The organism is Nocardiopsis metallicus, assembly GCF_014201115.1.
Lineage (GTDB): Bacteria > Actinomycetota > Actinomycetes > Streptosporangiales > Streptosporangiaceae > Nocardiopsis > Nocardiopsis metallicus.
This window is the reverse complement of record NZ_JACHDO010000001.1, coordinates 4,184,341-4,242,011: the sequence shown is the minus strand read 5'-3', so window position 1 is coordinate 4,242,011 and position 57,671 is coordinate 4,184,341. Positions and strand designations below refer to the sequence as shown.

Below are 57,671 nucleotides of genomic sequence, written 5' to 3'. Positions count from 1 at the left end.
GGCCCGGCTGACCCGCTGTGCCATGGTCGCTTCGGGGACCAGGTAGGCCCGGGAGATCTGCCGAGTGGTCAGCCCGCCCACGGCGCGCAGGGTGAGTGCGACCGCGGACGAGGGCGTCAGTGACGGGTGGGCGCACAGGAAGTAGAGCCGGAGAGTGTCGTCCACCGAGGTCACCGGACCGGGCCCGGGCTCCATGTCGACGAGTTCCTCACGCCTGCGGCGGGCGCTCTCGGATCGGGCCGCGTCCAGGAACCGGTGCCAGGCCACGGTGACCAGCCAGCCCTTCGGGTCCCGGGGCGGGGCGCCCGGCCACCTGCGGACCGCCTCGACCAGGGCGTCCTGGACGGCGTCCTCGGCCGTCGCGAAGTCGGCTCCGCGGCGGACGAGGATCGCGATCACCGCGGGGACCAGGGCCCGCGACACGGAGTCGTCCACCGGGTGGTCCGTGGGACTGTCCGCCGGGCCCTTCCCCGTCCCTTGCTCCGTGCTGTCCACCGGGTCTCACTCCGTGATGACGGGCGGCTCGCCCATGAACGGGCGCAGCTCCAACCACTCGTGGATCGGCTCTCCACCCGCTCCGGGCGCGGCCGAGAGCTCCCCGGCGAGTTCGAGGGCGCGGTCGTAGGTGTCGACGTCGATTACCATCCAGCCCGCGATCAGATCCTTGGTCTCGGCGAACGGGCCGTCGGTGACCGGCGGTCGGCCCTCGCCGTCGTAGCGGACGAACGTCCCCTCGGGGGCGAGGGCCTGGGCGTCCACGAACTCGCCGGTCTCCTTCAGACGGTCGGCGAAATCGCCCATGAACTCGATGTGTGCGGAGACCTCCGCCGGCGTCCACTGGTCCATGGGCACGTCGTTCGCCGGAACCGGGGCGCCTCGGTAGTGCTTGAGCAGCAGGTACTTGGCCATGTTCTCTCCTCGGTGCGACACGACCCATTGTGGTCGCGTTCATACCGGGGACGGAACCAGCCACGGGTTCTCGACATCATCGGCCGGACTTTTCCGGGGTTTCTCGGTTCGGGCCCTCTCGCACGGACGGCCCGGCGCCGCGTGGGGGCGGTGCCGGGCCGTCGGGAACCCGGAGTCCGGGGTCAGGAGGTCTGCGTGACCTTGTTGAGGCCCCGGGGGACGTCGGGGTTGTAGCCCAGGCGGCGGGCGAGGCGTTCGGTGAGCAGCTGGGCGGGCACGATGAGGTTCATCGGCGACACCCACTCGGGCACGTCCGGGATCGGCACGGACAGGTCGCTCGCGGCGGCCAGGGTCGAACCGCCGCCGAAGCCGAACACCGGGGCGCCAGCGGAGCGGGCCCGCTCGGCGAGGGCGACCGTGCCGTCCAGGGTGGGGCCGCTGGGCGCGGCGACCAGAAGTGCCGGGGTGCGCGGGTCCACCACGGCGATCGGGCCGTGCAGCAGGTCGGCGTAGGACAGCCCCATGGCGTGCAGGTAGCAGGCCTCCTTGAGCTTGAGCGCCGCCTCCAGCGCCGTGGAGAAGGCCATGCCGCGCCCGGAGATCACCGCGCCCTGCACGGCGACCATCCGCTCCACGATCTCCTCCAGGGCGTCCGCGGGCGCGGCGAGGGTCTGCTCGATGCCCTCGGGCACCAGCTCCAGCTCCCCGGCGTCCAGGTCGGCGCCCAGCCCCAGGGCGAGGACCGCCAGCGCGGCCAGCTGTGTGTTGTAGGTCTTGGTGGCGGGCACGGCCAGCTCGTTCCCGGCCCGGGTGACCAGGGCGACGTCGGCCTCGGCGGCCAGCGGGGAGTCCGCGCCGTTGGTGACGCCCACGGTCCGGGCACCGCAGTCGGCGGCCCAGCGCATGGTCTCGACGATCTCCTCGGTCTTGCCGGACTGGGAGATGGCCACGGCGAGAACGTCGGAGAGGTCGATCTTGGCGCCGTAGGCGGTCGCGATGGACGGGGAGCCCAGCGTGGCCAGGCGGCCGGTGTGCGCCTGGAGGAGGTAACTGCCGTAGACGGCCGCGTTGTCCGAGGAACCGCGGGCGATGAAGAGGACGTGCTTGGTGGCGTGGCCGAGCGCCTCGATCTCGCCGCGCAGCGGCAGCAGCTCGGCGAACGTGCGCCGCAGGGCCTCGGGCTGTTCGGCGATCTCGGAGCGCATCACGCTGGTCGTGGTGGTCATGCGGAGCCTTCCGGTGTGGGCGGGCGGTCCTGGACATGCGCCGGGGGCCGCGTCGATCGTTCGTTGGCGGCCCGGAACTATCCCTCTGGCCAGCCACGATGCTGGTTCGCTCCGCGTGGCACAAGGAGGATTGACACGCGGGTCGAGCTATGGTCTAGTCCGGACTATACCAGTCAGAATCCGGCAGTACCCGGCAAGAGTCAGATGCCGGGGCAGATGCCGCGCTAAGGTCTAACGCCAGCCCGAATCGCCGACCGAGAAGGCCGCCCGCACCATGTCGATCGACGCCAGCAACCCACTGCCCAAGTACGTCCAACTCCGCGACCTGCTGCTGGACTGGATCACCTCGGCCGGGCTGGGCGTGGACGACATGGTCCCCTCCGAGCGCGAGCTCAGTACCACCTACGGCCTCTCCCGCATGACCGTGCGCCAGACCATCGACCTTCTGGTCGCCGAGGGCCGCCTGTACCGGGTCCCGGGCAAGGGCACCTTCGTGGCCCGGCCCAAGATCGAGATGTCCCTGGTGCTGGCCTCCTTCAGCGAGGACATGCGGGCCCGCGGCTTCGAACCGGGTGCCCGTGAGCTGATCCGGCAGGTCATCCCGGCCAGCGGGCACACCGCGCGCATGCTCGACATCGCCCCCGGCACCCTCGTCCACCACATCGAACGCATGCGTACCGCTGACGACGAACCCATGGCGGTCGAGCGCTCCAACATCCCCGCTGCCATGGTTCCGGGCCTGGAGGATCACGACCTCGCCGAACGGTCCCTCTACGAGGTCCTGGAAAACGAGTTCGACATCCTGTTGGATTCCGGAGAACAGACCATCGAGGCCGGGATCTGCGACTCGGCCGACTCCCGTCTCCTTGGCCTACCCGCTGGAAGCCCGGTGCTGGTCATGCAGCGCCGAAGCTTCGCCAAGGGACAGTGTGTGGAACTCGCGCTGTCCACCTACCGTGCTGACCGCTATCAGCTGCACTCCCGTCTCGATCCGCGGCAGCACGGCGACTGACGCCCAGCGCCCCCGGGGCGCGCGTCCGAGAGGGAGGACCCCCCACCATGTCGGACCCCACACCCGCCGAGGCCTCTTCGGCCTCCTCCACCGAGTCCGCACCCGCGGCCAAGCGCGGCTCCACGGCCCTGGCCCTGCTCCAACGGCTCGGCCGCAGCCTGATGATGCCGATCGCGGTCCTGCCCGCCGCCGCGATCCTGCTCCGCCTCGGCCAGGACGACCTCCTCGGCGCCGACGGCCTGGCCGGGCTCAACGGGATGGGCTGGATGCAGCCGGTCTCCGGCGCGGTCGGCACCGCCGGTGAAGCCATTTTCGAAGCTCTGCCGCTGCTGTTCGCCATCGGTGTGGCCATCGGCTTCGCCAAACGCGCCGACGGCTCCACGGCCCTGGCCGCCGTGGTCGGCTACCTGGTCTTCGACCGGGTCTCCACCTGGACGATGGTGGCCTTCGACGGCGCCACCGGCGACATCGGCTCCCGGCTGACCAGTTACCCCCTGGCCACCGATCCGGTGACCAGGGAACCGCTCACCGACCCCGAGGCGGTCAACGCCGTCGCACCGGTGATCAACCACGCGGTCAAGAACCCCACCGACGTGCTCGGCGGGATCGCGATCGGTCTGATCGCCGCCGTGCTGTGGCAGCGCTACCACCGCATCAAACTGCCCACCTGGCTGGGCTTCTTCGGCGGACGCCGCTTCGTCCCCATCGTCACGGCCCTGGCCGGTCTGGGCATGGGCGTGGTGCTGGGCCTGCTCTGGCCGATCGTCGGCATGTGGATCCAGAACCTGGGTGAGAGCATCATCGGCGCGGGCGCGCTCGGCGCGGGTATCTACGGGGTCATCAACCGCATCCTGTTGCCGATGGGCCTGCACCACGTGGTGAACTCGTTCATCTGGTTCGTCTCCGGCACCTACACCGCCGACGACGGCACGGTCATCCACGGAGAGATCCCCCGCTACTTCGCCGGGGACCCGACCGCGGGCGGCATGCTGTCCGGCTTCTTCCCGGTGCTGATGTTCGGCCTGCCGGGCGCCGCGCTGGCCATCTGGCTGACCGCGTCCAAGGCCAGGCGGGCGCAGGTGGGCTCGCTCATGATCCCGGCGGCGCTGACCGCGTTCGTCACGGGCATCACCGAGCCGGTGGAGTTCGCGTTCATCTTCGTGGCCCCGGTGCTGTTCGCGGTGCACGTCGTGCTCACCGGTATCTCCATGGCACTGATGAACGCCCTCGACGTCCAACTGGGCTTCGGCTTCTCAGCGGGCCTGATCGACCTGTTGCTGAACGCCACGAAGGACAACACCCAAGGGCTGGGGATCCTGTTGTTGTTCGGGGCGTTCTACTTCCTGGTCTACTTCGGGGTCTTCTACCTGCTGATCACGAAGCTCAACTTCCCCACCCCGGGACGTGAACGCGACGAGGAAGAGCTCGCCGCGGCCGCCCCGGCCACCGCCGACGGCACGACGGAACCCGGCCCCGACGCCCCGCCCGGCAAGGATTCCGGCGGCAAGCCCGACGGAGACACCGGCCGCACCGACTGACATCCGGTTCCCGGCGACGATCGACCCCACCGCCGAACTGGCTACCGCGCCGACTCTGGCGTGTGAGGCACACCACCTCTAAGCTCGGCTCACAACCCCCGGGACACGCGAACCCGGGTAGAGCACGGAGGGCACATGGCGGACAAGGCAACGGCGATCGTCGCCGGGCTGGGCGGCGCGGCCAACATCGAGGACATCGAGGCCTGCATCACCCGGCTGCGCACCGAGGTCAGCGACCCGGCACTCGTGCGGGAGGCCGATCTCAAGGCGGCGGGCGCGCACGGTGTCCTCGTCTCGGGCAGGGTCGTCCAGGTCGTGGTCGGCCCGGAGGCGGACTCCCTCACCGACGACATCCGGGACCTGCTGGAATAGCCCGTGGGACAGTCCCGGAGGGGCGGGCCGGAGAAAGTCAGGCCTTTGTGCTCTTCTGGTCGGCCCTTTTCCGGGTTAAGTCCCGCCCCCGGGGAAGACCTCCCCCATGTCAGACGTGAACCGTGCGCTGCGCGTACTCTCCCCCGTCACCGGAACGGCCATGTCCCTGGAGACGGTGCCGGACCCCGTGTTCTCCCAGAGCATGGTCGGGCCCGGTGTGGCGGTCCATCCCGAACCGGGCCAGGAAGGCGGCCAGGAGTCCTGGCACGAGGCGGTCGCCCCCATCGCCGGGACCCTGGTCAAGCTCCACCCGCACGCCTACGTGGTCATGGCCGCCGACAACCGGCGCGGTGTCCTCGTCCACCTGGGCATCGACACCGTGCAGCTCGCGGGCGAGGGCTTCACCCTCCTCGCCGAGGAGGGATCGCAGGTGGCGGAGGGCACCCCGGTGGTGCGCTGGTCACCCGGCATGGTGGCCTCCCTGGGCAAACCCTCGGTCGTGCCCGTGGTGGCCCTGGACGCCGAGCCCGGCGCCCTCTCCGAACTGGCCTGCGGCGCAGTCGAGCCGGGGGAGGCGCTGTTCGTCTGGGAGTGACCTTCCCCGACCGCAGCGATCTTTCCGGTCTCACCGGGGCGGCTTCGCCCGCCCCTCAACGCGTCTGGGCGGGCCCGAGCTGAACCCGGGGCCTCGTCCCGGACCCCACCATGGTCGTTGCCCCGGCGGGGTGCGTCTCGCCCGGTCCCATGACCGGGTATCCTCCGCCCGCAACCAGCGACTCGGCGGAGATGAAGTCCCTTATGCGACCGTCCGTTCCACGCGCCCTGGCCCCGGCCTGCGTGGCCCTCACCCTGATCACCACAGCCTGTTCCACACCCGAGGAGGTGGACCCCTCGCCTGAGAACGACGAGACGAGCCCCGGCGCCACGGCCGAGCCCTTCGAGCCGGTCCTGGCGCCCCAGCTGCTCGCGGACATGGACCTGGACGACAAGATCGGCCAGCTCCTGGTCCTCACCGCGCAGGGAACCACTGCCGCCGACAACGCCGCGATGATCGAGGCGCACCGCCCCGGCGGCATCATCTACTTCGACGCCAACCTCAACGACGCCGAGCAGATCGCCGAGATGTCCTCGGGCGTCCAGGACCTGGCCGCCGAACAGGGGCAGGGAGTCCCGCTGTTCCTCAGCATCGACCAGGAGCAGGGCCTGGTGGTCCGGATGCCCGTGGGCACCCTGTTCCCGGACGCCATGGCGGTCGGCGCCACCGGTGACACCGAGCTCGCCGCCCTGCGCGCCGCCACCACCGCCGACGAGCTCACCGCCGTCGGCATCAACATGAACTACGCGCCAGACGCCGACGTCAACACCGACCCCGACAACCCGGTCATCGGGATCCGCTCCTTCGGTTCCGATCCGGACCTGGTCTCGGAGATGGTGCTCGCCGAGGCCGCCGCCTACGCCGAACACGGCGTGGCCCCGGTGGTCAAGCACTTCCCGGGCCACGGGGACACCGACGTCGACAGCCACACGGGTCTGCCCGTCATCGACCTGCCGCGCGAGCGCTGGGAGGCCGAGCACCTGCCTCCGTTCCAGGCCGCCGTGGACGCCGACGTGGACGCGATCATGACCGCCCACGTGCTCATGCCGCAGCTGGACACCGACGAGGACCCGGACCCGGCCACGCTGTCCCCGGCGATCATCGACGGCATCCTGCGCGAGGAGCTCGGATACGACGGCGTGGTCACCACCGACGCCCTCAACATGGAGGGCGTGCGCCAGCGCCACGCCGACGGCGAGATCGCCGTGCGCGTCGTGGAGGCGGGGGTGGACCAGCTGCTCATGCCGCCGGACCCGGGCGCCGCGGTCTCCGCGATCCGTGAGGCGGTCGAGAGCGGCCGCCTCACCGAGGAGCGCATCGACCAGTCGGTGCTGCGCATCCTCACGCTCAAGGAGAAGCGCGGGATCCTCGAGGGCGGGTCCGCCGACCCGGCCGAGGCCGCCGAGGCCCTGGAGGTCCCCGAGCACGCCGAAGCCGCCCAGCGGGTGGCCGACGCCTCCGTGACCCTCGTCCAGAACGCCGGGGACCTCCTGCCGCTCGCCGCGGGCACGCGTGTGCGAGTCCAGGGTGTGGGCGCGGACCGGATCTCCCCGGCCCTGGCCGAGTCCGGGCTGGAGGTCGTGGACAGCGGGGAGGAGGTGCTCGTGGTGGGTACCAACGGCGCCCGCGGTTCGCAGGAGCAGCAGGGCATGGTCTCCGCGGGCGAGGCCGCGGGCACACCGGTCGTCGTGGTCGCCCAGGGCGGCCCCTACGACCTGGAGGCGTTCCCCGAGGTGGCGGGTTACATCGCCCTGTACTCGGCGGTGGAGGTCTCCCGGGTGGCCGCGGCCAAGGCGATCGCGGGGGAGATCAACCCCTCCGGGAAGCTGCCGGTGGACATCCCCGGCGCCGACGTGGGCTCGGGGACCGGTCTGGGTTACTGAGAACGGGGCCGCTGAGCTCCGGGCCGCCGAGAGTCCGGTTTCCGGTACTTCGCGTGCTTGGCGGGTTTCACGAAGGTTGAACCGGGCGGGGAACGGGAAGAACCGTTCCCCGCCCGGTCCTTCGCCAAGCCCGAAGGGCCGGGCGGGTGGTCCCTACGGCGATCACCGAAGGAGGCGATCGGATGACCGGCACCCGACGAGGGGTCATCTCCGACTGGGGCGGTGTGCTCACCCCACCCCTGCCCGACGGAATCCAGGCCTGGCTCAGGGCCGACCGCATCGACATCGACCACTACTACGAGGTCATGCGCCCCTACTTCGACGGCAGCGTGCCGGACAACCCCGTGCACGCGCTGGAGCGGGGCGAGATCGACACCCGGGAGTTCGAGCGCGACCTCGCCGCCCTGCTGCGCTCCACCCACGGCGGCCCGGTGCGGGCCGAGGGCCTCATCGAGCGCATGTTCTCGAACTTCGACCCGGTCCACGACATGTACGAAGCCCTGCGCCACGCGAGGGGGAGCGGGCACGGCACCGCGCTGTTGTCCAACTCCTGGGGCAACGGTTACCCCCGCGAGCACTTCGCCGCCACCTTCGACACGGTGGTCATCTCCGGCGAGGTGGGCATGCGCAAGCCCGAGGAACGCATCTACCTGCACACCTGCCGGAGCCTGGGCCTGGAGCCCGAGGAGTGCGTGTTCATCGACGACCTGGCACACAACATCGAGACCGCCGAGTCCCTGGGTATGACCGGCATCCTGCACACCGACGTGGAGAGCACCCGCCGGGAGCTGTCCCGTTTCCTGGCCTCCGAGGGAGAACGCGAACGCCAGCCGGCCTGACCCTGGCCTGATCTCGGCCCGGCCCCGACCCGGTCGGTGGGGCGCCGGTCCGGTCACCTCGGGTTCTTTGGGAAACTCGTAGGGATCCGACCGCGCCCTGGAGTGCCCATGTACGTCTTCCTGCCCAGTACCGTCCCCGCCCTGGCCGCCCTGCTCGACGAGGGCCGCCTGCAAGGCGAGTCCCTCATCGCCTTCACCGCCGACGAAGGCCCCGACGGAGACGCCGAGGAGGCCGAGTACGACGCCATGTACGCGGCCGCCGAGGCCTCGCTCGGACTCCTCGCCGAGGACCCCGAAGCGCCCCGCCGCCGCGTGGTGCTGGCCGCCGAGATGCCCGACCACGTCGTGGAACACCAGGACCGCCACGCTGACGGCGTCGCCCGGGTCAAAGTCCTGGGGGGCGTGCCCTACAAGAAGCTCAAGTCCGCCCACGTGGACGACGCCGACGCGGCCCCCGACATCGCCGAGGCCGCCGCGGACCCGGCCTCCGGGGCCGCCCAGGACCACGAACTCATGTGGTTCGCCGTCCAGGAGCTCCGCTACCTCGTGGAGGAGTAGAGCGCGGGCTCGCACCTCGGGCCCGGGCCTGACCTGATGCTGTGGCGGATCCGCGGCGTTGGGGCCCGGAGAAGCGGAGAGGCTGACCTGGGAGGGCTTCTCTGGGTCAGGCTCGGGCTCGGGTAGGGCGTCCGGTGTGGGGTCTGGGGTTTCGTTTCTGGGGTTCGGGGGTTCGGGGGTTCGGGGGTTCGGGGTTCCCCGTTTCCCGCCGCGTGATGGCGGCGGTCCGTGCTGTGCGCGTCAAGGGCCTCGCCCTCGGGGCGCTTCGCGGGGTGGGGCGCTCTACCTTCTTGACCCGCTTCGTTGCGAGGGTGGTGGGCGGCTGTCGGGGAACGGGGCAGGTGCGGTCCGGGGTGGTAGACGGGCCCCCAGGGGGGGCGAGGGCCCAACGGTAACTACCAACTGCGCGGCCTTCGGCCGGTGCCCCCCCAGGCCGGAGCCCAGCGCCTGGCCGTGTCGCGGCCGGTCACTTCCCCGGACGGGAAAGCAGCAGCGACGGTAGCGGCCTCCCCAGGCCTGCGGGGATCGGGTCGGGTGTCGCGGCCGGTCATGCGTGCTGGCGAACACCACCAGCGGCCCGTCCGGCCCCCTGGGCCCGGTTTCGCCCCCCTTTTCGAAGATGATCTTGCTACCAGGGGCAAGTTCGGCGCCGAACTTGCCCCTGGTAGCAAGATCATCGGGGGTGAGGGGGGAGTTTGGAAGCAGCGGACACCCCCAGACGCAGGTTACGGACACCCCGGCTTGCCCAGGGCCAACACAGCGCGGACCTCCTCGACCTGGCCGGGGGAGATCCGGGTGTAGACCGCCGTGACGTCCCCGGAGGAGCCCAGAGCCGATACGGCGACGGGTCATCCGATGAGGGCCGCGGTCTCCAGCTCGGGGGCGAGGAGGAGGGGGCGAGTACTCCGATCACGGTGAACCACTGGCCGCCGAGCCTCGCCCGCTGGCCCATGCCCTCGGAGCCGACCCCCAGGCTTTCGGGCGCCCGGGAGCCCAGGACCACAGTCGGAAGCTGGGCGGAGAGGGGGCGCCGTCGGCCGCGTAGTCGTCACCGGTCACGTCCACGCCGTCCAGGTCCAAGGACCCGTCGGGGCCGGGGGCGGGCATGTCCACGCCTTCTTCGCGCATGCACTCGTCGTAGGCGGGCACCGCGCTCGACGGGTTGTGGATTTCCTCGGCTTTCCCGCTGTGACCTCGGTTGTTTTTATGGTGAAAGTCTCACTAGAGCGCGGTTCTGGAAAATTTCCAGAATGGCTGGTCCAGTGGGAAATCACTTTCCGCAGTGCCCTGAACAGTAGGGTTTGACATTCTTTCCACGGGTGGTACAGGATGCTCCATCAGCGCGCCATTCCTGTTGGTTTCGGTCTGTGCGCGCTTGCCGGCGGCGTTTTCTCGTTACCCCCGTGTCCCCGCTGCCGCCGGTCGAAAGGGAAAGCCATGACGACTAAGAAAAAGAGGCCCGCACTCCTGGGGCTCGCCGCCACCGCCGGCCTCGGCCTGTTCGCGGGAGCCTGGTTCCTCGTCCCCGGAAGCACCGGAAGCGATGAGCTCAGCGGGAACACCGACACGCTCGACGCCGCTGCCACCGCCGACCCCCTCAGCGACGAGCCGGTCGGCTACGCGTCGATGAACGGTGGGACCACCGGTGGTTTCGGAGCCGACACCGTCAACGAGCACCTGCTGAGCGAGTACTCCTCCTGGAGCGAGGAGGGTACTCCGGGCGAGGCGCTCTACGAGGTCCTCAAAGAGCACATCCGGGCCGACTCCGACGAGGGCCTGGTCGTCTACGTCGACGTCACCGTCACCCCGGACCAGGTCAGCCAGGACAAGATCGACGTCAAGGACGTCTCCAACGTCTCCATCCTGGGTGTGGGCGAGGACGGTCGGTTCGACGGGATCGGTTTCAAGGTCACCCGTTCGGAGAACGTCGTCTTCCGCAACCTGGCGATCCGCAACGTCTCCCAGGGCGAGGGCGACGCCCTGGAGGTGACCGAGAACAGCTCGAACGTGTGGATCGACCACAACGAGTTCAGCAGTGAGAAGGAGGGTGTCGACAAGGACTTCTACGACGGTCTGGTCGACATCAAGCACGGTTCGGAGTACGTCACCGTCTCCTGGAACAAGTTCGAGGACCACTGGAAGACCTCGCTGGTGGGCCACAACGACAACGCCGGTTCCGGTCCGGACCGGATCACCTTTCACCACAACCTGTTCAGCAATCTGAACACCCGGGTGCCGCTGGTGCGCCACGCGGACGTGCACATGCTCAACAACGTGTACCGGGACATCGACGGTTCGGCGATCAACGCCCGGATGGGTGCTCGCGTCCTGGTCGAGGGCAACCACTTCGACAACGTCGGATCGGGTGAGGTGGACACCCATGCCGATCAGATCCAGGGTCCGGTGGGCTGGTGGTACGGCAGTTCCGAGACGGGTTACTGGAACCTGGTCGACAACGTGTTCGTGGATACCCCGCACGAGCACCTGGAGTCGACCACCGACTTCACGGTGCCCTACGAGTACGAGGCGCAGAGCCCCGAGGACGCCAAGACCGCCGTGGAGGCCGGCGCTGGCACCGGCGTGATCGCCGTCCAGCCCTAGGAAACGGGAAACAGCTCTGGGAGCTGGGAAAACAGCCCTAGGAATGGGGAAAGCTGCATTGGGCGCCGAGGGCCGTGGAGGTCTTCGGCGCCTTTTCGCGTTCCAGGAGTTCGTGCCCTGGAAACCAGGAGTTCCCGTCCAGGAAGGCGGCGCGCACACGAGCTAGGCGGAATCCCGGAGTGTGGCGGACGGTTTCTCCGGCAACTCCCGGGTATTCAGAGAACCGTCCACAGACCGGATGGCGATACCCCCGTTGTCTGCGGTTCTCCGCAGAAGATTCTCCGTAGTAGAGCGTCGACCCCCGAAGGAGAAGTGAATGAAGCGTGGAGCGCTGCTCCCCCTCATCCTCGTGCCAGGGCTGGCCGTACCCCTCATGGCGCCGCCCGCCCTGGCCGACCCCCTCCCCGAGGCCCCGGTCCAGAGCATCGACTGGGAGACGTGCGGGGAGGAGGAGAGCCCCGACGCCGAATGCGGCACCCTGACCGTCCCGATCGACTGGGGCGACCCCGACGGCGAGACGATCGACCTAGCCCTGGCCCGTATCCCCGCGAGCGACCCCGACGCGCGCATCGGGTCCCTGGTGATCAACCCCGGCGGCCCCGGCGGCTCCGGGGTGGGCTTCGCGCTCATCGCGCCGGAGGTCTTCAGCCCCGAGGTCCTCGACAGGTTCGACATCGTCGGTTTCGACCCCCGTGGGGTCGGCGACAGCCACCCGGTCCTGTGCTCGCTCGAGACCTTGGAGGGGGGCCCAGGCTCCCTGTTCGACAGCCGGGCCGAACTCGACGCGCGCGCCGCCTACAACGATGACCTGCGCGAGGACTGCCGGGAGCACACCGGACCGCTGTACGACCACGTCGACTCCCTCAGCGTCGTCCACGACATCGAGGCGATCCGGGCCGCCGTGGGCGACGAACAGCTGTCGTTCTTCGGTGTCTCCTACGGAACGCTCATGGGCCAGCAGTACGCCGCGACCTACCCGGAGCGGGTCCGCGCCGTCGTGCTCGACAGCGTGATGGACCACGACCTCGACACCAAGCAGTACCTGTCGACCCAGGCGGAGGCCGCGCAGGACTCCTTCGACGCCTTCGTCGCCTGGTGTGAGGGCAGCACCCAGTGCGAACTGAACGGGCAGGACCCGCGCGCGCTGTGGACGGATCTGCTGAAGCGTGCCGACGCGGGCGAACTCGTCATCGAGGACCCCGACGGTTCGTGGGAGGTGACCGCGGAGGACCTCATCGGCGCGGCGTTCTCCTCCGGCTACGGGCCGGGCTGGCACGACTTCGCCTCGACGCTGGCGTGGTTGGACGATCCGGAGAGCATCGAGCTTCCGTTGGCGGACGACGGTCCGGCGGAGACGGCTGACGCTTCGGAAGCGGCCGACAACGAGATCCCCGACGGGTTGGTGCCCTACCCCTACCCGGCGGTGCTGTGCAACGACTACAGCCTTCCGGTGCGTGGCTACGGCGACTGGAAGGCGCTCATGCGCAGTGGTGAGCGGCTCCTCGCCCCCGACGTGCGCTACGGCATGCTCGCGGTCGACGACGTCGCCAACTGCCTCGGACAGACGGATGTGCGCAACCCCCAGGCCCCGACCGACGTGAGCGGCAGTGAGCCGCTGATGGTCATCAACTCGCTGCACGACCCGGCCACCGGGTACAACTGGGCGGTGAACCTGGCCGACCAGCTCGGCGACGACGGCGTGCTCGTCACCTATGAGGGCGCCGGTCACGGTGTCTACGGCCGCACCGACTGCACCACCGAGGTCGTCGACGACTACCTGATCCACCAGGAGCTGCCAGCGGACGGCACCCGCTGCGAGGCGGCTCCGGTCGACTTCGAGGAGCCCCTGCCGCTCCTGGAGGCGGTGCCGGACCCCGATGTCGCGTCGGTCGCCGACGTCCTGAGCCGGGCCCAGGGCGGGGGCGGACGGGAGTAGCCCGAAGCAGCAGACCGCAGGGGCCGGGAACGCGAAACCACGTTCCCGGCCCCTGCCCTGGAACCCATGGGCCGGGCTCAGGGGGAGTCCTCCCCATACGGGCCCTTCTTGAGTGAGCCCTGGTTGATCGTGACGAACTCACCCTCCGGGGCGCACTCCTCGGGCAGGTCGGGCACCTCGTCCAGCCCGGAAGCTCTCGTCCAGCCCGGAAGCTCTCGCGTAGGAGTCTCCGGCCGTGAAGAGGTCCCCGTCCACGAGCTCGCCCGCTTCGGGGGCAGTGACGCCGACCCGCCTTCCCCCGCTGTCCGGCGTGCCTGTGGTGCCTGGCCGGCTCCGGACTCCGTTTCCTCCCTGAATCTCCCATCCGGCACAATGGTGGGGTCCCCCCCGACCCCGAGTACCGAACCCCACCCCCGACCGCCGAGGAGTCAGCCATCAGCCGCCTGGTGCTATGGAACATCGACCTCACCCTCCTCGATGTGGGGCAGGTGATGAGGGCCGCCTACGCCGAGGCCTTCGAGAAGGTCACGGGCGAACCGCTGGTCTACCTGACCTCGGCCGCGGGCCGCACCGACTCGGAGATGTTCTTCGAGTTCTGTGCCCGCAACTACGTCGACCTCGAACCCGACAACGAGGTGCTGGGCGACTTCCTGGCCGCTCTGGAGACGGCTTTCGCCGCCCGGCACGACCAGCTCCTCGCCAAGGGCCGGGTCATGCCCGGCGCCGCCGCGTCCCTCGCCGCCGTGGCCTCGTTCCCGGACACGGTGCAGACCGTGGTCAGCGGGAGCACCCGGGCCAACGCCACCGCCAAGCTGGTCGCCTTCGGCCTGGACACCCATCTGAATTTGGCCGTGGGCGGGTTCGGTTCGGTGAACTACCCCAAGTCCAGCCTGATCCAGTCCATCCGCCTCCACGCCGCCGGTGAGGGCGGTCGCGTCTACGCCGAGGAGGAGACGGTGTTCATCACCGGCTCCGCCCCGGACGTGCGCGCGGCGATGATCGGCGGAGCGATCCCGATCGCGGTGCTCAACGGTTCGACCACCGAGGGCCAGCTCCGGGAGGCCGGGGCGCAGATCGTGCTTCCCGACCTGAGCGACCCCAGGGCCGTGATGACCGCCGTGCACCAGGCAACGGCTCGATAACGACCGCAAGCTACACTGGGGCCGCCGTGCGTTCCAGCGTTCACCTCAAGGTCTACCGCAATCCGTTTCTAACAGTGCGTAACCACCGTGTAACGGTGTTGGTCCTGTTCTCGGGCGCGAAAAGCAGTAGCCTGGTCACGGTCCCCACCGAGTGGGGGCAGTGCAGAGGCGGGGACAACGACGTTCCAGCGCCTCGATTGACGCCACCTGTGCGCACAGGTACCAACCCAACCACCAGCCTCGTGGGTCCCTTGCGGCCCAAGAGCCTCACGAGAAGTCACAACCCAGCACAGAAGTTCACAGGACAGAAGTCCACAGGTCGACTGACGAGCCACACACGTCACATGACCGGGTGTTCTCCCAGGCGCTCTACTCGCGCTCGTGCGATGTTGCTCACAAAGGAGTGAGAGATCCCTATGTCCGGGCAATCCGACGTCATCCTCCAGAAGCTGCTCAGCGACGCGGCTTCCCGGTGGACCCCCGGGGACCGACTGAGTCCCGAAGCCGCCGACGCGATCCGCCGTTTTCTCCCCCTCTACTACCGGCACACGGACCCCGAGGAGATCAGCGGGCGCACCCCCGAACAGGTGTGCGGGACCGCCGAGGCGCACCGCTCCTTCGGCGCCGAACGCGCTCCGGGGCGGGCCAAGGTCAGGGTCTACACCCCCACTGTCGAACGTGACGGCTGGGAACAGCAGACCAGCATCGTCGAGATCGTCACCGACAACGCGCCCTTCCTCGTCTCCTCCGTGACCATGGCCCTCAGTGAGCTGGGCGCCGGTGTGCGGCTGATCATCCACCCCCAGATGACCGTCGGCCGCGACCTGTCCGGACACCTCGTCGAGGTCGACCCGGAGATCGGCGGTGACGGCCTGCTGCCCACCGACGAGTCGTGGATGCACATCGAGATCGACCGGCAGAGCGACCCCGAGCGGGTCAAGGAGATCACCACCAAGCTGGAGAGCGTCCTCAACGACGTCCGCTACGTGGACGAGGACTCCGCGAAGATGAGCGACCGGGTCATCCGGATCGCCGACGAGCTCTCCGCCTACCCCGACCGCCTGGTCGCGGGCGGTGTCGACCCCCGCGAGATCGGCGAGAGCGTCGACTTCCTGCGCTGGATCGCCGGACGCCACTTCACCTTCATGGGCTACCGCGAGTACGCCCTGGTCACCGACGAGAACGGCGACGACTCGCTGCGCCCCGAGCCCGGCACGGGCCTGGGCATCCTGCGGATGGACTCGCCCGCCTCCACCAGCTTCGCGGCTCTGCCCCCGGAGATCCGTGCCAAGGCCCGCGAGCCCTACATCCTGGTGCTCACCAAGGCCAACTCCCGCGCCACCGTCTACCGGCCCAAGTACCTGGACTACATCAGCGCCAAGAAGTTCGACTCCCAGGGCAACATCGTCGGCGAGCGCCGCTTCCTCGGGCTCTTCACCTCCCAGGCCAACACCAGCAGCATCGCCCAGATCCCCATCCTGCGCCGCAAGCAGGCCGAGGTCCTGTCCCTGGCCGGGTTCGAGGCCGACAGCTACGACGGCAAGGACCTCATCGAGCTCCTGGAGACCTTCCCGCGCGAGGAACTCCTCCAGATCCCGGTGGGCGAGCTCTACAGCATCGTGCGCGGCGTCATGCGCCTGCGCGACCGCCGCGGCACCAAGCTGTTCATGCGCCGCGACCCCTACGGCGGCCGGTACATGTCCTGCTTCGTGTACATGCCGCGCGACGAGTACAGCACCCAGGTGCGCCTCGACATCCAGAAGGTTCTCGCCGACGCCTTCCAGGGCGCCACCATGGACCACAACGTGATGATCGGCGCCGCCCCGCTGGCCCGCCTGTACCTGGTGGCCCGCGCCCAGCCCGGCCGGACCCTCGCCGACATCGACCAGGTGGCCCTGGAGGAGAAGGTCCGCCAGGCCGCCCGCTCCTGGGACGCGGACTTCGACGACGCCCTCGTCGACGCGTTCGGCCCCACCCGCGCCACCACGCTCAAGGAACGCTACGGCCCCGGGCTCACCGAGGCCTACAAGGTCGACAACGACCCCGTGGTGGCCGCCCGGGACATCGCCCGGATCGAGGAGCTGCTCCAGCGCGCCGCGCCGGACGCCCGCCAGGGCGAGTTCTCGGCCAGCCTCTACCAGCCCGAGGGCGCGGACGCCACGACCTGGCGGTTCCGCCTGGCCCGGATCGGCGACCCCATCTCCCTGTCCCGCGTGCTGCCCGTCCTGGAGCACCTGGGCATCGAGGTCATCGACGAACTGCCCTACGACATCACCGTCGACGGGGTCGGCCGCGTCTGGATCTACGACTTCGGCCTCGGCCCGCTGGAAGCCTCCGACCTGTCCCCGGCCCGCCTCAAGTCGCTCTTCGAGGACGCCTTCGACGCCTCCTGGCGCGACCTGGGCGAGTCCGACCGGTTCAACGCCCTGGTGGTGCGGGCCGGACTGGACTGGCGCCAGCTCACCGTCCTGCGCGCCTACGCCAAGTACCTGCGGCAGACCGGTTCCACCTTCACCCCCGACTTCCTGGCCGACGTCCTGGTCGCCAACGTCGGGATCGCCAACCTGCTCGTGGAGCTCTTCGAGGCCCGCTTCGACCCGGACCAGCCCGACGAGGGCCGCGACGAGCGCGCCGGGACCCTCGTGGCCAAGATCGAGAGCGCGCTGGAGGCCGTGGCCAGCCTGGACCACGACCGCATCCTGCGTTCGTTCCTGGCGGTCATCCGGGCCACCCTGCGCACCAACCACTACCAGCACGGCTCCCAAGGCCGCCTGGTGTTCAAGCTCAACCCGCAGGAGATCCCGGACCTGCCGCACCCGCGGCCCCGGTTCGAGATGTACGTCTACTCGCCGCGCGTGGAGGGCGTCCACCTGCGCTTCGGCTCCGTGGCCCGCGGCGGCCTGCGCTGGTCGGACCGGTTCGAGGACTTCCGGACCGAGATCCTCGGCCTGGTCAAGGCGCAGATGGTCAAGAACTCCGTGATCGTGCCCAGCGGCGCCAAGGGCGGGTTCGTCTGCAAGCGCCTGCCCGCGGGCGGCGGCCGCGAGGAGGTGATGGCCGAGGTCGTCTCCTGCTACAAGCAGTTCATCAGCGCCCTGCTGGACGTCACCGACAACCTCGTCGACGGCCGGATCGTGCACCCCGAGCGCACCGTCCTGCACGACAGCGACGACTCCTACCTGGTGGTCGCCGCCGACAAGGGCACCGCGACCTTCTCCGACATCGCCAACGGCATCTCCAAGGAGCGCGGCTTCTGGCTGGGCGACGCCTTCGCCAGCGGCGGCTCGGTCGGCTACGACCACAAGGCGATGGGCATCACCGCCCGCGGCGCCTGGGAGTCGGTCAAGTACAACTTCCGCGAGATGGGCGTCAACGTCCAGGAAGAGCCCTTCACCGTCGTCGGTATCGGCGACATGTCCGGTGACGTCTTCGGCAACGGCATGCTGCTGTCCAAGCAGATCAAGCTGGTCGCCGCCTTCGACCACCGGCACGTCTTCCTCGACCCGAACCCGGACCCCGCCGTCTCCTGGGCCGAGCGCGAACGCGTGTTCCGCCTCCCGCGGAGCACCTGGGAGGACTACTCCGCCGACCTGATCTCCGAGGGCGGCGGCGTGCACCCGCGCACGGCCAAGTCCATCCCGATCACCCCGCAGGTGCGCGAGGTTCTGGGCATCGAGGACGGCGTCACCGCGCTCACCCCGAACGAGCTCATCCAGCACGTGCTCACCGCGCCGGCGGACCTGCTCTGGAACGGCGGCATCGGCACCTACGTCAAGGCCAGCGGCCAGACCCACGCCGAGGTGGGCGACAAGGCCAACGACCAGGTCCGCGTGGACGCCACCCAGCTGCGGGTGAAGGTGGTCGGCGAAGGCGGAAACCTGGGCCTGACCCAGCCCGCCCGGATCGAGTTCGCCCGCGAGGGCGGCCGGGTCAACAGTGACTTCATCGACAACTCCGCCGGTGTGGACACCTCCGACCACGAGGTCAACATCAAGATCATGCTGGATCGCGAGGTACGGGCCGGCGAGCTGGCCCAGGCCGACCGCGACCAGCTGTTCATCGACATGACCGACGAGGTCGCCTCGCTGGTCCTGGACAACAACTACGCCCAGAACACCGTGCTGGCCGCCGCGCGCAAGCAGACCCACGAGATGCTGCACGTCCACGGCCGCTACATGCGCCACCTGGAGCGCACCAAGGTCCTCAAGCGCAAGCAGGAGGACCTGCCCTCCGACAAGGCGATCGCCGAGCGGCGCTCCCAGGGCAAGGGGCTGACCGGCCCCGAGTTCGCGACGCTGCTCTCCTACACCAAGATCAGCCTCAAGGAGCAGATCGGCCTGTCCGACCTGGCCGACGACCCCTACCTGGCGTCGACCCTGACGGACTACTTCCCGACGCCGCTGCGCTCGGACCGCTTCGCCGACGAGGTGGCCTCGCACCCGCTGCGCCGGGAGATCATCGTCAACCAGGTGACCAACCAGATGGTCAACCGGTCCGGGATCACCTACGCGTTCCGCCTCAACGAGGAGCTGGGCTCCAGCGCCGCGGACATCGCCCGCGCCTACCTGGTGACCCAGGAGGTCCTCGGCCTGCCCAAGTTCTGGGGCGAGATCGAGGAGCTGGACCACGAGATCTCCGTGGACAGCCAGCTGCTGCTGCTACTGGAGATCCGCAAGCTCGCCGAGCGCTCCGCCCGGTGGCTGCTGCGCAGCCGCACCTTCCCCTTCGACCTCAGCAGTGAGATCGGCTTCTTCGCCGAGGGAGTGGGGGAGGTACTGCCCCAGCTCCACGATCTGCTGCGCGGCCGGGACCGGGAGGCCTTCGAGGAGCGCCGGGACCGCTACACCTCGCTGGGCGTGCCCGCCGGGCTGGCCGAGCGGATCGCGGTCATGGTGCCCGCCTACTCCACCCTGGACCTGGTGGAGATCGCGCACCGCACCGGCCAGCCGGTGGGCCGGGTCGCCAGCCTGTACTTCGAGCTGGCCGACCGGTTCAACATCAGCTGGTGGCGTGAGCGGATCATCGACCTGCCGCGGGACGACCGCTGGGGCACGATGGCTCGTTCGGCGCTGCGCGACGACCTGTACACGGCGCACGCGGACCTGACCAGTCGCGTCCTGGAGTCGGGTTCGGCCGAGTCCAACGCCGAGCTGATCGCCGAGTGGGCCGAGCAGAACGAGACCGCGGTGCAGCGCGCCGGGATCACGCTCTCGGAGATCCAGGAGAACGAGCGCTTCGACCTGGCCACCCTGTCGGTGGCGCTGCGGTCGATCCGCTCCCTGGTCGACTAGGGGCGGCGGGCCCTGGGCCCGGGACACGCGGGACGAGCCGGAGGGGCGTGCGGGGAGCAGTTCAGGACCCTGCGCCCCTCCGGGCCTGCCCGGGGCAGTCGCGGAGCGTGGTGCGGGGAGCTGCCGGGTGCCGGTTCGGCGGCGCCGCGGCGGCCGCGGGTGGGGTTTGCCCCTTCACTGGGTCCTACACTGGGTTCCGTGGCAGAACTGGACCCAGCAGAGAAGATCAAGGAACTCGCGGCGACCCTGGCGAGTGTGACCGCCGTGTTGGACCTGGAGGCGATGCAGACCCAGATCGCCGAACTGCGTGAGCAGTCCGCGGACCCCGAGCTGTGGGCCGACCAGGGCAACGCGCAGAAGGTGACACGCAAGCTCTCCAGCCTGGAGTCCATGGTCAACAAGGTCAACGGCATCGAGCAGCGCCTCGACGACCTCGGTGTGCTCTTCGAGCTCGCCGAGGCCGAGGACGACGCCGACACCAGGACCGAGGCCGACCGTGAGCTCGAGCAGCTCCGCAAGGAGATCGGTGAGCTGGAGGTGCGCACGCTCCTCAACGGGCCGCACGACGAGAGCGAAGCCATTGTCACCATCAACTCCCAGGCGGGCGGCGTCGACGCCGCCGACTGGGCGCAGATGCTCCAGCGCATGTACCTGCGCTGGGCGGAACGGCACGGATATCCCACGGAGGTCTACGAGACCTCCTACGCGGAGGAGGCGGGCATCAAGTCCACCTCGTTCGCCGTCAAGTCGCCCTTCGCCTACGGCACCCTGAGGGGCGAGCACGGCACCCACCGGCTGGTGCGCATCTCGCCCTTCGACAACCAGAACCGGCGCCAGACCTCGTTCGCGGGCGTGGACGTCGTCCCGATGGTGGAGCAGAGCGACCACGTCGACATCGACGAGACCGAGCTGAGGGTGGACGTGTACCGCTCCAGCGGCCCCGGCGGTCAGGGCGTCAACACCACGGACTCCGCGGTGCGCATCACCCACCTGCCCACCGGCATCGTGGTCTCCTGCCAGAACGAGCGTTCGCAGCTGCAGAACAAGGCGACCGCGATGACGATGCTCCAGGCCAAGCTCCTGGCCCGCAAGCGGCTGGAGGAGCAGGCCGCCCTGGACGAGATCCGCGGCGACTCGGTGAGCAGCTGGGGCACCCAGATGCGCAACTACGTGCTGCACCCCTACCAGAGCGTCAAGGACGTGCGGACCGGCGCCGAGACCGGTAACACCTCGGGTGTCCTGGACGGCGAGATCGACGCCTTCATCGACGCCGAGATCCGGTGGATGCGCAGCCGGGAGAAGAACGAGCAGAGCTGACCTGCGCAGTTCTCCCCGCGCTTGTGTCCCCGTCGCCGTCGTGTGCTGTCCCCGCCCGCGCGGGCGGGGACACGCCCGGTCGCGGGTGGGGGACCCAGGGTGAGCGAACTCGCGCTGAGGCGCCCTCGTATCCCAATGGTGACGCCCACGTCTCCGCAGTTTTACCGAAACTACTATATGTGAACGTTATCATCGGTTGACACCTCCGATATGCTCGTGGCTGTTGTCCGATAGTGCTCTGATCTCCACAGATCTCGCGGGTGCGACGGGACCTGGACAATCCGGGCTCCTGTCCCCTCTAAACTGTCGGTGGCCATGCGGCCGGTACGATCCCGTGCGGAGCTCGATCCGCCGGGTGCCCATACCTTCGAGAGCCTTGTGATGCGCCTGTGATCCACTTCGATAACGTCACCAAGCTGTACCCGACTCAGAAGCGCCCCGCGCTCGACGGTGTTTCCATCGACGTGGACAAGGGCGAGTTCGTCTTCCTGGTCGGCCCGTCCGGCTCGGGCAAGTCGACCTTCCTCCGGCTGGTGCTGAAGGAGGAGAAGCCCAACTCCGGGCACGTGCACGTCGCGGGCAAGGACCTCGCCAAGCTCTCGAACTGGAAGGTTCCGCACCTGCGCCGCCGCATCGGATGCGTCTTCCAGGACTTCCGTCTGCTGCCGAACAAGAACGTCTTCGAGAACGTCGCCTTCGCGCTGGAGGTCATCGGCAAGCCCCGACGGTTCATCCGCAAGGTCGTGCCCGAGGTCGTCGAGCTCGTCGGCCTCGAAGGCAAGGCCGGTCGTATGCCCGGAGAGCTCTCCGGTGGTGAGCAGCAGCGCGTGGCCATCGCCCGCGCCTTCGTCAACCGCCCGCAGATCCTGCTGGCCGACGAGCCCACCGGAAACATCGACCCGGCTACCTCCATCGGCATCATGAAGGTGCTGGACCGAATCAACCGCACGGGCACCACCGTCGTCATGGCGACCCACGACGCCGCCATCGTCGACTCCATGCGCAAGCGCGTGATCGAGCTTGAAGAGGGCTTGGTAGTGCGCGACCAGACGCGCGGCGTCTACGGCCAGGCGTACTGACCTCTGGCACGTCGTCGCCGGGCGGTCGGTCGGCGACCGCGAGACAATCGGACGGCCGCGAGACAACGGGCGATCGCGAGACCACCGGCACGGCGAAGCCCCGAAGGATGGACCTTTAACAGATCATGCGAGCACAATTCGTTCTCTCCGAGACGTGGATCGGTCTACGTCGCAACCTGACGATGACCATCGCCGTCATCACGACGGTGGCCATCTCCCTCGCCTTGTTCGGTGCCGGTCTGCTGGTCAACCAGCAGGTCTCCGAGATGCGCAACTACTGGGACCAGCGGATCACGCTGACCATCTACATGTGCAACGAGATCTCGCCGACCGCGGCCTGCCAGGAGAACGGCGCAGCGACAGAGGAAGACCGCAACGCCCTCGAAGCGCAGTTGGACTCGCTGTCCGAGGTCGAGGACTACCGCTACCTGACCGCCGCCGAGGCCTGGGCCGACTTCCAGGAGCGCATCGGCTCCTCGAACGAGGCGCTCGCCGAGGCCGCGCAGGAGGGTGACATCCCGGAGAACTACCGGGTGCAGCTCACCAACCCCGACCACTACGACACCGTGCGCGCGGCTGTCGACGGTGCGTCCGGCGTCGACTCCGTCTCCAACGACCAGCGCGTCCTCGAACAGTTCTTCGGACTGCTCGACGGGCTCAAGTGGGCAGCCCTGGTGGTCGCCGGCGTCCAGCTGGCCGCCGCCGCGCTGCTGATCGGCAACACCATCCGGCTGTCGGCCTACAGCCGCCGCCGGGAGACCGGCATCATGCGCCTGGTCGGCGCGTCGAACTTCTACATCCAGCTGCCCTTCCTCCTGGAGGGCGCCATCGCCGGTCTGGTCGGTGGTGTGATCGCGTCCGGGTTCATCGTGGCCACCAGGTTCACGCTGCTCACCCAGATCGAGGACTGGTTCCAGTTCGACGTGGCACTGGGCACTGGCGCACTGCTGTACGTCATCGGCGTATCGATGATCCTCGGTGTGCTCCTGTGCACCGTGACCTCGTTCCTCACCCTGCGCCGCTACCTGAAGGTCTGACGGGTCACCGCCGGACACGGGCGGGCGCCGGGTACCGGGGGGCCACACGCGTGGCCCCCCGGACGTATGAAGGGATACAACCGTGGCCAAGGAAACCGGGCGGAAGCTGATCGCCCAGAACCGCCGGGCCCGGCACGAATACCACCTCGACGAGACCTACGAGGCCGGTATGGTCCTGACCGGTACCGAGGTGAAGTCCCTCAGAGAGGGGCGCGCCTCGCTCGTGGACGGCTTCGCGCACATCCACGACGGTGAGGTGTGGCTCGAAGGCGTGCACATCCCGGAGTACTCACAGGGCACCTGGACCAACCACTCGGCCCGCAGATCACGTAAGCTACTCCTGCACCGCGAGCAGATCTCCCGGCTGATCGGCAAGACCCGAGAGCCCGGGCGCACGCTGGTTCCGCTGTCCCTGTACTTCAGTGACGGCCGAGCCAAGGTCGAGATCGCTCTGGCTCGCGGTAAGCGTGAGTACGACAAGCGCCATGCCATCGCCGAACGCGAGGCCAAGCGTGACATGGAACGCGCGCTTCGCCGCCGTCGTTGAGCACTCCTCGGTCGTCGTCCCCACCGGGTGACACGGCCGGGGCGCCTGAAAGGAACACATAAGGTGTCCCCCCGTCCCCTCGGCCGCAGGATCGCGGCCGTCAGCAGTGGCCTGATCGTCGCCCTGAGTCTCGCGGCGTGTACGACCCACCCCAGCCCGGAGGTGGCTGTCAGGTCCTTCCTGCTCGCCTGGCAGGACGGGAACTACGCCGAGGCCGCCCGCCACACCACCGGTGACCCGGCGGAGGTGGAGCGGGCGCTGGCCGACGTACACGACCAGCTCGACCTCGCCTCCATCCGGTTCGACCTCGGGCAGATCGCCACGGAGAGCGGTACCGCGAACGCCGAGTTCGGCGTCAACGCTGACCTGGGCATCGGCGACCCGATGTGGAACTACACCGGCCGGATGTCCCTGACCAATGGTGCCGCGGGCTGGCAGATCGACTGGTCGCCGAGCGTCATCCACCCTGAGCTGGGCGAGGGCGAGCGCCTCGCCGTCAGCTACGAGATCGAGGAACGCGGCCAGATCCTCGACCGGTCGGGTGAGCCCCTGGTCACCGCGGACAGCGTCACCGCCTTCGGGGTGCTGCCCGCCGACATGGAGGACAAGGAAGCGGGCGTCACCGAGCTCGCCGAGCTCCTCGACGAGGACCCCGACCCGCTGCTCAACCGGGTGCGCTCCGCCCCGCCCGAGCAGTTCCAGCCGCTCGTGCTCATGCGCGACGCCGACAACTCCCTCCTGCGTGAGGCCGGCAACATCGCCGGCGTCGACACGCAGGAGATCGAGGTCAACCTCTCGCCGCGGGTCGCCCCCTTCCTGCTCGGCGAGGTCGCGGGCACCGCGGAGCACCGGGTCTCGTCGCGGGTGGCCGGCCCCTACCAGGCCGGTGACACGGTGGGTCTGAGCGGTCTGCAGAACATCTTCCAGCAGGAGCTCGCCGGTACGGCCACCACACAGGTGGTGAGCCTGGGTGAGGACGGCGAGCAGACCGACGTCCTGGAGTCCTGGGAGGGCGTGCGCAGCGGCGGCATCGAGACCACCCTGGACCTGGCTGTTCAGAACGCGGCCGAGAGCGCCCTGGAGGCGGTCCCCGGTGATGGGTACATCGTCGCGGTCGACACCTCGAGCGGGGAGGTCCTGGCCGCGGCCAACGCTTCTGGCAGCGTGACCGACGACGGGGCCTTCACCGGTTCCTACGCCCCGGGTGGCGCGTTCACCATGGTGTCGGCTCTGGCCGCCCTGGACAGCGGCGCGGTCACCGCGGACAGCGAGATGCCCTGCGGCTGGCAGTCCGAGATCGGTGACCGGACATTCACCAACCCCAGTGGGGGCTCCGTCGTGGAGAATCCCACGCTGGTGCGGAACATGGCCTACCTGTGCACGGTCGGCTTCGTGGACGTCGCGTCGGAGGTGGGTGCCGGGGCGATCACCGAGGCCGCGACCCAGTTGGGCGTGGGTGCCGAATGGCAGCTTCCGCTGCCGGTCTCCTCGGGTGCGGTTGACATCGCCGATGCCGACGAAGCCGAGCTGGCCGCCGCGATGGTGGGCGACCACGGTGTCCAGGTGAGCCCGCTCTCCATGGCGCTGGCCGCGGGGGCTGTCGCCGACGGCTCCTGGCACGGACCCACCCTGGTTCGGGAAGAGGGGCCTGCTCCGGCCGGTACCAACGAGCTCGACGAGGCCCACCTGGAGGTGGTCCGGGAAGGGCTGCGCGACGCGGTGAGCCTGCGCATCCCCGAGGTGAACGTCGGCGAGGAGCAGGTCTTCGGCCAGGCCGCCCGTGCGGAGCAGGGCGACACCGCCCTGCACTGGTTCGTGGGCTACCAGGGCGACGTCGCCTTCGCGGTGCTCGCCGAGGTCGACCCCGAGACGAGCCTGTGGCAGCAGTACGCGGTCAACGCGGCGGCCAGTTTCCTCAACGGTCTGGCCCATGGGGTCGCTGAGGGCGAGGGCCTTCTGGGCGAGGAGGTCCCGGAGCTGCCGATGGACGTTCCGGTCGAGGGTGAGCCGAACGCTCCGGTCGAGGGTGACGCGGGTGAGACGAACCCGGAAGCGGACCTGACGGGGAACTGACCCGAACTGCCGAAAAGACACGGCTGAAAAAGACGCCGCCGGAGCAACCTACGGGTGCCCCGGCGGCGTCTTCTTCAATAACTGGGGCCGCCACAGGGGGTAGCGGACCAGTACTGAGACAGGACCTCATCTCGGGGGAGGCCCTGTCGGTTCCCAAGGTCGGCCCCGACCCTGGCCGACCGCCCCCGTGAGTCGCGTAGACCTCTCTTGCGTCCGCCTCACGGGGGTTTCTCCCTGTCCGGAGCCTGACCGCCAGGGTTTTTGCCTGCCCCGGGAATGAGCTTGGTGCCCACACTGTTCAACAGGTAGAGTGAGAGGCGCGCGGGTGCTCGCTCACTCGCATGTCGACCACCAAGAGCTGTTGGATCACCCTCGGGTGACAGGTGGTCTTGACAATTTCACAGGGGGTGATCGGTTTCGACTTCGGTAGTCGTTCCAGGGGAAGCGGGTCGAGGGTTGCGTTTGTGACCTCGTTAATCCTGCATTCGCGTAAATTCAAGTGCCAATTCCAAGCGCACTGAGTTCGCTCTCGCTGCCTAAGCGATTGTGACTCTGTCGGTCCGGGCTCGTCATCGGCTCGGGACCCGGCACCATTGAGATGACTCACCGCTCAGATCAGGCCACGGGGCCTGAGTGGGAAATTTTCGTGGCTGGGCCCGTCAGCGATGTGTCTGTACAAGCGCTGGGGCCGAGTAGAACGACACTACAGACTGCACCCGGAGAAGCCCTGGCTCGGTGCTGAAGGACGCGGGTTCGATTCCCGCCACCTCCACGAGTAACGGACCGCCGCGCGGGGGACGAAAGTCCCCCGCGCGGCGGTCCGTTCTTGTTTTCTGAGGGCTCCCAAGATCATCCGAGGTGAGCAAGACAAGGAGCTCAACCCCCTGTGGTGCGGGCCCGCTGAAGAAGGCATCGTTTCCAGGACACGCTTGGGTGTTCCGCTCAGAGCTGGGGGAGCTCCGCGACCAGTGCGCTCCCCAGTGGTGAGCGGGCGTAGAAGACCTCGCGGCCGACGCGCCAGGACTCCAGGAGGCCCGCGTCCCTCAGCGCGATCAGGTTGGTGGAGACGGTGGCCTGGGCGAGGTCGAGGCGGGTGGCCAGGCTGCGGGTGGTCTCCGGTGCGGTGAGGCGGGTCAGGATGAGGGCGCGGGTGCGGCCCATCACCTTCGCGAGGGCTTCGGGCGGGCTGCCCGAGGGCGTCCACAGGTCGCCCACGCCTCGGGCGGGGTAGACGAGGGTGGGCTGCCAGGGTTCCTCGCTGATGAGGATCAGCTCCGGCCAGATGAAGGCGCTCGGCATCAGGACCAGGCCCCGGTGGCCCAGGTGGAGTCTTTCGGGGGCGGAGGGGCCGGCCATGTTCAGGGTCTCGCCCTCCCAGCGCAGGCGGTCGTCCAGACCCGTCATGAGTGCTTCCAGGCCTTCGAGGGCGAGCACGCGGGAACGCAGGGCGATGTCGGCGTCCAAGAGGGACCGCAGGCGCGGCCAGTGCGGTCGGACCAGCTCGTTCCAGCAGCTGGTGAGCAGGTCCGCCATGGTGTCTCGGGTGGCGGCGGGGTCGCTGAGGAGCTGTTCCGTCGTCGCTGGCGGGAGGCGGCGGTGCGGGGCGAGCAGGCTCAGGCGTAGTTCGTGGTCCACGCGGTCGGGCGGGGTGGCCCGCAGGCGTGCGATTCCGTCCTCGAAGCTGGTCAGCGGGGAGTCCGGCGGGGGAGTGAGGAAGTCCGGTACGTAGCCCGGGCGGGGGAGGAGCAGCCGGATCGGGGTGAGATCGACCTGCTCGGGGAGCCGGGCGGTGCGGAGCCAGGGCAGATGGAAGCCCTGCCGGTGCGGTTCGAACAGGGTGTGGACGGCGGCGAGGGTCTCCCAGAGCGGGGAGACGGCGAACCGGCAGCGCATCAGGTCCTCGTGCTCGAAGACGACCTGGCCTGGCACGTGCGTTCACCTCCCAGCTGGATTCGAAGATAGCCGAATCCGTTGAGGCGGGTGTGTCGCGGGCCCAGGGTGGGCCCGTGTCCTCCTCTTTTCGCCGGGTGCTGTCCGTGCCCGAGTTCCGTGTCCTCTTCCTCGCGGAGATCCTGTCGGTTCTGGCACTGGTCGCGGTTCAGATCACCCTGTCCGTGCTGATCTTCGAGCGCACCGGTTCGCCGTTGCTGTCCGCGCTGGCCTTCGCCCTGGGGTTCCTGCCGCAGCTGGTCGGGGCCTCGTTGTTGTCGTCGGTCGCCGATCGTTTCCCCGCGCGCCGGGTGATGGTGATCGCGCAGCTGGTCAGCGGTGCGGTGATGGCGTGCATGGCGGTGCCGGGTACGCCGGCGTGGGTGATGCTGGCGCTGCTGGTGGTGAGCGGTACGGTCGCGCCCGTCTACTCGGGGGCGAGGTCGGCCGCAATCGCGGCCGTGCTGGACCGGGACGGGTTCCCGTTGGGGCGTTCGCTGCTGCGGATGGCCGCGCAGACCGCGCAGATCGCCGGGTTCTCCTTCGGCGGGGTGCTGATGCTGGCCGCCTCACCGGCCGCGGCACTGCTGGTCGCCGCGGCGCTGATGGCCGTCTCGGGGCTGTTGGTGGGGATGGGGACGCGGGCACGGCCGGGCCGGGAGGTCGCGGGCGGGCTGGTCGGTTCCTCATGGGGCGGGGTACGCGAGGCCTTCCGGCTTCCCCGGCTGCGGGCGGTCTTCCTGCTCACCTGGGTTCCGGCGTCGCTTTTCGTGTGGTCCGAGGCCCTGGCCGCCCCGCTGGCGGCGGGGATGGGCGGTGGTCCGATGCTGGTCGCGATGCTGCTGACCGCCGGGCCGGTGGGCACGGTGGCGGGTGAGCTGCTGGCGGGTGCTTTGCTCACCGCCGAGCAGCGGCGGCGCTGGATGCTGCCGCTGGCCTGCGCCACCTTCGTTCCGTCCCTGCTGTTCCTGCTGAACCCGGGGCCGGTGCTGGCGGTGGGCGCGCTGGTGGTGGGCGCGCTCGGGTACGGCTACACGCTGGCCCTGGACGCGCTTCTGTTGGAGGCGACCCCGGAGGAAATGCGCGGGCGGGTGTTCTCGGTGGCTTCGGCGGGACTGATGATCACCCAGGGCGCGGGGTTCGCCCTGGCCGGGGCGGTGGCGGAGTTCGTGCCCCCGCACCTGGCGGTGGCTCTGGCGGGGATGGGCGGACTGGTCGCGGTGGCGGTGTTCGGGCGGCGCACTCGGCCAGCGCACGGCCGACGATCTCCTCGCTGTGGCCGTCCGAGTGGGTATTGGCGGTGTCGAAGAAGTCGACGTCCGCGTCGAGGGCCTGGCGGATGAACGGCCTGCTGGCCTCCTCGTCGAGAGTCCAGTCGTGGCGTCCCCTCCCGGGGCCTGCGCAGCTCATGCAGCCGAGGGTGACGCGCGAGACGTCCAGGCCCGTCCGGCCCAGCTCGACGTACTCCAGGTGCTCTGCCTCCGCCGAAGTGTGTGCGGTCAGGGTGGTCCGGGCAGGGGTGTTGTCGGACCACCCTCGGTAGACCGCGACCGAGCCCAACCGCCGGGCGCCCGGCGTGGAGGGGCCGGGTTCAGGGTCGGTGGACTTCGGTCAGCGGACCGAAGTGGTTTCGGGTGTCCTTGACGAGGGAGGCGAGCAGGGTCTCCGTGAGCGGTGTGCCCAGCTGCATGGCGCTGTCCAGGCCCTTCCAGGGGGCGAAGGCGAAGGACCACACGAGCTTGCTGCCGCCGTCGAAGGGGAGCACGTGGTAGTCCTCGGCGAAGGAGCTGAAGACGGGGAGGGTGGCCGCGTCGGCGTAGAAGGACTTGCGGCGTTCGGTCTCGTCCCAGTGGAAGAACCTCTCGTGCATCCGGTACGTGCCGAGCACGGTGGCCTCGCGGGTGGTGTCCGTGCCGTAGGGGGCCTCGGAGGTGTAGTGCACGTCGGAGAGCGCACGGCACCAGGACAGCGGGCGGGGCGCGGTCAGGCCCGCCCAGACCTCGTCGGGGGAGGCCGCCAGTTCCAGGCCCACTCTCCAGCGCATGGGTGCGGTCTCGAAGAAGGTCTGGTCAACGGGGTGGAGCTCGTAGCGGAAGTTGAGCACGAGGGGTCCTGTTCGTCCGGCGGCTTTTGGTGAAGGTACCAAGACCCGGGCGATGCGCCCGACGGGGGCGGTGCCCGCCGGCGCCGCCCCCGTTGTCCGGCTTCCTACTCCTTGGTTGCTCCCACCAGCCACGCGACCTTGTGGGCGGTGAGCGACACGCTCCCGCTGTTGCCCAGGTGGACACCGAACGAGGCGATGAACGCGAAGTCGTGTTCGCGCCGCTCGCAGATCACGTCCTCGACCGCGTAGGTGGAGGACGGGTTGCGCACCCGCAGGCACAGGGCGGGGTCGTCCATCACCTCCGACTGGACTTCGTAGCGGGACAGTTCGCTGGCGAGCTTGCCGAGGTGCTCACGCTCCTCGGAGGGCACGCGGGTCGGCTGCTGGTCGTTGGCCTGTCTCGACTGAGCCATGGCGGATCCTTTCGTGTCAGGCACGGTGCTTTCCTCGACGCCCTGTCCGTAATTGTCGCTCAGGGTCAAGTTACTAATCCGTACCGTGCTCACGACACGCCGTTAGGACACCGAACTGCCCGAAATCCAGTCGCCTCGGTACATCACCTCGGAGACCGAGAGGTCCTCCTCCAGAACGATGAGGTCGGCGTGGCCCCCGACCTCGATCCGCCCCGCGCCGGAGAGCCCGAGCGCCGCCGCCGGGACGGAGGAGGCCGAGCGCACCGCCCGGTCCACCGGCACGCCCACGGCGACCGCGTTGCGCACGGCCTGGGGGAGCACGATCGTGCTGGAGGCGATCGCCCCGTTCTCCACGAGGCGTGCCTCGCCGCCCCGGACCCGGACCCGGAGATCGCCCAGGGTGTACTCGCCATCGCCCAGACCGGTCGCCGACATCGCGTCGGTCACCAGCGATACCCGTCCGGGCCCGGCCGCGTCGAAGACCAGGCGCGCGGCCCCCGGGTGGACGTGCACGTTGTCCAGGATCAGCTCCACCGTCACCCGCTCGTCGCCGAGTACCGCCGCGATCGGCCCCGGGTCGCGGTGGTTCAGCGGCCGCATCGCGTTGTAGATATGCGTGGCCACGGTCGCCCCCGCGTCGATCGCGGCGAGGGTCTGCTCGTAACTGGCCTCCGTGTGCCCGACCGCCGCGACCACCCCGCAGGAGCGTGCCGCGCCGATCAGGTCCAGGGCGCCGGGCAGTTCCGGGGCCACCGTGATCATCCGGACGTGCCCGCGCCCCGCCTTGAGCCAGGCGTCGAACTCGGAGGTGTCCGGGTCGCGCAGCAGGTCCGGGTCGTGCGCCCCGCACTTGGAGCGTGCGATGAAGGGGCCCTCCAGGTAGATCCCGGCCAGCTCGCCCGCGTCGCACAGCTCGGCCAGTGCCGAGACCTGCCGCAGCGTGCTCTCGGGGGTGGCCGCGACCAACCCGCCGACCAGGGAGGTCACCCCGGCCCGGCGGTTGAAGGCGACGATCTCGCGCACGCCCTCCGGGTCGGCCTCGGGGAAGGCGTGCCCCGCCGCGCCGTGGATATGGGTGTCGACCAGCCCCGGTGCGACCAGGCGTCCGCCGACGTCGTGCCGGTCGCCCGGGCCGGGGCCTCCGGGTTCGCTGGTGCCGAGCTCGGCCACCCTGCCGTGCTCGACCCGGACCCAGCCTTCGTGGGTTCCGTCGGCCGTCACGACGCGCGCGCCGGTCAGGGTGAGGGGTGTGTGGGCCATGTCTGGGGGTCTCCCTGTGTCTGGAGGTGCCGCCGTCGGGCGGGGTGTCGGGCGTTGTGTGTCGTAAATTACATTCGCGTGGCCGGGTGGTTCGGCGGGGGTCGTGCGCACCCCCGTCAGGCCACGTATTCCCAGGGGAGGCAGGGTGATCCCGCTCCCTGGGACGCGTGTCCGCGAGGTGGACCGGCACCCGCGGAGCCCGACACCCCCCGAGGAGGGGTGGCGGCACGCATTGACGATAGCGGCCGGGTCGCATCATGATGGAGACATGTCCGCCGGTGAGCTGCTTGTCCAGCGCCTGCATGTCGATCTGAGACAGCAGGCGAGCGCGCTCTGTTGTAGCTAGCGCCTTGCGGGGCCCACGAGCCCCGCGCCACGGTTCTGACCCGTGCCCCTGGCCCTTACGCAGACACCGGACGCTCATCTTTCCCACTTGGGTCCCGGACCACTTCCCGGTCCGTGTGAGCACCCCGCCTGAGCCGACGCACACGAGCCCCGGACGACGAAGTCCCGCTCAGCCTCGGTTCATGAGGAACGACGGTCCTCCTCCGGTGTCAACGAATCCGATCACCGCCCCCCGCGTTCCCTTCCGGTCGATCCCGGCTCGCTCTGACCGAACCCAGGAGTTCTCCGCTATGACTCGCTTCACCGTGCTCGTCGCCGCCCCCAAGTCCCAGTCCTCCGTGCACACCGCCGCCCTGCGCGCCGCCGCCGAGGTCGCCGCCCGTGCCGGGGTCACCTCGACCCCCGAGGTCATCGACCTTGCCGAGCTCGGCCCGGACCTGCTCGCCGAGTCCTCCGCCTCGGTGAGCGACGCCCTGGAGCGGGTCCGCCGGAGCGACGTTCTCCTGGTGGCCTCCCCGCAGGTGCACGGCACCTACACCGGACTGCTCAAGGTCTTCCTGGACCGGCTGCCCGAGCTGGGCCTGGGCCACACCGTCGCGGTCCCGCTGGCCGTCGTCGAGGACCTGCGCAACAGCCACGGAATCGAGGAGGACCTGCGCGTCCTCCTGGCCGACCTGGGCGCCTGGGTGGCCGAGCCCGGCCTGATCCTGGCCGAGGACGAGACCCACCAGCCCGAGAGCGTCGTGCGCGCCTGGGCGGACATCGCCGCGCCCGGTCTGCGCCAGGCCGTCTCCGTCGCCGCCTAGGCCGCTCAGTACGACCACCGCTTGGGCGGTCCGGCAGCGTACCGGGGCCCGCATCCGAATCCGGACGCGGGCCCCCGCTGATTCCGGGCGGCCCGGCCTACTCGGCCCCGGCGGGAGCGCGTTCCTCGCGCAGTCGGCTGGTGTCGGCCTCGGCCTGGGCCACGTTGCCGCGCACCAGGACCACCACGACCAGGGTCAGCGTGAAGCCGCCCACCCGCAGCGCCAGCAGGAGCGGGTCCTCGGGCAGCTGTTCGCCGAAGAGCAGCGTGCCGACCACCACCACGAACACGTTGCCGACCACGTTGGACACCGGAGCGGTGATGGAGGCCCGGGAGCGTTGCAGCGAGGTCTGGAAGAGCACGATGCCCACCGCCCAGCCCAGCGCGTACAGGTAGGGGTAGGGCGAGAGCAGGGCGGGCACGATCGCGGCCAGGAAGCCGTTGTCGGCGAGCAGGCCGCCCAACCCCTTGCCCTGAAGCCCCGCGCTGCCCTGGGCGAGCCCGGCGGCGGCACCCATCGCGGCGGCGGAGACGTACTTGCCCCGGCCGCCCACGAAACCCATCGCGGCCACGCAGGCCACGACCGTCACCACGCTGACGGTCACCAGCAGCGGGGTGTTCGCGGTGGTCCCGGTCTCGGCGCCGTCCACGGTGGAAAGGCTGAGCAGGCCCAGGGCCACCGGCATGACGCCCAGCGCCACGTACTCGCCCCTGGTGATCCGCTCACCCATCACCAGCGTGATGAGCAGCAGCGTGCTTGCCACGCCGGCGGCGAAGGCCGGTTGGGCGACCGACACCGGGGCCAGGCCGAGGGAGACGATCAGACCCACACTGCCCAGGGCGGCGAAGAAGCAGCCGAACACCCAGCGCGGGTTACCCAGCAGTACTCTGGCCAGGTGAAGAGGACGGTTGATCGAGATCGACTCGGAGCCGTGCAGCGCGCGCTGTTCCACGGTCAGGCCGATCGTGTAGACCACTGCGGAGAGCAGCGCGACCAGGAGTCCGATCACGGGAGGGGGCCTTTCGGCTCGGTACCGCTGAACCCGACTGGGCCAGAAGGTTGACGGCCTCCATATAACCAGTTCTAGTCTGGCCTGGCGAGCGCCTACCCCCTGGTCGTCCGACTGGGAGCAATGGCGCTCCGGTGTCGGACAGGAACCTGTAACTACCCGCGAGGCGCGGCGGCGAGAGATGGGGCACGGTGCAGGACCCGGGCGAGGACGCCACCCCTGAGGACAGGGCCGTCCCCGAAGGAGTGGAAGAGCGGCCCCCGAAGGATCCGGGGGCCGGGAAGGCCCCTGAGGGACGTGCGGAGGAGGGCACCGCCGAGGCAGCTGAGCCGGAGCGGAGCCAGGGCCAGGAGCCTGACCAGGATCAGGATTCCGGACAGGCCTCCTGGCGGAGCCGGTGGTCCGAGCGCGCTCCCTACTGGCTCACCGCGGCCCCCTGGCGCCGCCTGGCCTGGCGTGCCCCCGGCCTGGGGCGGTCCGATTCCCGCTTCGAGCCCGGCCCCCTGGGCCTGCTCGGCGTGATGCTCGCGGCCATGGCCGTCACCCTGCTGCTCCTGCAGGCCGGCTCCGGCGGGATCGGCGGTGACCAGGGCGAGTTCGCCGACGAACCGGTCTCCGTCCCCGGCCCGCCCGACGGCGAGTTGCGCATCATGATGGTGGGCGACTCCGCCACCCAGGGCAGCAGCGGCGACCACACCTGGCGTTACCACCTGTGGTCGCACCTGTCCGAGCAGGACGTGGAGTTCGCATTCGTCGGCCCCCGCGACGACCTGCACTCCCTCGCCGACGAGGAGGGCCCCGGCGACCACAGCTACGCCGTGCCCGACTTCGACACCGCCCACGCCGCCCGCTGGGGCGCCACCGCCCAGGACCTGTCCGCCGACATCGCCCAGATCGCCGCCGAGCACGAACCCCAGTACCTGCTCCTCCTCGCCGGGACCGAGGACATCCTCTCCGGCGGCAGCGCCGACCACGCCCTCGACGGCATCGCCGAGACCGTCTCCACGGTGCGGGTGGTGCTGGGGGACGCCCGCTTCGTGGTCGGCGAGCTCCCCGACGTGCAGGGCAGCGCCGACGACACCCGGGTCAACGGCGAGATCGAGCGCTTCAACATGGGCCTGGTCGACCTCGCCGAACAGCTCACCTCCGCTACCTCGCCCGTGGTCGTCGCCCAGGTCGCCAAGGAGTACGCTCCGGTCCACGACAACTGGGACGCGACCAACCCCAACGTGCGCGGCGAACTCAAGATCGCCGCCGCCTTCGCCGACGCCCTGGCCGTGCCGCTGGGGGTGGGGGAGGAGTACCCGAGACCGCTGCCCTCGCTGTCCGCCGGGCCGCGGACCGCGCCCGAACCCGAGTACGAGGAGACCGATGACGGGCTCCTGCTCACCTGGGAGGACGTGCCGGGCGCCACCGACTACCGGGTGGTGCAGCGCCGGGTCGCCCCCGTCCCGGACGACGCCGCGGTGATCCCGGCCGCCATCGAGAGCGACGAGGACCAGCGCTTCCTGACGGTCGAGTCGCTCTTCAGCGGGGCCCGCTACGAGTTCGTCGTGCGCCCCTACAAGGGCAGGGACGAGGGAGCCGAGTCCGAACCGCTCCAGCTGGTGTGGGACGACGAACCGCCGCCCGCGCCCGCCTGGGTCCGGACGCACGACGGCGGATCCGTGGTGACCTGGCAGGACGTTCCCGAGGCCGGGCACTACGAGGTGTGGGTCCGGGTGCTGGAGTGCGGGCCCGACGAGCGCCGCCCCCCTGCTGACGATCGCCGCGCCCCCGCCGACAACCGCGGGCTGACCGGGGGCGACAGCACCGGGGACTCGACCGCCGACGACCAGGACACCCCCGGCGGCGGTGCTGACCCGGGCGGGGAGGAACCCGGGTCCGCCCCCTCCTCGCCGTCGCAGACACCGCGCCCCGAACCCGATCCGACCCCCGCACCCTCGGTTCCGGTCGTCCCGCCGCCGTCACCGGGCACTACCTGCGAGCCCCGGGACGACCGAGGCCCCGAGGACGGCGAGGGCTGGCGCACGCTCGGCTCCGTCGGGGAGGACCCGCGCTGGGCGGCGACGGTCTCCGGCCCGTACGAGATCGTGATCCGTTCCTACCGGGACTACGTGGAGGGCGGGTATTCCGACAGCGTCCTCCTGGAGGGCTGATGACCGCCCGCTACCGCGCCCGGCCCCCGTCCCCCGGGGCGCCCGCGAGGCCCGCCACGGCGTCCCGGCCGACGGCCGGGCTGCTGCCCTGGCTGGTGGGCGCGGTCGCGGGGGTGCTCGCGCTCGGTCCGGCGCTGGGGCGGGGCTACGTGCTCCGCTACGACATGCTCTTCGTCCCCGAACTCTCGCTGCCCGCGGTGCTGGCGGGCACGGACGGCTTTCCCCGGGCGATCCCGAGCGACGCCGTGGTGGCGGCCCTGACCCTCCTGCTGCCCGGTGACGTGGTGCAGACCCTCGCCCTGCTGGCGGTGTTCACGCTGGGCGGTGCGGGTGCCTTCCGGTTGCTGGTCCGTCTGTCCGGGCCCCTTCTGGCCGCCCGGCTGCCGGACGCCCCGCAGGGGGCCGTGCTGGCCGCGGGCGCGGCTGCCGGGGTCGCCTACGTGTGGAACCCGTTCGTGGCCGAGCGTCTGCTGCTCGGACAGTGGGCGGTCCTGCTGGGGTACGCCGGGCTGCCGTGGGTGCTCGGGGCGGTGGTCCGGCTGGCGTCGGCGCGGCCGACCGCCGGGCTGGCCGGGCTGGTGTGCTCGCTGGTTCCGGCGGCGGTCGGCGGGTTCTCCTCGGTGGTGCTCAGCGCGCTCACCGCTGGTCCGCAGGCGCTGGCCGGACCGCGCCGCTGTCGGAACGCCGCTCTGTTCGTGTTCGCTTTGGCCCTGGTCTCCCTGCCGTGGCTGCTGCCGTCGCTGACCAGCGGGGCGGCCACCGATCCAGCCGGTGCGGAGGCCTTCGCGGCCCGGTCGGACACGCCCTTCGGGGTGCTGGGGTCGTTGCTGTTGCTGGGCGGGGTGTGGAACTCGGGTGCGGTGCCGCCGGGGTACGGGGAGCCGGTCACGGCGCTGGCGCGGCTGCTGCTCTGCGCGGTCTCCCTCACCGGCTGGGCATGGTGGCTGTGGCGGTCGCGTCCGGCCGTGGGGATCGGGCTTTCGGTGTCGGCCGCGCTGGGCTTCGGGGTCGCTCTGCTGGGGGTGTCCGCCCCGGGGCGGGAGTTCCTGGCCGCGCTGATCGGCCTGTGGCCGGGGTTCGGGCCGCTGCGCGACGGTCAGCTGTACCTGGCGCCGCTCGCCCTGGTGCAGGCGCTCGGCCTGGGCGCCGTGGTGCTCTGGCTGCTGCGGGTCCTGGCCCTGTGGCGGGTGGTGGCCGTGGTGTTCCTGGTGCTGGCGCCCGTGGTGGTGCTGCCGGGGCTGTTGTGGGGTGCGGGAGGACGGTTGTCCCCGGTGGCGTACCCCGGGGAGTGGCTGGCGGCCCAGGAGGCGGTGGCGGCGGACGACCGGCCGGGGGCGGTTCTCATCCTGCCCTGGAGCGCCTACCGCGGGCTGGACTGGTCGGGGGAGCCGGTGGTGGTGCTGGACCCGGCGACCAAGCTGTTCGACCGCCGCACGCTGTGGAACGACGACCTGAGCGTGGGTACCGCGGACGGCGGGCGGGTCGTGGTCACCGGAGAGGACGCCCGGGCGCGGGAGGCCGCCCGCCTGCTCGAACCCGACCCGGAGAGCGGTCTGCCCGGCCCGGAGCTGCTCGCCGACCCCGACGCCCTGGCCGAACTCCTGGGCGGTCTCGGGGTGCGCTACGTGGCCGTGTCAGCGCCGGTCGATAACCGGTTCTGGTCTGGTGCGGAGGAGCTTTCGGTAGTGGTCGAGGGGGTCGATCTGACTCTCCTCGAGGTGTCAGACCAGCACATCAATGCGGATAAAGACGACATTTCGGGGTTGGAAGTTACCGGGGGGTTAGTTACAGTTGGGGCAATCATCTGGTCTATGGCTAGATCAGGTTCTAGTCTCGGGTTCCAGCGCCCCCAACCACAAACGGTGCGGGGCGCGCGGAAGGAGATCCCCAAGTGATCAAGGTAATCGCCGCCTGTGTGATCGGCGCGGCTCTGGCGGGCGGTGCCACTGTGGTGGCCACCAGCCTCGCCACCGAGTCCACCGCGACCGCGGAACCGGTGAACGAAACCCTCTACAACTACGGCGACCGCTAGGTGGCCGTTCTCGGTTGAGGTAGGCGGGCGCCCCGCCGCCAGTGGGGCGCCCGCCCCACCCACTTTTCGCGGTCGCACCCCTCGCGGCCGCCCACCCCAATGACGTCCGGTCGACGGGCCTGTTCGGCGTGCGCTCAGTGCTACCCCACGGCGCTCACGCAGCGTGTCCACTCACTAGCTCTGCGTGGCATCGCTCAGGTCCCGCGCCCGGTACCGCGCGGAAGGAGAGCGTGTGGTCTTCCAGAAGGTCCCGACCCGGGTGGAGCCCGGCCTCCCCATGATCACCCCCGCTCCGGCCGTGATTCCCGCCCCCGCACCGGCGGAGCCCGCCGAGTCCGCCGAGTCCGCCGCACCCGAACCGGTCACGGTCCGGGTCGACCCAGCCGACCCAGCCGACCCCGGTCCCCGCCTCGACGGCGTCCGCATCGTGATGGTCAACTGGCGCGACCCCTGGCAGTCCACCGCTGGCGGAGCCGAGGAGTACGCCTGGCGGATCAGCCGCCACCTGGCCGAACGCGGCGCCCTCATCACCTTCCTGACCAGCCGCGAACCCCACCAGGCCCGGGTCGAGACCAAGGACGGCATCGTCATCCGCCGGATGGGCGGAAAGTTCACCGTCTACCCGCGCGTGATGGCCTGGCTCGCCCTGTGGCGGCGCGAGTACCATCTCGCCTTCGACTGCATGAACGGGATCCCGTTCTTCTCCCGGCTGGTCCTGCGCCGCCGCACCAGGGTCGTCAGCGTGGTCCACCACGTCCACGACCTCCAGTTCAACGCCTACTTCCCGGCGCCGATAGCCTGGTTCGGCCGCTTCCTGGAGTCGGCGGTGGCCTCCCGGGTCTACCGGAAGTGCACCACCGTCACCGTCTCGGAGTCCTCCCGCGCCGCCATGCGCGACAAGCTCGGCTGGCGCGCTCCCATAGAGGTCATCCACAACGGAGGCCCACCCGTCACCCCCCACCACCCTCAAACGTCGCCTTCGGCGCGGTCCGTTTCAGCGGCCCCACCCGGGCTGGCAGCCGCGGCCCCGGCCCCCGACGCCGCGCCCGCGCTGGTCAGCCTCGGCCGGCTCGTGGTGCAAAAGCGCGTCTCCCGGGTCGTCGACCTGGCCCGCACGCTCGAGGACGACCACCCGGGCCTGCGCGTGCACATCATCGGCCGCGGCCCCGAGGGCGAGCACCTCGCCGAACAGGTCCGCCGAGACGGCCTCAAAGACCGGGTGGACCTGCACGGCTTCCTCTCCGAGGAGGACAAGAACTCCGTCCTGGCCGGCTGCCACCTGCACGTGACCGCCTCCGAGTTCGAGGGCTGGGGCCTGACCGTCATCGAGGCCGCCCGGCTCGGCGTGCCCACCGTGGCCTACGATGTGGACGGACTTCGCGATTCGGTCCGTGACGGCGAGACCGGCTGGCTCGTCCGCGAGGGCCAGGCCCTCGAGGACGTCGTCTCCCGGGCCCTGAAGGAACTGTCCGACCCCCGGCGGGCGGAGGAGGTCCGGCGCGCCTGCCGCGCCTGGGCGGCCCAGTTCACCTGGGCGGCCAGCGGTGCCCGCATGACCCGTCTGGTCGCCGCGGAACTGGGCCTGGACACCACCACCCCCGCTCCCCACCCCGCAGCAGGCAAGAAAGCGAAGATGTGACTTCGGCGGAATCCACCGCCAGGCGCGAACCGGAGGATTCCAGAACACCGACCGCCCCCGGCGGAGTGGACGAGAAGCTGCTGGCGCGGCTCAAGGTCCTCGCGGTGTGTCTGCTCCTGGGAGCACTGGCAGCGAGCATCGACCCCGGCAGGATCGTCAGCGACACCAAGATCGACCTGACGGTCAACCCCCTGGGGTTCATGGAGCGATCCCTCCACCTGTGGGACGCCTCCTACTTCGGCCAGCTCCAGAACCAGGCCTACGGGTACTTCTTCCCGAACGGCCCCTTCCACCTGCTGTTCCAGGTGCTCGGCATGCCCGAGTGGCTCATCCAGCGGCTGTGGATGGCGGTGCTGCTCATCGCCGCCTTCGTGGGCGTGTACAAGGTCGCCGAGGCCCTGGGCCTGGGCACCGTCAACACCCGCATCCTCGCCGGTGTCGCCTACGCGCTCGCCCCGCGCGTGCTCACACTGCTCTCCTACAACTCGGCCGAGCTGCAGCCCATGCTGCTCATGCCGTGGATCCTGCTGCCGCTCGTCCTGGGCGCCAAACACGGCTACCCGCCCGCGCGGATGGCCCTGCTGTCCGGGCTGGCCTTCCTCATGTGCGGCGGTACCAACGCCGCCTCCGAGCTGGCGGTCCTGGTCGTCCCCGGCCTCTACCTGCTCACCCGGGCCAACGGGCCGCGCAAGTGGCGGCTGATCCTGTGGTGGTCGGGCGCGCTCGTGCTCGCCTCGTTCTGGTACATCGTCCCGCTGCTGATCATGTCGCGGTACGTGTACTCGTTCATGCCCTACACCGAGGACGCCGCCGTCACCACGGGGATCACCTCCCTGTTCAACTCCCTGCGCGGCACCTCCAACTGGATGGGCTTCCTGCCCGACATGGGCAACACCGCGCTGCCCTCGGGCGCGGAGCTCTCCCTGACCCCGTGGCTGGTCGCGGTCACCGCGCTGGTCGCCGGGCTGGGCCTGGCCGGGCTGATCAACCGGCGCACCCCCGAACGCCTCTTCCTCATCAGCACGCTCCTGGTGGGTACCGCGATCGTCGTCGCGGGCTTCACCGGCGCACTGACCGGCCCGTTCGCGCCGTTCATGCGCGAGCTGTTCGACGGCGCCCTCGCGCCCTTCCGCAACGTTCACAAGTTCGACGCCCTCATCCGACTGCCGATCGTGCTCGGCCTGGCGCACCTGCCGGTCGTGGTCGCCCGCGACTGGGCCGACCGCAGGGGCGGTGGTCCGGAGGCGCTGACCAGGGTCAGAAGAACCGTGGCCGGGGCCGGCGCCGCCGTCTTCCTCATCACGCTCACCCCCATCGCCACCGTCGGCATCGCCCCGCGCGGCGGCTTCGAGGAGATCCCGGACTACTGGTACGAGGCCGTGGACTGGCTGGAGGAGCGCGGCGACGAGCGCGGCATGACCATGGCGCTGCCCGGCTCGGCCCGCGGCGAGTACGAGTGGGGCCGGCCGCTCGACGAACCCATGCAACCCCTGCTCTCGGGGGCCTGGACCAACCACCAGATCATCCCGTGGGGCTCCTCCGGCATCTCCCGGATCACCCACGAGATCGATCAGCGGGTCTCCTCCGGGCGCGGCTCCGAAGGGCTCGCGGACACCCTCGCGCGGCTGGGCGTCACCCACCTGATCGTGCGCAACGACCTCCAGCGCGTGGGCAACAACGGCGCCTGGCCCGCCCGCGTCCACCAGGCGCTGGGCGACTCCCCCGGTATCACCGAGGCCGCCGAGTTCGGCCCGGTGATCGGCTCCCTGGACCACTCGTCCGCCTCTCAGTGGTTCGACCAGCCCTACCCGTCCCTGACCGTCTACGAGGTCGAGGAGGCCGCTCCCGTGGTGGGCACGGTGCCCTCCGGGGACGCGCTGCGGGTCACCGGCGGCCCCGAGTCCGTCCTGCACCTGGCCGAACAGGGCCTGGTCAACGACGACCGCCCGATCCTGCTCGGCGACGACCCCGGAGCGGCGGAGATCGCGGCGGAGAACACGATCGTCACCGACACCGCCCGCCGCCGCGAGGTCGTCTACTCCGACGTGCGCCGCAACGTCTCGGCCACCATGACCGAGGACCAGGAACTCGAACGCGACGTTCCCGCGCCCGACATCATGGACCCCGCGTGGGAGGAGTACGTCGCCCACGCCGAGGACCTGGGCATCGCCGGGATCACCGCGTCCACCTCCGAGGCCGGGGTGGAGGCCCGGGCCAGCGACCGCGACCCGGGGCACGCCCCCTACGCGGCCCTGGACAACGACCTCGGCACCGCCTGGCGGTCCAGCGCCTTCGCGGGAGCCCTCGGCCAGTGGATCGAGGTCGAGTTCACCGAACCCCGGGACCTGAGCGGGCTGAGCGTGGCCTTCGAGCAGTTGCCCGGTGAGCCGCCGCCCTCGAGGGTCACCCTCATCACCGACAACGGCCAGTCCGAGGCGGCCGTGGCCGCCACCGACGACCCCCAGGAGCTCGCGGCCCCGCCCGGGCAGACCTCCACGCTGCGGGTGCGGATCGACGAGCTGGCCTGGGAACCGGAGTACCGCTTCGGCACCCGGGTGGGTATCTCGTGGATCTCCCTGCCCGGTCTGGAGGCCGCGCGCACCCTGCACGTGCCCGGCCCGGCCGAGACCGGCACCCTGCTCTTCACCGGGTCGACCGGCACCGCACCCGGCTGCATGGAGGGTTCGCACGTGTGGGTGTGCAACCCCCGGCTGGAGGTGAGCGGCGAGGACGCGAGCAAGCTCGACCGCACCTTCGAACTCTCACCGGGCGCGGCCGCCGAAACCCATCGGATCTCCGGGGAGGTCGTTCTCACCGACCCCCGCGAAGCGGAGAACGCCGCCAACCGGGCCAGCGGGTTCCCGCACGTGACCGGTTCCTCCACCGCCGTCCAGCACCCCGCTGCCATGGGCCGGGGCGTGCTCGACGACGAGGAGGCCACGGTCTGGTACCCGGACCCCGAGGAGAAGAGCCCCTGGCTCGACATCGAGCTGGGCGCGGCGACCGCGGTGGACCACCTGAGGGTCGACTTCCCCCGGGCCGACAGCGTGATGCGGCCGATCAAGGTGACGGTCGAGGGCGGCGGCACGGTCCGTGAGGGCTGGCTGGACGGCAGCGGCCGGGTCGACTTCGCGGAGCTGACCGCCGCGTCCCTGCGGGTGACCTTCGAGCGCCCGGAGGGCCAGGCCCTGGAGATCGGCACCGTCGAACTCCCCGGGGTGCCCCCGGTGGACCCGCTGCCCGAGGGCGACGCCTCCACCACCTGCGGCCTGGGCCCAACCCTGCGGGTCAACGGCCAGCGAGTGGAGACTCGGATCAGCGACGGCACCCTCGCCGACCAGCTCACCGGCAACCCGCTGCGCTACGAGACCTGCACCGACCTGGACCTGAACGAGGGTGAGAACCGGGTCGTCGTCGACCCGGGCAACCGCTACCAGGTGCGGTCGGCCCTGGTGGAGTCGGCCGCTCAGAGCGTCACCGATGTCCCGGCCGTCCGGATGGCCGGGGTCGACACCCTGCACGCCTGGGGCCCGAGCGAGCGCAGCTTCGACGTGGACGTCGACGAGGACAGCCTTCTGGTGGTGAACGAGAACTTCAACGAGGGCTGGGAGGCCCGGCTGGACGGCGGCGACGGGCCGCTGGAACCGGTGCGGCTCGAAGGCTGGAAGCAGGCCTGGGTCCTGCCCGAGGGCAGCGCCGGGACGGTCACCCTCACCTACACGCCCGACGCCGTCTACCACCGCGTGCTGGCCGCGGGAGGTGCGCTCGCCGCACTGCTCGTGGTGCTCGCGCTGTGGCCGCGCCGCTGGCTGCCGGGCGGAAGGCGTCTGGCGGTCGAACCCCCGCGCCGCTCGCGCGCCCTGCCCGAGGCGGGCCCCGGCTGGCTGCCGCGCTGGGCGGTACTGCCGCTGGGCCTGGCCTACGGGGTGTGGATCGCGGGCTGGGCCGGTGCGGCCGTGGTCGGCGTGCTCCTGGTGTCCCTGTGGTGGCTGGCACGCGGAGCCCCCCAGCGGTTGCGCCACGCCAAACCCGGAAGACCGTCCATGGGCGGCCGGATGCTGCCGCACCTGGCCGGTCCGTGGGTGGTCACCGGGTCGCTGGCCCTGGCCGGACTGGCCATGGCCTCGGGCACGTACCTGGTGGTGAACATGCCCTTCCACGACATCACGGAGACGCTCGGAACCGCCCTGCGCGGCTGGGTGCCGCAGGCGCTGTGCCTGCCCGCGATGGCGCGCCTGGTCCTGGCCCTGGGCCAGCACGGGGCCGAAGTCGAACCGCCCGTGTCCGAACCCGCCGCCGTGCCGGCCCGGGCCGCCGCCGGGCCTCCGGCCGGTTCGGAGCCGACGTCGGAGCCCGAAACCGTTGCCGAGTCCGAGCCTGTGCCCGGACCGGAGTTCGATCCGGGGGCCGTTCCGGAGTTCGCCCCCGCTCACGAGCGCGACACCGAGCCCGACCCTGAGCACGACGTCGAGGAGGCCCGCAGGTGAGTACGTTCTCGCAGGTGGGCGCGGCACCCGAAACCCGGCTCCAGCCCGTGGGGCCCGAGCCGGGGCGCGGTCTGCCCAAGGGCACCTTCCTGGTGGCGGCGGGCGCGTTCCTGCTGACCCTGGCCCTGCTGCTGCCGCTCTACGTCCACGACCGGGTCGCCCCGCTCCCGGCGGCGGCCTCCTTCGACCTGCGGATGACCGACCAGGAGGCCGCCTACCTGGACACCGCCACCTGGACGTGGGTGGAGACCGCCGAGCTCGAACAGGTCACCCGGGTGGAGGCCTCCGCGCACGGCAGTGACTGGTCGGCCTGGGAGATGACGGTGAGCACCTCCGCGTCGGACCAGGTCATCGACCACTGGAGCCGTCGCGTCATCGTCGACCGGGAGACCGGTCGGGCGGTCAACTGCTGCGGTGAGCACGTCAACGGCGACCGCGCGGTCCGCCAGGCCGGGCTGGTGCTGTACTGGCCGCCGGGCGTGTCCGAGGGCGGTCACTCCTTCTACGACGCCGAGGTGCGCTCGGCCCCCTCGGTCGAGTTCGACGAGAACGACGAGGTCGCCGGGGTTCCGGTGCGCCGCTACACCCAGACCGTGGACCGGACCCAGGTCCCCGAGTCCGCGCGGGACGTGCCCGCGGCCCTGTTCGATCCGGGCGCCGAGGGCACCGTCCGGGCGAACCGCTGGCTGACGGCGGAGCGGACCTTCTGGGTCGAGCCGGTCACCGGCATGGTGGTGGACATGGCGGAGAGCCGCTCCGAGACCCTGCGCCCGCAGAACGGTTCCGGTGAGGTGGCCCTGCTCGACGCCGAGCTCACCCTGGCCGACGGGCAGGTCTCCGGTTACGCGGAACAAGCCCGGACGCGGTCGCTGCTGCTCCGGGGGCTGGACCGGTGGGCACCCTGGACCCTGGGCCCGCTCGGGACGCTCGCTGTCCTGGCCGGGCTGGTCACCGCCTGGCGGGCCCGCCCGCCACAGGAGGAGGAGACCCCCGCGGCGACGGAGGCGGAAGCGGTGGAGGCGCCGGAGAAGGCACCGGTGTCTGAACCCGAGGCACGCGGGCCGTAGGGCGAAAACCCGGTGACGGGCGGCGGTTCCGCTCGGCATGATCGTTCCGAGTCCACTCCTTCGGAGCCGACATGCCCAGCCGTCCCACCGCCGTCGCGCGGACCCGGGCCGCCCGCCGGATCCGCGCGGCCGTGCTGCTCACCGCCGTCCTGCTGTCCTCGATGGGTGACGAGGTGGTGCTGGTCGCGGCGATCTTCCGGCTGGCCGAGACCGGGAACTCCCTGTGGGTGACCGCCCTGCTGGTCGCCCAGATCGGACCGCTCATCCTGCTGGCGCCGCTGGCCGGGGTGGTGCTGGACCGCTTCGACACCGGCCGGGTCCTGGTCCTGGCCTGCGTGGGACAGGGGCTGGCCATCCTGCCCGCGGTCTGGTTCCAGCATCCCGGCGCGCTGGTCCTGTGCGTGCTCGCGGTCAGTTCCATGGCGGCCTTCGCCAATCCCGCGATCCTCACCCTGCTGCCGAGCGCCGCCGGTGAGCTCTCCCCGGTGCACGCCAACTCCCTGTTCGAGGGGGTACGGGCCTCGGCCACCGTGCTGGGTCCGCTGGTGGGCGGGATGCTGGTCGGACTCTTCGGGGTCACCCCGGCCCTGCTCCTGGACTCGGCGAGCTTCTTCGCGGCCGCGACCGCCTTCCTGCTGCTGGGGGTGCGCCGCCCGGCGGTCAGCACCTCGGGCACCCTGTGGTCCGGTGCGGCGGACGGCGCCCGCCACCTGCTCCGGACCCGGCTGTTCCGGATTCTGCTGCCGGTGCTGGTCCTGGCGGTGGTGGCCACCTCCACCACCAACGTCGCCATGGTGTTCGTGGTCCGCGAGGTCATGGGGCACGGCGCCGAGGTCTTCGGCGCGCTGACCGCGGGCTGGGGCGCGGGCCTGCTGCTGGGCGCGCTGGCCGTCTCCCTGTCGTGGCCGACCCCGTCGGGCCGGGGCGTGGCGCTGGCGGCGGCCCTGATCGGGTCGGCGCTGGCACTGTGGGCCTGGTTCCCCGTGCTGTGGATGGCGGCGCTGTGCGTGGTCCTGGCCGGTGCGGGCAACGCGGTGCACAACATCCTGCTCAGGTCGGTGGTCCACCACCACACGCCCGAAGCGCTCCTGGGGCGGGCGCACGCGCTCATGGGTTCGGTGGTCAACAGCGGTTTCGTCGCCGGTTTCCTGATCGCCGGGTGGTTCGCCGCCGACCACCCCCGGGAACTGTTGGCCGTCGCGGGCGCGGTGGCGCTCCTGGCCGGGCTGCTCGGGGCGCTCGCTGTCCACATGCTCCGCGCGGAGAGTGACTGAAGCAGTACAATCGAACCCATGTGCGGACGCTATGCCCAGTCCAGGAACGTGCACCAGCTCCAGCTGGCCTTCGGCCTCCCCGAGGAGGCGCTGGGCCGGGAGGGCGACCCGCGGGCCTGGCCGCCGTTGGAGGAGCTCGACCCGGACTACAACATCTCGCCGGGCCGACCCGTCTACGCGGTCCTCGGGCCGCCGCCGCAGGGCGAGGACACCGGTCCGCCGGGGCCGCGCTCCCTGCACACCATGCGCTGGGGGCTCGTGCCCTCCTGGGCCAAGGACCGCAACATCGGCTACCGGATGATCAACGCCCGCAGCGAGACCGTCGCGGACAAGCCCGCCTTCCGCACCGCCTACCGGCGCCGCCGCTGCCTGCTCCCGGCGGACGCCTACTACGAGTGGCAGCTGCTCAACAAGGACGGCACCGCCGAGGCCAGTACCTCACCCGCCACCGATCCCCAGCACAGGAAGCGCAAGGCCAAGGCCCTCAAGAAGCCGTTCTCCATCCACTACCAGGAGAGCGAACCGCTCGCCCTGGCCGGGATCTTCGAGCGCTGGCGCGACCCCGAGGTCGACGACGAGAACGACCCCGCGGCCTGGCTGTGGTCCTGCGCGGTGATCACCACCGAGGCCGCGCCCCAGCTCGCGCACATCCACGAACGCATGCCCGTGGTGGTGCCCGCCGACGGCTGGGCCGCCTGGCTCGACCCGGCCTCCGGCCCGGACGACCTGTCCCACCTGCTGGACGAGACCCCGGTGGCCCGGTTCGAGGTCGACGAGGTCTCCACCGACGTCAACAGCATCAAGAACAACCGCCCTGACCTGCTGGAGCCCGTCGAGGACGCGGGCCCTGCCCATCCGGAGACACTTTTCTGACCTCGGGGTGGGTGGACAGGCCGGGGGACGTCCTGTGTATGGTGTGCGAGGCCACAGGGGAGTGCTTCCCCTGAGCCCGGGACACCGTGATCGAGGTGTTCCGAGCACGTTGGACGTGCGCACATATGAATACGCAACGCGGGAGCTCGCGCCATGGCGGGCTGAGAGGGCGACTCAAGGGTGTCGCCGACCGCAGAACCTGTTCGGGTAATTCCGACGTAGGGAGGCATGCCATGACGGCTATCGACAGTCGTGACGTTTCCACCGGCGACGAGCACCAGGTGACCACCGGTCCCATCATGGGATCGCGCAAGGTCTACCAGGAGATCGACACCCCCGAAGGTCTCACGCTCCGCGTCCCGCAGCGCCGGGTGGAACTCAGCAACGGCAGCCATTTCGATCTGTACGACACCTCCGGCCCGTACACCGACGAATCCGCACACATCGACGTCCACCAGGGGCTCCCGCGCACCCGTGAGTCGTGGGCCCTGGACCCCGTGAACGGCTCGGTCAGCCAGCTGGCCTACGCCAAGGCCGGGATCATCACCCCCGAGATGCGCTTCGTGGCCGCCCGGGAGGGCATGGACCCCGAGTTCGTCCGCGAGGAGGTGGCGATCGGCCGCGCGGTCATCCCGGTCAACCGCAACCACCCGGAGTCCGAGCCGACCATCATCGGCAAGAAGTTCCTGGTCAAGATCAACGCCAACATCGGCAACTCCGCGGTCACCTCGTCGGTGCCCGAGGAGGTCGAGAAGATGGTGTGGGCCACCCGCTGGGGCGGCGACACCGTGATGGACCTGTCCACCGGCAAGCGCATCCACGAGACCCGCGAGCGCATCATCCGCAACTCGCCGGTGCCCATCGGCACCGTCCCGATCTACCAGGCGCTGGAGAAGGTCGACGGCGACCCCACCAAGCTCAGCTGGGAGATCTACCGCGAGACCATCATCGAGCAGGCCGAGCAGGGCGTGGACTACATGACCGTCCACGCGGGCGTCCTGCTCAGGTACGTGCCGCTGGCCGCCCGCCGCGTCACCGGCATCGTCTCGCGCGGCGGCTCCATCATGGCCGCCTGGTGCCTGGCCCACCACAAGGAGAGCTTCCTCTACACCCACTACGAGGAACTCTGCGAGATCTTCCGCCAGTACGACATCACCTTCTCCCTCGGTGACGGTCTGCGGCCCGGCTCCATCGCCGACGCCAACGACGAGGCCCAGTTCGCCGAGCTGCGCACCCTGGGCGAGCTCACCCACATCGCCCGCGCGCACGACGTGCAGGTGATGATCGAGGGCCCCGGCCACGTGCCGATGGACAAGATCAAGGAGAACGTGCGCCTGGAGGAGGAGCTGTGCGGCGAGGCGCCGTTCTACACGCTCGGCCCCCTGGCCACGGACGTCGCCCCCGGCTACGACCACATCACCTCGGCCATCGGCGCCGCCCAGATCGGCTGGTACGGCACCGCGATGCTCTGCTACGTCACCCCCAAGGAGCACCTGGGGCTGCCCAACCGGGACGACGTCAAGACCGGTGTCATCACCTACAAGCTCGCCGCCCACGCCGCCGACATCGCCAAGGGCCACCCCCGGGCGCAGGAGTGGGACGACGAGCTGTCCAAGGCGCGCTTCGAGTTCCGCTGGCAGGACCAGTTCCACCTGTCGTTGGACCCCGAGACCGCCCAGTCCTTCCACGACGAGACCCTGCCCGCCGAACCCGCCAAGACCGCGCACTTCTGCTCCATGTGCGGGCCCAAGTTCTGCTCGATGAAGATCTCCCAGGACGTGCGCAAGTACGCGGCGGAGAACGGCCTGGACACCGTCGAGGCGATCGAGAAGGGCATGGCGGACAAGTCCGCGGAGTTCGCCGACGGCGGTAACCGCGTCTACCTGCCCCTGGCCGACTGAGGCTGTGGGCTCCTGGTACCCCGGTACCGGGAGCCCACCGTTCGCTTTCCTGGGGTCCGGTTTCCTGGGGTCCGGTTTCCTGGAGTCCGGGGCTCCGGGAAACCGTCTCTCTAGGAGCGGGGGAGTGCCGGCTTCCACTCCTCGGCGAGGAGCCCGTACAGCGCCTCGTCCAGGAACTCGCCCAGGACCCAGGCCGAGGAGCGCATGACGCCCTCGCGGACGAAGCCGTTGTTCTCGGCCATCGCCAGCACGGCGGTGTTGTCGGCGAGCGTCTCGATCTGGAGCCGGTGCAGGCCGCGGACGACGAAACCGTAGTGGCACAGCACCGCGACCGTGTCCGTGCCGTAGCCCTTGCCGCGGGCGGACGAGAGAATGCCTACGCCGAGGTGCGCGGACCGGCTGTGGGTGTCGATCCCCCACAGACTCGCGGTACCCACCAGCGCCTCGGTCCCCAGGTCGACCACGGAGAAGGCGGCCGTGGACACCGCACCGTCGTCCACGGTGACCGCGGAGTACTTCGAGCCGGGCATGGTCGGCCGCCACGGCGACCCCTGGGCCCGCGAGTGGGTCACCGGGTCGTCGTAGAGGTCGGCCTGGAGGACCGGGATGTCGTCCTCGTGCCGGGCGCGGAGCCCGACCTTACTTCCTCTGAGCATTCAAGCTTTCTATCCGGCCGCGCTGTCGCCCGCAACCCGGTTTTTCTCACGGTTCAGCTCCCGGTGCCAGAGGAACAGGACGGGCGGGATCACCAGTTCCACGGCGAGCAGGGCCAGCAGGAAGGGGTGCGGCACTCCCTCCAGCAGGGCGCCCGTGCCGACCAGGACCAGAGCGGACGGGGCGACGAGCGACTGGACGGGCCGTAGGGAACGCACCGGGGGACTCCGCCCGGCAGGGATGTCTCCGCCGACCCTGAGGCCGCCCTCCGGAGGGGATCGGGCGGGGTCGGCGCGGCCCGAACGGCTAGTGCGGCTTGTACACGCTGGACACCAGGTGGACGCCGACGTAGTCGTCGGAGTCGGCGGCGTGCAACTCCATCTCCACCAGCCGCGCCATCGAACGGGGGTCGCGGGCCAGCATCATCTCCACGGTCGAGGCGGACAGCACCGTGCGCGGCTTGACCCACTCCAGTTCGAGTCCGGCCTCGGTGACCACCTCGGTGAGCTGTTCAGCGGTGAAGCAGCGGGTGATGGAGCCGTCCGGCCAGGGGACCAGGAGCACGTCCGCGCTGGGGGCGTGGCTCAGCTCGGGCCAGTAGTCCTGTTCGGCCAGCAGCGCCATGCCCAGTACCACCGAGTCCACGCAGACCAGCGCCCGGCCGCCCGGACGCAGTACCCGGGCCACCTCCGCCATCGAGGACTCCGTGGCCAGATGCCGGGAGAGGACCCGGTTGTCGGCGATCACGCCGTCGAAGGACTCGGAGGCGAAGGTACGCAGGAGGGCGGAGTCACCGACCACGTGCCGCAGCCGCCCCCGGGGAGCGGGAGGCGGCACCACGGCGCGGCCGTTCACCAGGGTGAGCGGGCGGCGCATGGCCATGTCCACCGACGGCAGCAGGGTGACGACGTCGTGCCCGGCGGCCACGGCGCGCGGGGTGCCCTGGAAGTCCGGACTGGACAGATCGAGTAGTCGGGAGGGGCTCCTGGGGAGCCAACGGCTGATCTGCGCCTCGGCGACCGCCCAGTAGAACCGCCAGTAGTCCGAGAGCCGGTCTGTGGTGGCGAACTGCGTGGCGGGCGATCGGGGGCGGTCGGAGGCCGGAGTCGGGGACGGTCGCACGTGCACTCCTCTCCCATCCTTCAAAGGGTTCTACCCGCACTCTGCCATGCCTCACCTCCGATGACAGGGGCAAACGACAAACTTCGACCGGACCGGGACCTTCGTCCCCCCGCCGCGCACGGAATCAGGCCGGGAAGGGTGTTGTTGTCACCATCACCGTCCGAGGAGTACGGAGCTCGGAGGGTGTTCGCGACGCTGGGAACACGGAAGGGGCTGGGTTCGGAACATGCCGACCGCTGGTGCGTGCCTTGAGCGCGGGGAAACGGTGTCGGCGCCACGCGGCGTCGATGTGCAGGTCCGTGGTGTGGGACCGTATCGTTGGGATATGGACGCCCCACCAGGGACCAGCGCGAGGAGGCCGAAGGGCTTGGACCAGAGCCAGGAGACAGCCGAGGAACGGGACGAGCGGTTCGAGAGGGACGTGCTTCCCTTCCTCGACCAGCTCTACTCGGCGGCGCTGCGCATGACCCGCAATCCCTCTGACGCCGAGGACCTGGTCCAGGAGACCTTCGCCAAGGCGTTCGGTTCCTTCCACCAGTTCAAGGCGGGGACCAACCTCAAGGCGTGGCTGTACCGCATCCTCACGAACACCTTCATCAACTCCTACCGCAAGAAGCAGCGGGAGCCGAAGCAGGCCGGGACCGAGGACGTCGAGGACTGGCAGCTGGCACAGGCCGCCTCGCACACCGCGGCGGGCCTGAAGTCCGCCGAGGCGGAGGCGCTCGAACACCTCCCCGACAGCGACGTCAAGCGCGCCTTGCAGGAGCTGCCGGAGGACTTCCGGATCGCGGTGTACCTCGCTGACGTCGAGGGGTTCGCGTACAAGGAGGTCGCCGAGATCATGGGCACCCCGATCGGAACGGTCATGTCCCGATTGCACAGAGGCCGGCGCCAGCTGCGTTCCCACCTTGAGGAGTACGCGGTGGACCGCGGTTTCCTGCCGGCGACGCGGGCGGCGGAGGCCTCGGCGGTCGCTTCGGGATCGTCGGCCGGTGGTCGGGGACAGGTGAGTGGTTCGGATCGAGGAGACCGGTGATGAGCGGCGGCCACGACAAGTCTGAGACGGGCGACACCCCGTGCAGCGAGGTGCTCGACAAGCTCTACACCTACCTCGACGGTGAGCTCGAGGAAGGTAACTACACCGAGGTCAAGGCGCATCTGGAGGGGTGCAGCCCGTGCCTGGACGAGTACGGCCTGGAGGAGGCCGTGAAGAAGCTCGTCGCCAAGCACTGCGGCTGCGACCCCGTTCCCCTGGATCTGCGGGACAAGGTCCTGGGGCGGCTGGCGCAGGCACGCAACGAGCAGTTGGCCCGTGAGGCCAGGGCCGAGTCTCCCCAGGCGCCTGCCTGAGAGCGGTTCGGTCACCCGCCCGGAGCGGTTCCGCCGCCGGTCGGGGTGGTTTCGGACAGGCTCCGCGGGGCCGGGGCCGGGGCTCGGGCTGAGGCCCCGACGGTAGCGGGCAGCGGCCCGACAATACGAAGCGGCGAAGGTTGGAACTCCAACATTCGCCGCTTTTGTGTGTCTGGTGATGAATATTATCATCTGTCGGAGTATGGTCTTTTTGTGTGGTTTTGTAGAAAGTGTGAGATGCCTCCCGTCGGGGCCGGGGGTTTTGGTCACTGAGGTGTCGGGTGGGTGGTTCTCGGGGGGATCGACACGCCCGATACCGGGAATCTGTTTTTGACCGTGACCGACTCGGAATGAATTTCCTCGAACTCTCTCGCGGCTGTTTCGGTTGCTCACGATGGGTAGTCATGCCTGCTGGCCTCCGCTGGGAGGGCTTCCGGGATTGCCCGAGCCGCCGGTGATTGCCGGAGGGGCCGCTCAGGCCTATTGTCACTCTGTGTAGTTGTTTGTCATTGCTAATGGAATTAGTAATTCCGCTCTTCGGAACTTACTGCCCAGGTTGGCGTCTGTGGTGCCGCCGGTTCGGGTTGGGGGTAATCGGGTGGGTGTTGTGGCCCGTTAAACTGGAGGCCTTATCCAACGAATGGGGTAATTTGCGCGACGTGCTCGGGGGATGAGCGGGCTGTCGCGGCCGGGAGAGGGGAACGACGATGTTCGTCACTATGTTCGGTGCCATGATGACTGCTGTTTTGGTGGCTTCCACTTTTACCGGATGGTCTTGGTGGTAGAACAGAACCGGTGAAACCATGACAGTCCGGTCGTCGTCGGCGGGGGGTGAACGGGGTTGCGGGCTCTTCCTGGGGGCGCGCGTGTCTACGTCGGAATCATCGTTGTCAGTGCTGTCGCCATCGTGCTCATCGGTCCTTACACAGGTATCGATGTGGGGACCCTGGTACTCATCGCGGTTCTCTTCGTCGTCGCGGAGTCGATAAGCACGCACGTGGTCGTCGACGTCAAGGAAGCCGGTATCTCACCGAGCTCCGCCGTGGCGCTGGCCGCGGTCGTGCTGGTCGGGCCGGCCGGGGCCGCGGTGGTGGGCCTGGCCTCCTGCCTGGCGATCCGCCGGCAGGGCCCGGTGAAACGGGCCTTCAACGGTGCGCAGTTCGCCCTGGCGGCCTACGCGGCCGGACACGTCTACCTACTACTCGGCGGCACCGTCGGTGTTCCGGGACAGTCGGACTTTCCCGGCATCGTCCTTCCGTACGTCGCCGCCGTCCTGACACACACGCTGCTCAACTCGGCGCTCATCGGCATCCTCATGTGGTGCCTGGGCGTCACCCGGCCCGCTGGCGCGGGGCGCCTGCGCTGGCGGCCGCTGGCCGCCCTGGAGATCGCCTCCGTCGGCTACCAGATGCTCGGCCTGGCGATCGCGGCGATCTGGGGCGCGGTGGGGATCATCGCCCCGCTCCTCGTGTTGCTGCCGCTGTTCATCGCCAGGTGGGTCTTCGGCCAGCAGACCGCCGAGGCACGGGCGCACGAGGCCACCCTGGCCACGCTGTGCCAGGCCGTGGAGACCAAGGACTACTACACACGGGGCCACTGCATGCGGGTGGCCGAGGGCTCGGCGATGATCGCCGCCGAGCTGGGCATGCCCGCCGAGCGCGTACAGAAGATCCGGTACGCCGGCATGCTGCACGACATCGGCAAGCTCGGCGTGCCCACCAAGGTGATCCAGAAGACCGGAAAGCTCACCGACGACGAGTACGCCGCGATCAAGCTGCACCCCACGCGCGGGTACGAGATCGTCCGCGAGATCAGCTTCCTGGACGAGGCGCTCGCGGGCATCCGGCACCACCACGAGCGACTGGACGGCCGCGGTTACCCGATGGGGCTGGTCGGGATGGAGATCCCCGAGTCCGCTCGCATCATCAGCGTGGCCGACGTCTTCGACTGCCTGACCTCCACGCGGTCCTACCGCAAGGCGTGGTCGGTCGAGGACGCCATCGCCGAGCTCCGACGCTGCGCGGGGAGCCAGTTCGATCCGCGCATGGTCGAGGCCCTCGTCCGGGCCGTCTCCCGTGAGGGTTGGCGGACCCCGGACATCGCGGAGCCCCCAGGGTGCCGTTACGGTTCCACCGAGCGCCCGGACCCCGACGAACCGGGAGCGCCGGTACCCGACCCCCCGGCCGAGGAGAAGAAGACGACACCGGTGGCGGAGTCCACGTCGGCCGGAGCGGTGACGGGTGGTCAGGACCGGTGATGACGCAGAAGCAGTCGGACGGGGCGGGCCCCTCCGGTCCCCAACCCGGCGGACCGGAGGGCGGGGCACTGGGCCACCAGCGTTCGGGAGGGCCGTTCTGGCGCACCGCGCGCCCCTTCCGGGCCCTGTTGGTGGGCGGGGTGGGCGCCGCCTCGCTGGCGGCCCTGGTGCTGACGGCCGCGGCCGGCTTCGAACAGCCCTACGTGGCCCTGGCCTTCTGCCTGGTCATCGCCGGGGGGGAGCTGGCCAGGATCACGCTGCCCGGCAACCGCGAGTCCGCGCCGATCGCCCTGGCCGGGGCGATCGCCTACGCGTTCCTGATCGGCCTGGGCGGTGAAGCGAGTCACCACACCGCCTGGCAGGTGGTGGCGGTGGTCGCCCTGGGCGTCGCGCTGGGCGAGCTGCCGCACGTGGCGGTGGGGCGCAGTCCCCGTCTGGAGGACGTGGCGCGCCGGGTGCTCACCGCGCTCCTGCTCGCCGCGGCCTTCCGCCCGCTCGTTGAGGCGCTGGCCCTGACCGGGCCCTCCGTCGCGGTGGCCCTGCTCATGACCGGGACCGTCGCCCTGGCCTGGGCACTGGACGTCGCGCTCTCGGCCGTGCTCCGCGCCGAAAGGCTGCGCACCCGGCTGCGGGTGGCGCTGCGCGACGAGGCCCGGGCCCAGGTCGCCACGGGGGGCGCGATCGCCTCCAGCGGCGTGCTGATCGCCCTGGCCTGCACGGTGACCGGCCTGGTGGGCCTGCTGGTCTTCCTCGCCCCGCTGCTGGTGTCACAGGTGGCCTTTCGCAGGCACGCCGAGGTGCGCCGCACCTACCTGGAGACGGTGCGGGCACTGTCCCGGGTCACCGAGGTGGGCGGGTACGTGGAGAACGGGCACTCGCGCCGGGTCAGCCAGCTCTCCCACGGGATCGCCTGCGAACTCGGGCTGGCCGAGGCCGAGCTGCTGGAGCTGGAGTACGCGGCGCTCATGCACGACATCGGCCAGTTGTCGCTGCGCGAACCCATCGCGGGCGGGGCGACCGTCCTGGCCTCGCCGAGGGAGCAGCGCCGGATCGCGGAGCTGGGTTCGGCCATCATCCGTGAGACCGGGGTGCTGGACAACGTCGCGGAGATGGTCCGCCGCCAGTGCGAGCCGCTGGCCGGAGACGGCGACGAGGGTGTGCCCCCGCTGGGCAGCCGGGTCATCAAGGTGGCCAACGCCTTCGACGACCTGGTCGGCGAGAACGGCGACGCGGAGCGCCGCGCCGCCGTCGTGGAACGCCTGCGGATGGACACCGACAGAGAGTACGACCCCCGCGTGGTCGACGCCCTGTCCCGCGTGCTCGAACGCCGGTAGCGGTCAGCCGCCCCGGTGCGCGGCCCCCAGGGTCCGCTCGAGGAGCTCCGCCTCGGCCTCGAAGGGGTAGCGGGTGGGCGCGACGTCCGCCGAGACTATCCAGGCGTCGCCGTCACCGCGCTCCGCTATCACCCGCTCGGCCAGGTCCGCGACGGCCTCGGGGGCCAGGATCCGGTTGCCCACGGTGCCCAGGTCCGTGTGCGGCAGCCACTCCCGGACCGGGTCGATGAGGGCGGTGTCTACGAACCCGGGGCAGAGGGCGTTGAAGGTGACCGGGTCCGCGGCGAACGTCCGGGCGAGGGAACGCACGAAGCTCACGGCGGCGTGCTTGGTCGCCGTGTAGACCTCCGTGTGGGGGCTGAAGAGCACGCCCGCCACACTGGCCGTGACCACGATCGATGCGCCCGGCCGATGGCGCATCAGCGGCAGTGCCGCGTGCACGCCGTAGACGACGCCGTCCAGGTTGACCGCGACGGTGCGGCGGTAGGAATCCAGGTCGTAGGGGATCCCCTGGGCCGGGCCGCTCTCGCTCGGCCCGGTCAGTCCGGCGTTGAGGTGGAGCACGTCCAGGCCGCCGTGTGCCTGCGCCGCGGTGTCGACCGCGGCCTCGACCTGCGCGAAATCGGTGACGTCGGTGTACTCGAAGCGCGCGCCGACCTCCTCGGCCAGGGCCGCGCCCGCCTCGGCGTCCAGGTCGGCGATCACGACCCGGCCGCCGTCGGCCGCCGCCCGCCGGACCAGCGCCGCGCCGATCCCCTTCGCCCCGCCGGTGACCAGGACGCTCCTGCCCGTACAGGCACCCATATCCGACCTCTCCGTCGCTGAGGACCCTGACTCCTCCTCGAACCTAGACGGCGGTTCGGAGGCGGACCAGGGCGCGTGAACCCCTGTGGGGTAGGGGTGCGCACCACCCTGCCCCGGGGTGCGGACCCCCGTGGGCGCGGTCGGAGCGGTCGCGGGTCCGCCGGTCAGTCGCGGGGCGGGCGCAGACGGGTGACGAACTTGTAGCGGTCGCCGCGGTAGAGCGAGCGCACCCACTCCACGGGGTGGCCGTCGCCGTCGAAGCTGTGCTGGCAGTGCAGGACCAGGGGCAGGCCCACGTCCACGCCGAGCAGGCGGGCCTCGTTCGGCGTGGCCAGCACCGTTTCGATGGAGGCCTCCGCCTCGGCCAGGGAGACGTCGTAGGCGCTCGCCAGAGCCTCGTAGAGCGACGCGTAGCGGTCGAGCTGCCTCCGGAGTCCGGGGAAGCGCCGCGCGGCCAGGTGGGCCGTTTCCACGGCCATCGGCTCGCCGTTGGCCAGGCGGAGCCGCTCGATGCGCAGCACGCGGCCACCGGAACGGATGGCGAGGAGCTCGGCGAGCTGGTCGTCGGCGTTGATGTAGCTGACGTCCAGGATGCGGGTGGCCGGATGCAGGCCGTGCGCCCGCATCTCCTGCGTGTAGCTGGTCAGCTGGAGGACCTGCGCGACCTTCGGCTTGGCCACGAACGTGCCCTTGCCCTGGATGCGCAGCAGACGCCCCTCGACGACCATCTCGGTCAGGGCTTGGCGCACCGTGGTGCGCGAGGTGCCGAACTGCGTCGCCAGGGCGCGCTCGGGCGGGACCGGGTTCCCGGCCGGCATCGCCTCGATCAGCTCCAGCAGCTGTTTCTTGACCTGGTAGTACTTCGGCACCCGGGGGTTGCCGTCCAGTGTGCGCTGA

Annotated in this window: 45 protein-coding genes, 1 other RNA gene and 1 pseudogene (2 of these 47 only partly in view); 32 read left to right on the top strand and 15 right to left on the bottom strand. The window is 70.3% G+C overall.

Annotated features, from left to right (window positions below; genetic code table 11):
• The 3 genes from HNR07_RS18465 to HNR07_RS18455 form a co-directional block, all read right to left on the bottom strand.
• Positions 1-435, bottom strand: the 5' end (the start) of a protein-coding gene (locus HNR07_RS18465) for an RNA polymerase sigma factor (RefSeq protein ID WP_184366058.1). 702 nt of this gene lie to the left of the window's left edge; only the first 435 of its 1,137 coding nucleotides appear in the window; the start codon lies at positions 433-435; its stop codon lies beyond the left edge, outside the window.
• Positions 436-501: 66 nt separating this feature from the next.
• On the bottom strand, positions 502-909 hold the full coding sequence (locus HNR07_RS18460; protein WP_184366057.1) for a YciI family protein: 408 nt from the start codon (positions 907-909) through the stop codon (positions 502-504).
• 182 nt (positions 910-1,091) lie between these two features.
• Positions 1,092-2,135 (bottom strand): SIS domain-containing protein, encoded by a 1,044-nt coding sequence (locus tag HNR07_RS18455; RefSeq protein ID WP_184366056.1) that lies wholly within the window; start codon positions 2,133-2,135, stop codon positions 1,092-1,094.
• Between the two features lie 274 nt (positions 2,136-2,409).
• On the opposite strand from HNR07_RS18455, the gene HNR07_RS18450 reads away from it, so the two are divergent.
• From HNR07_RS18450 to HNR07_RS18420, 7 genes are all read left to right on the top strand, one after another.
• On the top strand, positions 2,410-3,147 hold the full coding sequence (locus HNR07_RS18450) for a GntR family transcriptional regulator (RefSeq protein WP_017583260.1): 738 nt from the start codon (positions 2,410-2,412) through the stop codon (positions 3,145-3,147).
• Positions 3,148-3,194: 47 nt separating this feature from the next.
• Positions 3,195-4,685, top strand: coding sequence for a PTS transporter subunit EIIC (locus HNR07_RS18445; protein ID WP_184366055.1), 1,491 nt, complete (start codon positions 3,195-3,197; stop codon positions 4,683-4,685).
• Between the two features lie 135 nt (positions 4,686-4,820).
• Positions 4,821-5,057: a glucose PTS transporter subunit EIIB gene (locus tag HNR07_RS18440; protein ID WP_017583262.1), complete on the top strand. Its 237-nt coding sequence runs from the start codon at positions 4,821-4,823 to the stop codon at positions 5,055-5,057.
• A gap of 106 nt (positions 5,058-5,163) precedes the next feature.
• The gene (locus HNR07_RS18435) at positions 5,164-5,652 is read left to right on the top strand and encodes a PTS sugar transporter subunit IIA (RefSeq protein ID WP_184366054.1); all 489 of its coding nucleotides are present in this window, start codon (positions 5,164-5,166) and stop codon (positions 5,650-5,652) included.
• Positions 5,653-5,855: 203 nt separating this feature from the next.
• Positions 5,856-7,535, top strand: coding sequence for a glycoside hydrolase family 3 protein (locus tag HNR07_RS18430; protein ID WP_184366053.1), 1,680 nt, complete (start codon positions 5,856-5,858; stop codon positions 7,533-7,535).
• Positions 7,536-7,717: 182 nt separating this feature from the next.
• Positions 7,718-8,374 (top strand): HAD family hydrolase, encoded by a 657-nt coding sequence (locus HNR07_RS18425; protein ID WP_184366052.1) that lies wholly within the window; start codon positions 7,718-7,720, stop codon positions 8,372-8,374.
• 108 nt (positions 8,375-8,482) lie between these two features.
• Entirely contained in the window at positions 8,483-8,932 is a 450-nt protein-coding gene (locus tag HNR07_RS18420; protein WP_184366051.1) for a DUF6912 family protein, read from the top strand.
• Between the two features lie 909 nt (positions 8,933-9,841).
• Here the strand turns inward: HNR07_RS18420 and HNR07_RS18415 are convergent.
• A complete protein-coding gene (locus tag HNR07_RS18415; RefSeq protein WP_184366050.1) occupies positions 9,842-10,060 on the bottom strand; it encodes a hypothetical protein in 219 nt (72 codons plus the stop codon).
• Between the two features lie 309 nt (positions 10,061-10,369).
• Here HNR07_RS18415 and HNR07_RS18410 point away from each other — a divergent pair, with 309 nt between their 5' ends.
• The 10 genes from HNR07_RS18410 to ssrA all read left to right on the top strand — a co-directional run bounded on the left by HNR07_RS18410 (position 10,370) and on the right by ssrA (position 26,730).
• Entirely contained in the window at positions 10,370-11,533 is a 1,164-nt protein-coding gene (locus tag HNR07_RS18410) for a pectate lyase family protein (protein WP_184366049.1), read from the top strand.
• 316 nt (positions 11,534-11,849) lie between these two features.
• On the top strand, positions 11,850-13,469 hold the full coding sequence (locus tag HNR07_RS18405) for an alpha/beta fold hydrolase (RefSeq protein WP_184366048.1): 1,620 nt from the start codon (positions 11,850-11,852) through the stop codon (positions 13,467-13,469).
• Positions 13,470-13,915: 446 nt separating this feature from the next.
• The gene (locus HNR07_RS18400; RefSeq protein WP_184366047.1) at positions 13,916-14,611 is read left to right on the top strand and encodes an HAD family hydrolase; all 696 of its coding nucleotides are present in this window, start codon (positions 13,916-13,918) and stop codon (positions 14,609-14,611) included.
• Positions 14,612-15,027: 416 nt separating this feature from the next.
• Entirely contained in the window at positions 15,028-19,902 is a 4,875-nt protein-coding gene (locus HNR07_RS18395) for an NAD-glutamate dehydrogenase (RefSeq protein WP_184366046.1), read from the top strand.
• Positions 19,903-20,100: 198 nt separating this feature from the next.
• A complete protein-coding gene (prfB, locus tag HNR07_RS18390; RefSeq protein WP_184366045.1) occupies positions 20,101-21,219 on the top strand; it encodes a peptide chain release factor 2 in 1,119 nt (372 codons plus the stop codon).
• Positions 21,220-21,608: 389 nt separating this feature from the next.
• Complete coding sequence (gene ftsE, locus HNR07_RS18385) at positions 21,609-22,298, top strand: cell division ATP-binding protein FtsE (protein WP_017583283.1); 690 nt, start codon at positions 21,609-21,611, stop codon at positions 22,296-22,298.
• 125 nt (positions 22,299-22,423) lie between these two features.
• A complete protein-coding gene (ftsX, locus tag HNR07_RS18380; protein ID WP_221318868.1) occupies positions 22,424-23,335 on the top strand; it encodes a permease-like cell division protein FtsX in 912 nt (303 codons plus the stop codon).
• Between the two features lie 82 nt (positions 23,336-23,417).
• The gene (smpB, locus tag HNR07_RS18375) at positions 23,418-23,882 is read left to right on the top strand and encodes an SsrA-binding protein SmpB (protein ID WP_184366044.1); all 465 of its coding nucleotides are present in this window, start codon (positions 23,418-23,420) and stop codon (positions 23,880-23,882) included.
• A 63-nt stretch (positions 23,883-23,945) separates the two neighbouring features.
• Entirely contained in the window at positions 23,946-25,955 is a 2,010-nt protein-coding gene (locus tag HNR07_RS18370; protein WP_184366043.1) for a penicillin-binding transpeptidase domain-containing protein, read from the top strand.
• Between the two features lie 403 nt (positions 25,956-26,358).
• Positions 26,359-26,730, top strand: a transfer-messenger RNA (tmRNA) gene (gene ssrA / locus HNR07_RS18365).
• A gap of 167 nt (positions 26,731-26,897) precedes the next feature.
• Here the strand turns inward: ssrA and HNR07_RS18360 are convergent.
• Positions 26,898-27,884 (bottom strand): ArsR/SmtB family transcription factor, encoded by a 987-nt coding sequence (locus HNR07_RS18360; RefSeq protein WP_312893875.1) that lies wholly within the window; start codon positions 27,882-27,884, stop codon positions 26,898-26,900.
• Between the two features lie 77 nt (positions 27,885-27,961).
• On the opposite strand from HNR07_RS18360, the gene HNR07_RS18355 reads away from it, so the two are divergent.
• Positions 27,962-29,227, top strand: a complete 1,266-nt coding sequence (locus HNR07_RS18355) for an MFS transporter (RefSeq protein ID WP_312893874.1) — start codon at positions 27,962-27,964, stop codon at positions 29,225-29,227.
• Here HNR07_RS18355 and HNR07_RS35620 read toward each other — a convergent pair.
• The 4 genes and pseudogenes from HNR07_RS35620 to nagA form a co-directional block, all read right to left on the bottom strand.
• Positions 29,178-29,294, bottom strand: a pseudogene (locus HNR07_RS35620) (aldo/keto reductase); the annotation flags it as partial. The gene HNR07_RS18355 and the pseudogene HNR07_RS35620 overlap by 50 nt on opposite strands.
• A 181-nt stretch (positions 29,295-29,475) precedes the next feature.
• Entirely contained in the window at positions 29,476-29,988 is a 513-nt protein-coding gene (locus HNR07_RS18345; protein WP_184366042.1) for an SRPBCC family protein, read from the bottom strand.
• A gap of 104 nt (positions 29,989-30,092) precedes the next feature.
• A complete protein-coding gene (locus HNR07_RS18340) occupies positions 30,093-30,401 on the bottom strand; it encodes a hypothetical protein (RefSeq protein ID WP_017584599.1) in 309 nt (102 codons plus the stop codon).
• 102 nt (positions 30,402-30,503) lie between these two features.
• Entirely contained in the window at positions 30,504-31,661 is a 1,158-nt protein-coding gene (nagA, locus tag HNR07_RS18335) for an N-acetylglucosamine-6-phosphate deacetylase (protein WP_184366041.1), read from the bottom strand.
• Between the two features lie 635 nt (positions 31,662-32,296).
• On the opposite strand from nagA, the gene HNR07_RS18330 reads away from it, so the two are divergent.
• The gene (locus HNR07_RS18330) at positions 32,297-32,812 is read left to right on the top strand and encodes an NADPH-dependent FMN reductase (RefSeq protein ID WP_184366040.1); all 516 of its coding nucleotides are present in this window, start codon (positions 32,297-32,299) and stop codon (positions 32,810-32,812) included.
• 97 nt (positions 32,813-32,909) lie between these two features.
• Here the strand turns inward: HNR07_RS18330 and HNR07_RS18325 are convergent, their stop codons facing one another.
• Positions 32,910-33,821, bottom strand: coding sequence for a hypothetical protein (locus HNR07_RS18325; protein WP_184366039.1), 912 nt, complete (start codon positions 33,819-33,821; stop codon positions 32,910-32,912).
• Positions 33,822-34,012: 191 nt separating this feature from the next.
• Here HNR07_RS18325 and HNR07_RS18320 point away from each other — a divergent pair, with 191 nt between their 5' ends.
• The 9 genes from HNR07_RS18320 (at position 34,013) to thiC (ending at position 49,253) form a co-directional block, all read left to right on the top strand.
• Entirely contained in the window at positions 34,013-35,980 is a 1,968-nt protein-coding gene (locus tag HNR07_RS18320) for an SGNH/GDSL hydrolase family protein (protein ID WP_184366038.1), read from the top strand.
• Positions 35,980-37,875, top strand: a complete 1,896-nt coding sequence (locus HNR07_RS18315) for a hypothetical protein (RefSeq protein WP_246420383.1) — start codon at positions 35,980-35,982, stop codon at positions 37,873-37,875. The genes HNR07_RS18320 and HNR07_RS18315 overlap by 1 nt, the downstream gene beginning before the upstream one ends.
• A complete protein-coding gene (locus tag HNR07_RS18310) occupies positions 37,872-38,012 on the top strand; it encodes a hypothetical protein (RefSeq protein ID WP_184366037.1) in 141 nt (46 codons plus the stop codon). Before HNR07_RS18315 ends, HNR07_RS18310 begins: the two co-directional genes overlap by 4 nt.
• A gap of 232 nt (positions 38,013-38,244) precedes the next feature.
• On the top strand, positions 38,245-39,651 hold the full coding sequence (locus HNR07_RS18305) for a glycosyltransferase family 4 protein (protein ID WP_184366036.1): 1,407 nt from the start codon (positions 38,245-38,247) through the stop codon (positions 39,649-39,651).
• On the top strand, positions 39,648-44,138 hold the full coding sequence (locus tag HNR07_RS18300; protein WP_184366035.1) for an alpha-(1->3)-arabinofuranosyltransferase domain-containing protein: 4,491 nt from the start codon (positions 39,648-39,650) through the stop codon (positions 44,136-44,138). The genes HNR07_RS18305 and HNR07_RS18300 overlap by 4 nt, the downstream gene beginning before the upstream one ends.
• Positions 44,135-45,205 (top strand): DUF3068 domain-containing protein, encoded by a 1,071-nt coding sequence (locus HNR07_RS18295; RefSeq protein WP_184366034.1) that lies wholly within the window; start codon positions 44,135-44,137, stop codon positions 45,203-45,205. The genes HNR07_RS18300 and HNR07_RS18295 overlap by 4 nt, the downstream gene beginning before the upstream one ends.
• 71 nt (positions 45,206-45,276) lie before the next feature.
• Positions 45,277-46,479, top strand: a complete 1,203-nt coding sequence (locus HNR07_RS18290) for an MFS transporter (protein ID WP_184366033.1) — start codon at positions 45,277-45,279, stop codon at positions 46,477-46,479.
• A gap of 18 nt (positions 46,480-46,497) precedes the next feature.
• A complete protein-coding gene (locus tag HNR07_RS18285) occupies positions 46,498-47,352 on the top strand; it encodes an SOS response-associated peptidase (RefSeq protein WP_184366032.1) in 855 nt (284 codons plus the stop codon).
• Positions 47,353-47,585: 233 nt separating this feature from the next.
• Positions 47,586-49,253, top strand: coding sequence for a phosphomethylpyrimidine synthase ThiC (gene thiC, locus HNR07_RS18280; RefSeq protein ID WP_281386893.1), 1,668 nt, complete (start codon positions 47,586-47,588; stop codon positions 49,251-49,253).
• A gap of 110 nt (positions 49,254-49,363) precedes the next feature.
• Here thiC and HNR07_RS18275 read toward each other — a convergent pair whose 3' ends face one another.
• The 3 genes from HNR07_RS18275 to HNR07_RS18265 form a co-directional block, all read right to left on the bottom strand.
• Positions 49,364-49,909, bottom strand: coding sequence for a GNAT family N-acetyltransferase (locus tag HNR07_RS18275; protein WP_184366031.1), 546 nt, complete (start codon positions 49,907-49,909; stop codon positions 49,364-49,366).
• A gap of 9 nt (positions 49,910-49,918) precedes the next feature.
• Positions 49,919-50,125: a hypothetical protein gene (locus HNR07_RS18270; protein ID WP_184366030.1), complete on the bottom strand. Its 207-nt coding sequence runs from the start codon at positions 50,123-50,125 to the stop codon at positions 49,919-49,921.
• An 88-nt stretch (positions 50,126-50,213) separates the two neighbouring features.
• On the bottom strand, positions 50,214-51,035 hold the full coding sequence (locus HNR07_RS18265; protein ID WP_184366029.1) for a class I SAM-dependent methyltransferase: 822 nt from the start codon (positions 51,033-51,035) through the stop codon (positions 50,214-50,216).
• A gap of 361 nt (positions 51,036-51,396) precedes the next feature.
• Between HNR07_RS18265 and HNR07_RS18260 the strand changes: the two genes are divergently transcribed.
• The 4 genes from HNR07_RS18260 to HNR07_RS18245 all read left to right on the top strand — a co-directional run bounded on the left by HNR07_RS18260 (position 51,397) and on the right by HNR07_RS18245 (position 55,970).
• Positions 51,397-52,065 (top strand): sigma-70 family RNA polymerase sigma factor, encoded by a 669-nt coding sequence (locus HNR07_RS18260; RefSeq protein ID WP_281386889.1) that lies wholly within the window; start codon positions 51,397-51,399, stop codon positions 52,063-52,065.
• Complete coding sequence (gene rsrA, locus HNR07_RS18255) at positions 52,065-52,379, top strand: mycothiol system anti-sigma-R factor (protein WP_184366027.1); 315 nt, start codon at positions 52,065-52,067, stop codon at positions 52,377-52,379. The genes HNR07_RS18260 and rsrA overlap by 1 nt, the downstream gene beginning before the upstream one ends.
• Before the next feature lie 907 nt (positions 52,380-53,286).
• Positions 53,287-54,636, top strand: a complete 1,350-nt coding sequence (locus tag HNR07_RS18250; RefSeq protein WP_184366026.1) for an HD-GYP domain-containing protein — start codon at positions 53,287-53,289, stop codon at positions 54,634-54,636.
• Complete coding sequence (locus HNR07_RS18245; RefSeq protein ID WP_184366025.1) at positions 54,636-55,970, top strand: HD-GYP domain-containing protein; 1,335 nt, start codon at positions 54,636-54,638, stop codon at positions 55,968-55,970. The genes HNR07_RS18250 and HNR07_RS18245 overlap by 1 nt, the downstream gene beginning before the upstream one ends.
• Before the next feature lie 3 nt (positions 55,971-55,973).
• On the opposite strand, the gene HNR07_RS18240 is transcribed toward HNR07_RS18245, so the two are convergent.
• Positions 55,974-56,774 (bottom strand): SDR family NAD(P)-dependent oxidoreductase, encoded by an 801-nt coding sequence (locus HNR07_RS18240; RefSeq protein WP_184366024.1) that lies wholly within the window; start codon positions 56,772-56,774, stop codon positions 55,974-55,976.
• Between the two features lie 164 nt (positions 56,775-56,938).
• On the bottom strand, positions 56,939-57,671 hold the 3' portion of the coding sequence (locus HNR07_RS18235; RefSeq protein ID WP_013154702.1) for a GntR family transcriptional regulator. Its footprint extends 8 nt past the window's final position; 733 of the gene's 741 nt are visible here — the last part of the coding sequence; the start codon falls outside the window, past its right edge; it ends in the stop codon at positions 56,939-56,941.

What these genes read in the sequence shown, in the direction of transcription:
- HNR07_RS18240 (WP_184366024.1), bottom strand. Translation starts at nt 56,774, where the DNA reads ATGGGTGCCTGTACGGGCAGGAGCGTCCTGGTCACCGGCGGGGCGAAG.
- HNR07_RS18430 (WP_184366053.1), top strand. Translation starts at nt 5,856, where the DNA reads ATGCGACCGTCCGTTCCACGCGCCCTGGCCCCGGCCTGCGTGGCCCTC.
- HNR07_RS18315 (WP_246420383.1), top strand. Translation starts at nt 35,980, where the DNA reads ATGACCGCCCGCTACCGCGCCCGGCCCCCGTCCCCCGGGGCGCCCGCG.
- HNR07_RS18395 (WP_184366046.1), top strand. Translation starts at nt 15,028, where the DNA reads ATGTCCGGGCAATCCGACGTCATCCTCCAGAAGCTGCTCAGCGACGCG.
- HNR07_RS18435 (WP_184366054.1), top strand. Translation starts at nt 5,164, where the DNA reads ATGTCAGACGTGAACCGTGCGCTGCGCGTACTCTCCCCCGTCACCGGA.
- HNR07_RS18285 (WP_184366032.1), top strand. Translation starts at nt 46,498, where the DNA reads ATGTGCGGACGCTATGCCCAGTCCAGGAACGTGCACCAGCTCCAGCTG.
- HNR07_RS18420 (WP_184366051.1), top strand. Translation starts at nt 8,483, where the DNA reads ATGTACGTCTTCCTGCCCAGTACCGTCCCCGCCCTGGCCGCCCTGCTC.
- HNR07_RS18445 (WP_184366055.1), top strand. Translation starts at nt 3,195, where the DNA reads ATGTCGGACCCCACACCCGCCGAGGCCTCTTCGGCCTCCTCCACCGAG.
- HNR07_RS18340 (WP_017584599.1), bottom strand. Translation starts at nt 30,401, where the DNA reads ATGGCTCAGTCGAGACAGGCCAACGACCAGCAGCCGACCCGCGTGCCC.
- HNR07_RS18275 (WP_184366031.1), bottom strand. Translation starts at nt 49,909, where the DNA reads ATGCTCAGAGGAAGTAAGGTCGGGCTCCGCGCCCGGCACGAGGACGAC.
- HNR07_RS18460 (WP_184366057.1), bottom strand. Translation starts at nt 909, where the DNA reads ATGGCCAAGTACCTGCTGCTCAAGCACTACCGAGGCGCCCCGGTTCCG.
- ftsX (WP_221318868.1), top strand. Translation starts at nt 22,424, where the DNA reads ATGCGAGCACAATTCGTTCTCTCCGAGACGTGGATCGGTCTACGTCGC.
- nagA (WP_184366041.1), bottom strand. Translation starts at nt 31,661, where the DNA reads ATGGCCCACACACCCCTCACCCTGACCGGCGCGCGCGTCGTGACGGCC.
- HNR07_RS18290 (WP_184366033.1), top strand. Translation starts at nt 45,277, where the DNA reads ATGCCCAGCCGTCCCACCGCCGTCGCGCGGACCCGGGCCGCCCGCCGG.
- HNR07_RS18410 (WP_184366049.1), top strand. Translation starts at nt 10,370, where the DNA reads ATGACGACTAAGAAAAAGAGGCCCGCACTCCTGGGGCTCGCCGCCACC.
- HNR07_RS18330 (WP_184366040.1), top strand. Translation starts at nt 32,297, where the DNA reads ATGACTCGCTTCACCGTGCTCGTCGCCGCCCCCAAGTCCCAGTCCTCC.
- HNR07_RS18425 (WP_184366052.1), top strand. Translation starts at nt 7,718, where the DNA reads ATGACCGGCACCCGACGAGGGGTCATCTCCGACTGGGGCGGTGTGCTC.
- HNR07_RS18440 (WP_017583262.1), top strand. Translation starts at nt 4,821, where the DNA reads ATGGCGGACAAGGCAACGGCGATCGTCGCCGGGCTGGGCGGCGCGGCC.
- rsrA (WP_184366027.1), top strand. Translation starts at nt 52,065, where the DNA reads ATGAGCGGCGGCCACGACAAGTCTGAGACGGGCGACACCCCGTGCAGC.
- thiC (WP_281386893.1), top strand. Translation starts at nt 47,586, where the DNA reads ATGACGGCTATCGACAGTCGTGACGTTTCCACCGGCGACGAGCACCAG.
- HNR07_RS18245 (WP_184366025.1), top strand. Translation starts at nt 54,636, where the DNA reads ATGACGCAGAAGCAGTCGGACGGGGCGGGCCCCTCCGGTCCCCAACCC.
- HNR07_RS18450 (WP_017583260.1), top strand. Translation starts at nt 2,410, where the DNA reads ATGTCGATCGACGCCAGCAACCCACTGCCCAAGTACGTCCAACTCCGC.
- HNR07_RS18415 (WP_184366050.1), bottom strand. Translation starts at nt 10,060, where the DNA reads ATGCGCGAAGAAGGCGTGGACATGCCCGCCCCCGGCCCCGACGGGTCC.
- HNR07_RS18405 (WP_184366048.1), top strand. Translation starts at nt 11,850, where the DNA reads ATGAAGCGTGGAGCGCTGCTCCCCCTCATCCTCGTGCCAGGGCTGGCC.
- HNR07_RS18455 (WP_184366056.1), bottom strand. Translation starts at nt 2,135, where the DNA reads ATGACCACCACGACCAGCGTGATGCGCTCCGAGATCGCCGAACAGCCC.